50 protein-coding genes (2 of these 50 only partly in view) are annotated in these 57,424 nt (G+C 69.3%); 39 read left to right on the top strand and 11 right to left on the bottom strand.

Translation table 11 applies throughout. The features are described from left to right. The 5 genes from AL346_RS21025 to AL346_RS21005 all read left to right on the top strand — a co-directional run. Positions 1–186, top strand: the 3' end of a protein-coding gene (locus AL346_RS21025; RefSeq protein WP_019404685.1) for a WecB/TagA/CpsF family glycosyltransferase. The gene continues 693 nt to the left of window position 1, outside the view; the window shows 186 of its 879 coding nt (coding positions 694–879); its start codon lies beyond the left edge, outside the window; the stop codon is at positions 184–186. Between the two features lie 101 nt (positions 187–287). Continuing rightward, positions 288–842 (top strand): hypothetical protein, encoded by a 555-nt coding sequence (locus AL346_RS21020; protein ID WP_156332911.1) that lies wholly within the window; start codon positions 288–290, stop codon positions 840–842. 197 nt (positions 843–1,039) lie between these two features. After that, positions 1,040–3,313: a polysaccharide biosynthesis tyrosine autokinase gene (locus tag AL346_RS21015; RefSeq protein WP_019404683.1), complete on the top strand. Its 2,274-nt coding sequence runs from the start codon at positions 1,040–1,042 to the stop codon at positions 3,311–3,313. Beyond that, positions 3,300–3,956 carry a hypothetical protein gene (locus tag AL346_RS21010; RefSeq protein WP_156332910.1) on the top strand — a complete coding sequence of 219 codons (657 nt, stop codon included), beginning with the start codon at positions 3,300–3,302 and terminating at the stop codon, positions 3,954–3,956. Before AL346_RS21015 ends, AL346_RS21010 begins: the two co-directional genes overlap by 14 nt. Beyond that, positions 3,953–4,765, top strand: coding sequence for a hypothetical protein (locus AL346_RS21005; protein ID WP_019404681.1), 813 nt, complete (start codon positions 3,953–3,955; stop codon positions 4,763–4,765). Before AL346_RS21010 ends, AL346_RS21005 begins: the two co-directional genes overlap by 4 nt. Positions 4,766–4,783: 18 nt before the next feature. Here AL346_RS21005 and AL346_RS21000 read toward each other — a convergent pair whose 3' ends face one another. After that, complete coding sequence (locus tag AL346_RS21000; protein ID WP_053194115.1) at positions 4,784–5,578, bottom strand: class II glutamine amidotransferase; 795 nt, start codon at positions 5,576–5,578, stop codon at positions 4,784–4,786. Positions 5,579–5,908: 330 nt separating this feature from the next. Between AL346_RS21000 and AL346_RS20995 the strand changes: the two genes are divergently transcribed. From AL346_RS20995 to AL346_RS20980, 4 genes are all read left to right on the top strand, one after another. Beyond that, entirely contained in the window at positions 5,909–6,919 is a 1,011-nt protein-coding gene (locus AL346_RS20995; RefSeq protein ID WP_019400534.1) for an ABC transporter substrate-binding protein, read from the top strand. Between the two features lie 85 nt (positions 6,920–7,004). Beyond that, complete coding sequence (locus AL346_RS20990; RefSeq protein ID WP_019400533.1) at positions 7,005–8,477, top strand: sugar ABC transporter ATP-binding protein; 1,473 nt, start codon at positions 7,005–7,007, stop codon at positions 8,475–8,477. Next, positions 8,474–9,415, top strand: coding sequence for an ABC transporter permease (locus AL346_RS20985; protein WP_019400532.1), 942 nt, complete (start codon positions 8,474–8,476; stop codon positions 9,413–9,415). The genes AL346_RS20990 and AL346_RS20985 overlap by 4 nt, the downstream gene beginning before the upstream one ends. Further along, entirely contained in the window at positions 9,415–10,383 is a 969-nt protein-coding gene (locus AL346_RS20980; protein WP_019400531.1) for an ABC transporter permease, read from the top strand. Before AL346_RS20985 ends, AL346_RS20980 begins: the two co-directional genes overlap by 1 nt. Position 10,384: 1 nt before the next feature. On the opposite strand, the gene AL346_RS20975 is transcribed toward AL346_RS20980, so the two are convergent. After that, the gene (locus AL346_RS20975) at positions 10,385–11,326 is read right to left on the bottom strand and encodes a 2-dehydro-3-deoxygalactonokinase (protein ID WP_050996443.1); all 942 of its coding nucleotides are present in this window, start codon (positions 11,324–11,326) and stop codon (positions 10,385–10,387) included. Between the two features lie 108 nt (positions 11,327–11,434). On the opposite strand from AL346_RS20975, the gene AL346_RS20970 reads away from it, so the two are divergent. The 13 genes from AL346_RS20970 to AL346_RS20910 all read left to right on the top strand — a co-directional run bounded on the left by AL346_RS20970 (position 11,435) and on the right by AL346_RS20910 (position 24,115). Beyond that, positions 11,435–12,364, top strand: coding sequence for a dihydrodipicolinate synthase family protein (locus tag AL346_RS20970; protein WP_040403489.1), 930 nt, complete (start codon positions 11,435–11,437; stop codon positions 12,362–12,364). After that, positions 12,364–13,530, top strand: a complete 1,167-nt coding sequence (locus AL346_RS20965) for a mandelate racemase/muconate lactonizing enzyme family protein (RefSeq protein WP_019400528.1) — start codon at positions 12,364–12,366, stop codon at positions 13,528–13,530. The genes AL346_RS20970 and AL346_RS20965 overlap by 1 nt, the downstream gene beginning before the upstream one ends. Before the next feature lie 51 nt (positions 13,531–13,581). Continuing rightward, positions 13,582–14,844, top strand: a complete 1,263-nt coding sequence (locus tag AL346_RS20960) for a sugar ABC transporter substrate-binding protein (protein ID WP_026014833.1) — start codon at positions 13,582–13,584, stop codon at positions 14,842–14,844. A 78-nt stretch (positions 14,845–14,922) separates the two neighbouring features. Continuing rightward, positions 14,923–15,882 (top strand): carbohydrate ABC transporter permease, encoded by a 960-nt coding sequence (locus AL346_RS20955; protein ID WP_019400526.1) that lies wholly within the window; start codon positions 14,923–14,925, stop codon positions 15,880–15,882. 10 nt (positions 15,883–15,892) lie between these two features. Continuing rightward, complete coding sequence (locus tag AL346_RS20950) at positions 15,893–16,720, top strand: carbohydrate ABC transporter permease (RefSeq protein WP_019400525.1); 828 nt, start codon at positions 15,893–15,895, stop codon at positions 16,718–16,720. Between the two features lie 16 nt (positions 16,721–16,736). Then, a complete protein-coding gene (locus AL346_RS20945) occupies positions 16,737–17,870 on the top strand; it encodes an ABC transporter ATP-binding protein (RefSeq protein ID WP_019400524.1) in 1,134 nt (377 codons plus the stop codon). Between the two features lie 51 nt (positions 17,871–17,921). Then, complete coding sequence (locus AL346_RS20940; RefSeq protein WP_019400523.1) at positions 17,922–18,905, top strand: NAD(P)-dependent oxidoreductase; 984 nt, start codon at positions 17,922–17,924, stop codon at positions 18,903–18,905. Then, positions 18,842–20,593: an SMP-30/gluconolactonase/LRE family protein gene (locus tag AL346_RS20935; RefSeq protein ID WP_019400522.1), complete on the top strand. Its 1,752-nt coding sequence runs from the start codon at positions 18,842–18,844 to the stop codon at positions 20,591–20,593. The genes AL346_RS20940 and AL346_RS20935 overlap by 64 nt, the downstream gene beginning before the upstream one ends. Then, positions 20,590–21,330, top strand: coding sequence for an SDR family NAD(P)-dependent oxidoreductase (locus tag AL346_RS20930; protein ID WP_019400521.1), 741 nt, complete (start codon positions 20,590–20,592; stop codon positions 21,328–21,330). Before AL346_RS20935 ends, AL346_RS20930 begins: the two co-directional genes overlap by 4 nt. 73 nt (positions 21,331–21,403) lie before the next feature. Then, the gene (locus tag AL346_RS20925; RefSeq protein WP_026014832.1) at positions 21,404–21,958 is read left to right on the top strand and encodes a sigma-70 family RNA polymerase sigma factor; all 555 of its coding nucleotides are present in this window, start codon (positions 21,404–21,406) and stop codon (positions 21,956–21,958) included. Beyond that, the gene (locus AL346_RS20920; RefSeq protein ID WP_019400519.1) at positions 21,942–22,715 is read left to right on the top strand and encodes an anti-sigma factor; all 774 of its coding nucleotides are present in this window, start codon (positions 21,942–21,944) and stop codon (positions 22,713–22,715) included. Before AL346_RS20925 ends, AL346_RS20920 begins: the two co-directional genes overlap by 17 nt. Before the next feature lie 42 nt (positions 22,716–22,757). After that, entirely contained in the window at positions 22,758–23,483 is a 726-nt protein-coding gene (locus AL346_RS20915) for a Bax inhibitor-1/YccA family protein (protein ID WP_019400518.1), read from the top strand. Between the two features lie 29 nt (positions 23,484–23,512). After that, complete coding sequence (locus tag AL346_RS20910; RefSeq protein WP_053194113.1) at positions 23,513–24,115, top strand: DUF2076 domain-containing protein; 603 nt, start codon at positions 23,513–23,515, stop codon at positions 24,113–24,115. A 56-nt stretch (positions 24,116–24,171) separates the two neighbouring features. On the opposite strand, the gene AL346_RS20905 is transcribed toward AL346_RS20910, so the two are convergent. Then, positions 24,172–25,065 (bottom strand): LysR family transcriptional regulator, encoded by an 894-nt coding sequence (locus AL346_RS20905; protein WP_019404492.1) that lies wholly within the window; start codon positions 25,063–25,065, stop codon positions 24,172–24,174. A gap of 150 nt (positions 25,066–25,215) precedes the next feature. Between AL346_RS20905 and ampC the strand changes: the two genes are divergently transcribed. Next, positions 25,216–26,388, top strand: coding sequence for a class C beta-lactamase (ampC, locus tag AL346_RS20900; RefSeq protein ID WP_050996766.1), 1,173 nt, complete (start codon positions 25,216–25,218; stop codon positions 26,386–26,388). Between the two features lie 64 nt (positions 26,389–26,452). Here ampC and AL346_RS20895 read toward each other — a convergent pair whose 3' ends face one another. From AL346_RS20895 to AL346_RS20860, 8 genes are all read right to left on the bottom strand, one after another. After that, the gene (locus AL346_RS20895; protein WP_019404490.1) at positions 26,453–26,806 is read right to left on the bottom strand and encodes a cytochrome C oxidase subunit IV family protein; all 354 of its coding nucleotides are present in this window, start codon (positions 26,804–26,806) and stop codon (positions 26,453–26,455) included. Between the two features lie 10 nt (positions 26,807–26,816). Continuing rightward, positions 26,817–27,533: a heme-copper oxidase subunit III family protein gene (locus AL346_RS20890; protein WP_019404489.1), complete on the bottom strand. Its 717-nt coding sequence runs from the start codon at positions 27,531–27,533 to the stop codon at positions 26,817–26,819. Between the two features lie 12 nt (positions 27,534–27,545). Beyond that, positions 27,546–28,244 (bottom strand): cytochrome c oxidase subunit 3, encoded by a 699-nt coding sequence (locus AL346_RS20885; RefSeq protein WP_019404488.1) that lies wholly within the window; start codon positions 28,242–28,244, stop codon positions 27,546–27,548. Next, entirely contained in the window at positions 28,241–30,031 is a 1,791-nt protein-coding gene (gene ctaD / locus AL346_RS20880; protein WP_019404487.1) for a cytochrome c oxidase subunit I, read from the bottom strand. The genes AL346_RS20885 and ctaD overlap by 4 nt, the downstream gene beginning before the upstream one ends. A gap of 45 nt (positions 30,032–30,076) precedes the next feature. Beyond that, entirely contained in the window at positions 30,077–30,898 is an 822-nt protein-coding gene (locus AL346_RS20875) for a cytochrome c oxidase subunit II (RefSeq protein ID WP_053194111.1), read from the bottom strand. Positions 30,899–30,947: 49 nt separating this feature from the next. Then, positions 30,948–31,325 carry a cytochrome c family protein gene (locus AL346_RS20870; protein ID WP_019404485.1) on the bottom strand — a complete coding sequence of 126 codons (378 nt, stop codon included), beginning with the start codon at positions 31,323–31,325 and terminating at the stop codon, positions 30,948–30,950. Positions 31,326–31,878: 553 nt separating this feature from the next. After that, positions 31,879–33,141, bottom strand: a complete 1,263-nt coding sequence (locus AL346_RS20865) for a glycosyltransferase (RefSeq protein WP_019404484.1) — start codon at positions 33,139–33,141, stop codon at positions 31,879–31,881. A gap of 5 nt (positions 33,142–33,146) precedes the next feature. Beyond that, positions 33,147–33,638, bottom strand: a complete 492-nt coding sequence (locus tag AL346_RS20860; protein WP_040405528.1) for a MarR family transcriptional regulator — start codon at positions 33,636–33,638, stop codon at positions 33,147–33,149. A gap of 332 nt (positions 33,639–33,970) precedes the next feature. On the opposite strand from AL346_RS20860, the gene AL346_RS20855 reads away from it, so the two are divergent. The 16 genes from AL346_RS20855 to AL346_RS20780 all read left to right on the top strand — a co-directional run. Further along, positions 33,971–35,734: a type I secretion system permease/ATPase gene (locus AL346_RS20855; protein WP_019404482.1), complete on the top strand. Its 1,764-nt coding sequence runs from the start codon at positions 33,971–33,973 to the stop codon at positions 35,732–35,734. Next, positions 35,731–37,140, top strand: a complete 1,410-nt coding sequence (locus AL346_RS20850; RefSeq protein ID WP_019404481.1) for an HlyD family type I secretion periplasmic adaptor subunit — start codon at positions 35,731–35,733, stop codon at positions 37,138–37,140. The genes AL346_RS20855 and AL346_RS20850 overlap by 4 nt, the downstream gene beginning before the upstream one ends. 389 nt (positions 37,141–37,529) lie before the next feature. Continuing rightward, positions 37,530–38,270, top strand: a complete 741-nt coding sequence (locus AL346_RS20845; protein ID WP_019404480.1) for a calcium-binding protein — start codon at positions 37,530–37,532, stop codon at positions 38,268–38,270. Between the two features lie 60 nt (positions 38,271–38,330). Further along, positions 38,331–40,577, top strand: a complete 2,247-nt coding sequence (locus AL346_RS20840) for a glycosyltransferase (protein ID WP_019404479.1) — start codon at positions 38,331–38,333, stop codon at positions 40,575–40,577. Then, entirely contained in the window at positions 40,574–41,413 is an 840-nt protein-coding gene (locus tag AL346_RS20835; RefSeq protein ID WP_019404478.1) for a class I SAM-dependent methyltransferase, read from the top strand. Before AL346_RS20840 ends, AL346_RS20835 begins: the two co-directional genes overlap by 4 nt. Continuing rightward, positions 41,410–42,660, top strand: coding sequence for a glycosyltransferase family 4 protein (locus tag AL346_RS20830; RefSeq protein WP_019404477.1), 1,251 nt, complete (start codon positions 41,410–41,412; stop codon positions 42,658–42,660). Before AL346_RS20835 ends, AL346_RS20830 begins: the two co-directional genes overlap by 4 nt. 16 nt (positions 42,661–42,676) lie before the next feature. Continuing rightward, entirely contained in the window at positions 42,677–43,483 is an 807-nt protein-coding gene (locus AL346_RS20825; protein ID WP_019404476.1) for a hypothetical protein, read from the top strand. A 37-nt stretch (positions 43,484–43,520) separates the two neighbouring features. Then, the gene (locus AL346_RS20820) at positions 43,521–45,698 is read left to right on the top strand and encodes a glycosyltransferase family 2 protein (RefSeq protein WP_019404475.1); all 2,178 of its coding nucleotides are present in this window, start codon (positions 43,521–43,523) and stop codon (positions 45,696–45,698) included. A gap of 2 nt (positions 45,699–45,700) precedes the next feature. Further along, positions 45,701–47,062, top strand: a complete 1,362-nt coding sequence (locus AL346_RS20815; RefSeq protein ID WP_050996765.1) for a glycosyltransferase family 4 protein — start codon at positions 45,701–45,703, stop codon at positions 47,060–47,062. A 40-nt stretch (positions 47,063–47,102) separates the two neighbouring features. Beyond that, complete coding sequence (locus AL346_RS20810; protein ID WP_053194109.1) at positions 47,103–48,290, top strand: polysaccharide pyruvyl transferase family protein; 1,188 nt, start codon at positions 47,103–47,105, stop codon at positions 48,288–48,290. Then, the gene (locus AL346_RS20805; protein ID WP_026015536.1) at positions 48,290–49,504 is read left to right on the top strand and encodes a hypothetical protein; all 1,215 of its coding nucleotides are present in this window, start codon (positions 48,290–48,292) and stop codon (positions 49,502–49,504) included. Before AL346_RS20810 ends, AL346_RS20805 begins: the two co-directional genes overlap by 1 nt. 50 nt (positions 49,505–49,554) lie before the next feature. Beyond that, on the top strand, positions 49,555–50,550 hold the full coding sequence (gene galE, locus AL346_RS20800; protein ID WP_019404471.1) for a UDP-glucose 4-epimerase GalE: 996 nt from the start codon (positions 49,555–49,557) through the stop codon (positions 50,548–50,550). A 328-nt stretch (positions 50,551–50,878) separates the two neighbouring features. Next, complete coding sequence (locus tag AL346_RS20795; protein ID WP_019404470.1) at positions 50,879–53,725, top strand: EAL domain-containing protein; 2,847 nt, start codon at positions 50,879–50,881, stop codon at positions 53,723–53,725. Between the two features lie 231 nt (positions 53,726–53,956). Further along, positions 53,957–55,825 carry a TRAP transporter large permease subunit gene (locus AL346_RS20790; protein WP_019404469.1) on the top strand — a complete coding sequence of 623 codons (1,869 nt, stop codon included), beginning with the start codon at positions 53,957–53,959 and terminating at the stop codon, positions 55,823–55,825. A gap of 38 nt (positions 55,826–55,863) precedes the next feature. Then, positions 55,864–56,871, top strand: a complete 1,008-nt coding sequence (locus AL346_RS20785) for a TRAP transporter substrate-binding protein (RefSeq protein WP_019404468.1) — start codon at positions 55,864–55,866, stop codon at positions 56,869–56,871. A 275-nt stretch (positions 56,872–57,146) separates the two neighbouring features. Further along, positions 57,147–57,424: the start of an SDR family NAD(P)-dependent oxidoreductase gene (locus AL346_RS20780; protein ID WP_019400131.1), read on the top strand. 526 nt of this gene lie beyond the right edge of the window; only the first 278 of its 804 coding nucleotides appear in the window; the start codon lies at positions 57,147–57,149; its stop codon lies beyond the right edge, outside the window.

Raw genomic sequence — 57,424 nt, 5'->3', positions numbered from 1 at the left:
GGACGCCACAGCCGGGCGCCGGTCTGGATGCAGGCCTGCGGCCTGGAATGGCTGTACCGCCTCGCGCTCGAGCCGCGGCGGCTTCTGCGCCGCTACGCGCTCACCAATCTCCACTCCGCGCTCCTGCTCATGACCCGCACCGGACGCCAGACCGGCGTGCAGGCCCCCACGTTGCGTCACCGGTGATGACATCTTATGATTGTATAACTTCTGTATTGCACTTCTAGATATGTGCCCGGCACGTGACGCACGTGGCCCCGGCCAGCGGCGGTTGTGAGGACGTTGCCATGTTGACATCTTTCTTCCGGCCGTTGCGCTGTGCAGGGCGGCGACAGGCGAGAACGCATTTTCTGGGCCCCTGCGGCGCTCTTGCTGCGGCCTCTTTGCTGGTGAGCGCGTCGATGGCGCCCTTGGCGGCGCGGGTCGATGTGCAGCCGGCTCCGCGATCGCCGGCCGAGCTGCTGCGCCAGCACCCCCACGGCGGCCCCGGGCTGACGCGGGCCGTGACCGCCTATCTCATCGCCGGTCCTGCAGGGGTCGGGCCACTGCTGACGGCCGTGCGCCGTTCGGCGCCCGGCCAGCGGACGGCTGCCGCGCAAGGCATCGCCTGTGCCGTCGAGGCCCTGCGTGACGTCGATGCGGCGGCATCGGCCGCGGTGAGCCGGGCGGTCGCCGGCGGGGACGACGAGGGCTTCAAGGATCTGCTCGAGACGGCAACCTGCGCATCGGAGGCCGCGGAAACGGCCGCGACGTCTGAGCCGGCCGGCCCCGTCCCCCCTCCGATTGCTTTGGGAGGCGGCCATGCGCCCGCCGCAAGGATCGTCAGCCCGTCAAGGCCGTGACGATGTCGCTGTGGCTGGTCCGGTTCCGATCGCAGGGCCGGACGATGCCGGGATCCGCGCCAGGACAAGGTGATGCCGCCGCACGGATCGGGCCGGCGGCTATCTCCACCGGCGCCTGTCACTCGGCCACGACGACGCTCCTCGATCCGCAGGTCGACCTTTGATCGACGTCTTTTCCAGAACGCTCCTCGGGCTCAATGCTGAAGCGAAGTTCTAGCGAGGGTGCACGCCTGCCGGCCGCCCCGGCGGGGCAGGCTCACGGCCTCGCGCCCGCAGATGTCCTCGACCTGCGCGGCCTGTGGCTCGTGCTCCGCCGTCGCGGCGGCGTCGTGGTGACGACGGTCTGCCTGATCCTCGCCCTCACCATCCTGGCGCTGGTGCTGATCGAGCCGCGCTACAGCGCGACCGCCGTCGTGCTGATCGATCCGCGCCAGCAGCGCGTGATCTCCGCCGAGGCGGTGCTTTCGGGGATCGGATCGGACGCGGCCGCCGTCGAAAGCCAGGTCGAGGTCATCGAATCGCCGACGCTCGCCCTGCGCGTGATCGAGCGGGAAAAGCTCGAGAACGATCCCGAATTCGCCAGGCGGGGGTTCTTGGCCCGCGTCGCCGAGCAGCTTTCGATCGGCCGGCATGCCTCCGGCCATGACGAGGCGGCCCTTCGGCGCGCGGCGGTGCTCGAAGCGTTGCGCGAGCGCACGCGGGTGAAGCGGCGCGGCCTGACCTACGTCCTCGAGATCACGGTGACGTCGCAGAGCCCGCAGAAGGCCGCGCGGCTCGCCAATGCCGTGGCGGACGAATATCTCGCGGGCCAGCTCGCGGCCAAGTACCGGGCGACGGAGCGCGCCTCCCTGTGGCTGGGCGCGCGCCTCGAGGAGCTGCGTGAGCAGGTGCGCGGCGCCGAGCGGGCGGTCGAGCACTACAAGGCGGAGCACAACCTCGTCTCCGTCGGGTCCGGCGACAACCTGCTCGAGCAGCAGATCGCCGAGATCAACCAGCAGATGATCCTGGCGCGGGCGAAGACCGCCGAGGCGCGGGCGAAATTCGCGCAGATCCGCGAAGCGGCCGGGACCGGCGGCGGAGCGCCGGGTATCGCGGAGGCGCTCGGCTCCCTCGTCGTCACCAACCTGCGCACGCAGTTCGCCGAAGCGGCACGCCGCGTGGCGGAGCTCGGCGCGCGCTACGGCGGCCAGCACCCGAGCGTCACCGCCGCCAGGGCCCAAGTGGACGACCTGCAGCAGCAGATCGACGCCGAGCTCGCCCGCATCCTGTCGGGTGTGCGCAACGAATACGAGGTTGCCGTCGGGCGCGAGGCATCGCTCGAGGCGAGCCTCGCCGAGCTGAAGAAGGAGGCCGCCCGCTGGGGCGAGTCGACGGTGAGGCTGCGCGAGCTCGAGCGTGAGGCCAAGGCCCTGCGCTCCGTCTACGAGCAATTCCTGGCACGCTCCAAGGAAACGCTGGAGCAGCAGAGCCTCCAGATCGCCGATGCGGAGATCATCTCCCCGGCCATGGTGCCCATGCGGCCGAGCTACCCGAGGACGCTGCTGGTTCTTGCGGTAGCCTGTGCCGGCAGCCTCCTCACCGGCCTGTCGCTCGCCTTTGCGTTCGAGCACCTCGATCCCGGCTTCCGCAGCATCGAGCAGGTCGAGGCCTATCTCGGCCTGCCCTGCCTCGGTGTCCTGCCCCTCGTCGAGGAACAGGCGCGGCCGGTGCAGTCCGAACCGCGTACAGCCGGGCCCGCCACCTCCCGATCATGGCTGTGGGCGGTGGACCGGCCGGCGGATGCATTGATGCGCATTCTCGTCGAGCAGCCGCTGTCGGCCTTTGCAGAAGCGGTGCGAACGGTTCGCGTCGGCCTGCGCTTCGCCGATCGCGGCCGCGGCGTCCAGGTGCTCGTCGTCGTCTCGGCCCTGCCGGGGGAGGGCAAGTCGACGATCGCCGCCAATCTGGCGCTCGCGCTGAAGGCCGCAGGCGAGCGCGTGGTGCTGGTGGACGGCGACCTGCGCAATCCGGCCCTCACCCGCGCCCTGACGCCACACGCCGAACAGGGCCTCATCGAGGTCCTGCGCGGGGAGCAGCCGTTGGAGACCATCCTCGTGGAGGACGAGGCGACGGGACTGACCTTCCTGCCGACCGTGCGGGCCGGCGCGGTGGCCAATGCCGCCGAGCTCATCGAAACCGGCCATTTCGACACGATGCTCAAGCGGCTGCGGCTTGCCTTCGACCATGTCATCGTCGATGCGGCGCCGCTTCTGCCCGTGGTCGACAGCCGCGCCATCGTCGCCCGTGCCGATGGCGCCCTGCTGGTGGTCGAATGGGGCAGGACCGATCGCGCCGCCGTGCAGGAGGCGATGCGCACGCTTGCCGACAATGCCGACCGGGTGACCGGGGCCGTTCTCTCGAAGGCGACGACCGACGCCTACCAGTACCACTACGGCATCGGGGGCTACGGGGGGGCCGATGGCGAGGCCTGAGCCCCATCGGGGCCTGATGGTCGCTCTCGCCCTCGTCCTCACGACGGCCGCCGCGGCGCAACTGGCGGCAACCATGATGCCCGACGCGGACCTTGCGGCGCTGGCTCCCTGGCCGGAGGACCTCGTCCGGCACCGCGTGGAGGAAGCCTCTGCCGCGGTCACGCGCGCTGCGCAAGCCGGCGACGGATTGGCACCGGCCCTCGCCGAGGCGATCGCCGCAGTGACGGACGCCCTGCAGCGCTATCCCGACGATGCCGATCTCTGGCTGCGCCATGCGGAAATCGCCGCCCTGTCGGGAGCCTTGCCGGCGGTGTGGGAGGACAGCCTGATGCGCTCCTACGCCACGGGGCCGCGCGAGGGCTGGGTATCGGCCCGGCGCCTGCCCTTCGCCCTGTCTCGTCTTGCGGAGCTCTCGCCCGCCGCAAGAAGCAAGGCCATGCACGAGCTCGACGCGATGGTCGGCTGGCGCAGCGCCTATCTCAGCCAGTTCGCCAATGCCTATGCGCGCCTTGCGCCACGGGCGCGCTTCGTCGTCGAGCGGGCGGTGGCGCGCCAGGCGTCGCCTGTTCGTGAACGCGTCACCGCCATCCTCGCCGGTGCCGACCGGCGCTTCGCAGCCAGCAGAGCCAGGACCCCGCCATGATCCGTGCCACCCTCAAGCAACATGCTCCCTTCCTGATGCGGCCCTGGCGCGCGCTGCGCCGCCACGCGCACCGGCTGCGCTACGGGGCCATGGCGGCGCACGTGGAACGGCACGCCCGCGGCCGGATCATGGGTGGGCCCTTCGCGGGCCTGCGTTTTCCCGACAGCGGCATCGGCGGCTCGTACTATGCCCAGATCGTCGGCACCTACGAGGCCGCGCTGGTGCCGGTCATCGAAGATGTCATCGCGCGGGCGCCCGCAGCGGTCATCGATGTCGGCGCGGCTTACGGCTACTACGCCCTCGGCCTCGCGCACCGCCTGCCGGGCGTACCGGTGATCGCCTACGAGATGGACGCCACCCGCGCCGCTCTTCTCGCGCGCTATCGCAGCCTCAACGGGCTCGATGGCGCGGTCGACATCCGCGGCGAGTGCACGCCCGAGGCGCTCGAGGCGGCATTAGCCGCAACGGCGGACACCTTCGTGCTGATGGATGTGGAGGGAGCGGAGGCGGACCTTCTCGATCCGGCGCAGGTGCCGGCGCTGGCGCGGACGGAAATTCTCGTCGAGCTGCACGAGATGTTCGTCCCCGGCGTAACGGCCATGCTGCAGGCGCGCTTCGCCCGCAGCCACACGCAGACCCTCGTCGCGGCCTGCTATCCCGAAGTTGCGACGACGGCCGCGGCGCTCCTCGCCCGGACGGAACGCCAGCGTGCGCAGCTGCGCGCCATGCTCACGGAAAAGCGCGGTGCACCGATGACCTGGCTGCACTGCTTGCCGAAACCGGCTCACGCCGACGGGTCGCCCGGTTGAACGGACCGGCCGCCGTGCTCAGGCCGCCACGGCTTCGGCGGCCCAGGGAAAGGGCGCGACCGTCGTCGCCGTGCCGCGACGCACCGTGATGAAGGCGCCGCGCGGCACCGCCTGCCAGTGATCGCCGCCCCGGTCCACCGGCTCGGAGGCGACGGTCACCGCGCCCGGCTGCTCGCTGAAATAGAGGCTCGCCGGCCGGTCGTCGCAGGCGAGGCGAAAACAGTAGAGCGTCTCGCCGTCCGTCAGCGCGGCGGTGAAGCGCAGCGGCTCGTCGACGCCGGCGTCGCGCATCAGCGCCTTGGTGAAGCCGAGCGTGGCGGCAACCGCCTCGGGCGGCGGGCTGCCTTTCGCGATCTCGGCCAGGACGAGCAGGAAGAGGGCCTCCGAATCGGTCGTGCCCTGCCGTGCGTGGTAGAGCGCGTCGGGCAGGGCGGCTTCGAGTCGCCGCTTGATCTGCGCATAGCCGCCGATCTGCCCGTTGTGCATGAACATCCAGCGGTCGTGGGCGAAGGGATGGCAGTTGGCACGGCTGGTGACGGTGCCGGTCGCCGCCCGCACATGGGCGAAGAAATGGCCGGAGCGCACCTGCGTGCATACGGAGCGCAGGTTCTCGTCGGACCAGGCCGGGCGCAGGTCGCGGAAGAGGCCGGGAATGTCGCGCTCGCCGTACCAGCCGATGCCGAAGCCGTCGCCGTTGGTCGCCGTCTTGCACTCGGCCGCGTGGAGCGACTGGTGCACCAGCGAATGTTCCGATGCGCACACGAGCGTCTCGAGGAAGATCGGATCCCCGTGGTAGGCGAGAAAGCGACACATTGACGGGCCTCATCGACAGGACGGTGCCGGATCAGCGGCGCAGCAGCTACACCACTGGAATCGCGCCGGCTCGCTTTCGTCAAGAGGAGAGGCTGGTCTGATGTGCGGCGCCGCACCCGAGGGTGCGCCGAAGGAGTGTCTTGCGCGGTACCTGCCCGCGTGGTGAGCTTGGCTGGCCGGTGCCGGCCCTTCCTTATCGTTGGGCAGCAGCGAGTTGACAGCCTTTGCAACCGCTGGTTACGTCACCGGCATAAATCGGTTAGATCGCGGCGCTTGCCGCGCGGCCAAAGACCCCGATGAACGGGGCGTCACGTCAAGGGGAGTGAAACGATGAAGATCGCAAGGTTGCTGCTTGCCTCGGCCGCGCTCGGGCTTCTCGCCGCGCCGCAGGCTCTCGCCGACACGGCGGACAAGAAGATCGCCCTGTCCAACAACTACGCCGGCAATTCCTGGCGCCAGGCCATGCTGAAGAGCTGGCAGAAGGTCACCTCCCAGGCCGTGGCCGACAAGGTGGTGGCGGCCGCGGACGCCTTCACCACCGCCGAGAACCAGGCGACGGAGCAGGCGGCGCAGATCCAGAACCTCATCCTGCAGGGCTACGATGCCATCGTCGTCAACGCGGCCTCGCCCACGGCGCTCAATGGCGCGGTGAAGGAAGCGTGCGACGCCGGCATCACGGTCGTGTCCTTCGATGGCATCGTCACCGAGCCGTGCGCCTGGCGCATCGCGGTCGATTTCAAGAAGATGGGCTCGGACCAGCTCGACTATCTCGCCGGGCGCCTGCCCGACGGCGGCAACCTGCTCGAGATCCGCGGTCTCGCCGGCGTCTCCGTGGACGAGGAAATCCACTCGGGCATCGTCGCGGGCGTCGCCAAGCATCCGAAGTTCAAGGTCGTCGGCTCGGTCAACGGCGACTGGGCGCAGACCGTGGCGCAGAAGGCGGTGGCCGGCATCCTGCCGAGCCTGCCTGAGATCGCAGCCGTCGTGACCCAGGGCGGCGACGGTTACGGCGCGGCCGAGGCCTTCAAGGCGGCCGGGCGCCCGACGCCGATCATCATCATGGGCAACCGCCACGACGAGCTGACGTGGTGGAAGGAGCAGAAGGACGCGAACGGCTACGAGACCATGTCGGTCTCCATCGCCCCCGGTGTCTCGACGCTCGCCTTCTGGGTGGCGCAGCAGATCCTCGACGGTCAGGACGTGCCGAAGGACCTCGTCGTGCCCTTCCTGCGCATCGACCAGGACAACCTCGAGGCCTCCCTCGAGGCGACCGAGCCGGGCGGCGTCGCCAACAAGGAATATACGCTCGACGAGGCCAAGGCCGTCGTCGCCGGCAAGTAGACCGAACAGCCTCAATCGGAGCCGCCCGGCGGACATGGCCGGGCGGCTTCCCGTCTCTCCCGCTTGCATCGAACGGGACAGGTCCATGGACGCTCCGTCCGCCTCCGCCATCGTGCAGCTCGAGGGCGTGCGCAAGAGTTTCGGCGCCGTGCGCGCGCTCGCTGGCGTCGATCTCGACGTGCGCGCCGGCGAGTGCCTCGGCCTCGTCGGCCACAACGGTGCCGGCAAGTCGACGCTGATGCAGGTCCTGGCCGGCACGCTCGCCGCCGATGAGGGCCGGCTGGTGGTCGCGGGCGACGACATCACGGCGAGCGCCGGCGTGGCCGCGGCCCGGGCGCACGGCGTCGTCTGCGTCTTTCAGGAGCTGTCGCTCTGCCCCAACCTGACGATGGCCGAGAACGCCCGCGTCATGCACCGCGCCTTCCGGGGCTTCGGCTGGCGCAAGCGCGCCGGCGCGGCCATGGCGGCCATGCTCGACGACATCTTCCCGCGCCACGGCATCGACCCGGCGGACGTGGTGGCGGACCTTTCCATCGCCCGTCGCCAGATGGTGGAGATCGCCCGCGCCTTCCTCGTCACCGACGAGCCGCTGCGCCTCGTGATCCTCGACGAGCCGACCTCCTCGCTCGACCAGGTGGTGGCCGAGCAGCTCATGGCCTTCGTGCGCCGCTTCGTCGCCCGGGGCGGCAGCGTCATCCTCATCTCGCACCTGCTCGGCGAGATCCTCGCGACCAGCGACCGCGTCGTCGTCATGAAGGACGGACGCGTCGTCGAGACCCGCCCGGCCGAAGTCTTCACGCGCGAGAGCCTCGTCGCCGCCATGGGCTCCGTCGCGGCGCAGGAGGATGCGAAGCGGGCGGCGGCGGCGCAGCCGGCGGGCGAGATCGTGGTCGAGGCGCGTCCCGCGCGGCAGGCGGACGGGCGGAGCCTTCGCGCGCGCCGGGGTGAGATCGTCGGCCTCGCCGGGCTTGCCGGCCACGGCCAGACCGATCTCCTCGTGCGCATCAATGCCGCGGCGCAGGGGCGCGAGCCGCACGCGCGCGTTGCCGGCGCGGTCGCCTTCGTTGCCGGCGACCGCCAGTCGGACGGCGTGTTCCCGCTGTGGAGCATCGCGGAGAACATCACGATCCGGTCCCTCGGTGGCCTGCGCCGGTTCGGGCTCATCGATCCCGCGGCCGAGGTGCGCATGGCCGAGGAATGGCGCCAGCGCATCGCCATCCGCACGCCCGACATGGGCAACGGCATCCTCTCGCTCTCCGGCGGCAACCAGCAGAAGGCGCTGTTCGCGCGGGCGCTCGCCTCCGATGCCGGCATCGTGCTGATGGACGATCCCATGCGCGGTGTCGATGTCGGCACCAAGCAGGAGGTCTACGGCATGATCCGGGCGGAGGCGGCGCGCGGGCGCACCTTCCTCTGGTACACGACGGAGTTCGACGAATTGCGTCACTGCGACCGCGTCTACGTCTTCCGCGCCGGCGTCATCGTCGCCGAGCTCGCCGCCGACGAGATCACCGAGGAGCGGGTGCTGCAGTCCTCCTTCGCCGAGGAGGCGGCATGAACGTTCTGATGCCTTCGCCGCGCCTCGTCAGGGCGGCGCTGCCGGCCCTGTCGCTCGCGGCGCTCCTCGTCGCCATCTGGTTCGTGCAGCCGCGGGCCATCAGCTATTTCGGCTTCAACCTGATGCTGAACCTCGCGATGCCGATCGCCTTCGCGACCATCGCGCAGCTCTGCGTCATCACGGTCAACGACCTCGATCTCTCCATCGGCGCCTTCGTCAGCTTCGTCGCCTGCGTCGGCGCCACCTGGCTCAATGCGACGCCGCTCCTCGGCGTCGCGGTGCTCCTCGGCGCGGTCGTCGTCTATGCGCTCGTCGGCGCGTTGATCCACCTGCGCAACCTGCCGTCGATCGTGGTCACGCTCGGCATGTCCTTCTTCTGGCTGGGCTGCTCGGTGCTGCTCCTGCCTTCGCCGGGCGGCAGCGCGCCGGCCTGGCTCGCGGCGCTCGTGAAGGTCAGGACGCCCCTGGTGCCGTTCGCCATCCTCGTCAGCGCCGCCCTGGCGCTCGTCGTCCATGTCGGCCTCATGCGCTCGGCCTGGGGGGCGATCCTGCGCGGGGCGGGCGGCAATCCGGTGGCGGTGGCGCGGGCCGGCTGGTCGCTGCTGCGCACCAAGGTGACGATGTTCGCGCTCGCCGGCTTCTTCGGCGTCCTCAGCGGCCTGTCGCTCGTCGGCCTCACCACCTCGGCGGACGCCAACATCGCCATCCGCTACACGCTCCTGTCCATCGCCGGCGTCATCCTCGGCGGCGGCGAGTTCGTCGGCGGGCGCGTCTCGCCCGTCGGCGCGGTCCTCGGCGCCATGACGCTGACGCTCGCGGGCTCGCTCCTCTCCTTCTTGCGCATCTCGCCCGACTGGCAGATCGGCGCCCAGGGCGCCATCCTCATCGTCGTCCTCGCTCTGCGCGCCCTCGTCAACCGGCTCGAGCGGAGGCGCTGATGCGGCAAAGCGCCTTCTCCCGCCTCGCCGACTGGTCCGCTGAGCGGCCCTGGCTGTGGTCCTTCGTCGGCGCGGGCCTCATCTTCCTCGCGACGATCGCCTTCACCAGCGGCAAGGGCGGCGGCGACGTGCTGACGGCGGCGCTCACCTTCGCCACCTTCTACGTCATCGTCGGCATCGGCCAGATGTTCGTCATCACGACGGGACCCGGCAATGTCGACCTGTCGATCCCCGCCAATATCGCGCTCGCCGGGGCCGTGGCCATGAAGGTGATGGACGGCAGCAACGCGATGATCGTGCCGGGGCTCGCCGCCGTCGCCGCCGTCGGGCTCGCCATCGGCTGCTTCAATTTCGCGCTGATCCGCATCCTCTCCATCCCGCCCATCATCGCGACGCTGTCGGCGAGCTTCCTCGTGCAGTCGACCGCCATCGCCTATGGCCGCGGCCTGCGCATCAAGCCGCCACCCGTGTTCGCGGAGCTGGCGACCGGGCGCGTTCTCGGCGTGCCGATCCTCGCCATCATCGCCATCCTGGTCGCGGCGGCGATGGCGCTCGTGCTGCGCCGCACGGTCTACGGCCGCTCGGTGCTCGCCATCGGGCAGAATGCGCGGGCGGCGGGGCTCGCCGGCATCCGCGTCGCGCGCGTGCGTTTCGCCACCTATGTCCTCAGCGCCGTCTTCGCGAGCTTCTGCGGGGCGCTGCTCGCCGGCTTCTCGGGCGGGGCCTCGCTCAACATGGGCGAGGAGTTCCTGCTCGCCTCCATTGCGGTCGTCGTCATCGGCGGCACCTCGGTCGCCGGCGGCTTCTCCAACGTGCCGGGCATCTGGGGCGCGTCGCTGTTTCTCTACCTGCTCGTGACCATGCTCAACACCTTCGGCGTCGGGGCCGGCGTCCGCCTCATCCTCACCGGCCTCATCATCATCGCCGTCATCGCCTTGTCGGGCGGGCGCCGGCCGGGCCGCGGCTAGATCACACAAGCGCGGCGATGGCGAGCGCCCCGCGCACGGCGGCGTCCTCGGGCCCCGTGACGACAGCAAGCCCGCTCGCTTCGGCGGCGCGGCAATAGAGGGCGACGAGCTCGTCGTCACCGACGACGGCGACCGTGTCGCCGGCCTTGCACCAGCCGCCGCGCTCGGCCTCGACGAATTCCCAGCCGATGACGAGGCCGGAGAGATAGTCGATCATCGCGCCCGGCGCGATTTTTCCGGCGAGCCATCCGGTGCGGACGGAAAAGAGGCGGGTCAGCAACGCGCCGGCGCTAGGATCGGTGTCGCGCGCAGCGGCAAGGCCGCGTGCGAAGGCCTCCCGGTCGGGGGCGTCGGGCGGTGCCGCGACCTTGGCGAGGAAGGAGTGGCGCGACAGCGTCGAAAAGATCTCGCCGGTCACGAAGGTCTGGAACCGTTCGATGCGCCCGCCGGCGATGCGCGCCCATTTGGCATGGGTGCCCGGCAGGACGACGGTGATGTCCCGCCCGAGGCCGAAGCCGACGAGCTGTGTCTCCTCGCCCCGCATCACATCCGGATAGGGCCGGGCCGCCCGATGGGTGAGCCCGGGCAGGAAAGTGACGGTGTCGCCCCCTTCGAGTTCGAGGCGCCGTGCCGCGGCCGCGAGATCCGCCGGGCTCGCCGGCGTCGGCACGTAGGGCATCTCCAACCAGCCGTTGCGGCTGCCGATCATGCCGGCGGCGACGATGGACAAGGGGCCGCGTCGTTGCCGCCACGGTGTGAGCGTGCGCGCAAGGAGCCCGGAGAAATCGCCGTCCGCCACAGACTGGATGCCCTCCGGCGTGTCGATCTGATCGCTCGCCCGGCCGTCCGGGCCGATCAGCAGGGCGCGGAAATTCGCCGGCCCCCAATCGAGGACGACGTCGGGCACGCCCTTCGGCCCACGTTTCGCTGCGTCAGCGCTCATTCCAGGACCTCCTCCCATCTCTCTCGGTTGACACTGCTTAGCACCCGGACATATGATCCACAATAAGCAACACATGATCCAATATATGGATCAAAAGGGAGTGACGCTGTGCTGAGGGGTATCCTGCCTGTCCTGCCGACGCCGTTCCGGCCTGATGGCGCCATCGACGAAGCGGCCATGCGTCGCCTCGTCGCCTTCGCGCTCGGGAGCGGGGTTGATGGGGTCGTCTTCCCGGGCTTCGCCAGCGAGGTGGAGAGCCTCTCCGGCGAGGAGCGGCGGCGCCTCCTCGCCGTTGTCGTCGATGCGGTTGCAGGGCAGGTCCCGGTCGTCGCGGGGGCGAGCGCAGCTTCGCTCGAAGAGACGATCGCCCATTGCCGGGATGCGCTGGCTGCCGGCGTCGGCAGCGTGATGATCCAGGCGCCGCGGGGCATCGGCGCGGACCGCGAGGCGGTCACCGCCTTCTTTCGCGGCGTCGCCGAGGCGGTGCCGGGCCTCGAGATCGTCCTGCAGAACGCGCCGGCCCCGCGCGGCTCGGATCTCGACCCGCGAACGATCCTCGCGGTCGTGCGGGATGTGCCGGCGGTGCGCTGGGTGAAGGAGGAGACGCTGCCCTCCGGTCCGGCCATCACCGCGATCCTCGCCGAGGCGCCGGCGCATCTGGCTGGTGTCATCGGTGGCGGCGGCGCGCGCTACATCCTCGACGAATATGCCCGCGGCGCCTGCGGCGCCATGCCGGCGCTGGAGCTCGCGGACCTGCACGTGGCGCTCGACCGTGCCTGGCAGGCGGGGGACCGCGCCCGCGCCCGCGCGCTCTACATGCGCAGCCTGCCGCTCCTCGCCCTGCAGGCGCTCTACCGCATGCGCCTGACGAAACACGTGCTGAGGCGGCGCGGCGTCCTCCATAACGCCGAGGTGCGCGCGCCGACGCCGGAGCTCGATCCGTGGAGCACGGCCGATATCGACGGCTGGTTCGACGAGGTTGCGGATCTCCTCACCGTCATGCCGCCGGCGGCAGCCGAAGCCGTGGGAGCACGCTGATGGCCGAGCGCGTCGCGTCCGTCACCGCCCACACCATCACCCTGCCGCGGGAGACGCCCTATCTCGGCGCGCTGCGGCCCGGGGAGGAAGTGAATGCGCGCGGCTACATCGTGCGCAAGGGCAATCGCACGGTCTATCCCACGATCGACCGCAGTGTCGTCCTGCGCATCGAGACGACGGGCGGCGCCGTCGGCTGGGGCGAGACCTACGGCATCGTCGCGCCGGCCACGGTGCTGGCGCTGGTGGAGGACCTGCTCGGCCCCTTCGTCGTCGGGCGCGACCCGCTCGACGCGGCCGTCATCCACGACGACCTCTACGACCTCATGCGCGTGCGCGGCTATACCGGCGGCTTCTATCTCGATGCGCTCGCCGCCATCGACATCGCGCTGTGGGATCTTGCCGGCAAGCTCGCCGGCCTGCCCCTCGTCAAGCTCCTCGGCGGCCAGCGGCGCGAGCGCATCCCGGCCTATGTCTCCGGCCTGCCGGAGCGAACGCGCGCCGCCCGTGCCGATCTCGCCTCCCATTGGCAGGAGAAGGGCTTCTCGTCGTTCAAGTTCGCCGCGCCGGTCGCCGACGACGGCCTCGCGAAGGAAATAGCGACGCTGCGCGAGCGCCTCGGCGCGGATGCGCGCATCGCCTGCGACATGCACTGGGCCCATACGGCGGAGGAGGCGATCCGCCTCATCCGGGCCATGGAGCCGCACGACCTCTGGTTCGCCGAGGCGCCGGTTCATACGGAGGATCTCGCCGGTCTCGCCCGCGTCGCCGCGCAGGTGTCGACGACGATCGCGGCCGGCGAGGAGTGGCGCACGGTCTTTGATCTCGTGCCGCGCGTCGAGCGCCGGGCCTGCGGCATCATCCAGCCGGAGATGGGCCACACCGGCGTGACCGAGTTCATGCGCATCGGCGGCTATGCTGAGGCGCATCACCTCAAGGTTATTCCCCACGCGACCATCGGCATCGGGCTGTTCCTCGCGGCGAGCCTGCACGCGAGCGCGGCGCTCGCCGCCGTCGACTGCCACGAGTTCCAGCATTCCATCTTCGAGCCCAACCGCCGCCTGCTCACCGGCGACATGGACTGCGCGGACGGGTTCTACACCCTGCCGACGGGGCCGGGGCTCGGCGTCGAGCCGTCAAGCGAGGCGCTCGACCTGTTGCGATCATAAGAAACAGACCCAAGGCGACCACGGGAGGAAGCCATGCATCTGACGAAGAGACTGAAAGCCCTGGGCCTCGCCGCGGCGGCCGGCGCCTTTCTGGCGACGGGCGCCATCGCCCCCGCCGCGGCCGACACGACCCTGAAGTTCGTCTCCTGGCAGAAGGACGAGCGCGGCGTCGGCGACTGGTGGGGCGCACTCATCAAGGCCTTCGAGGAGAAGCACCCGGGCGTCAAGATCGAGTGGACGAAGGTCGAGCGCGGCGCCTATTCGGATACGATGACGACGCTGTTCGCCGGCGGCTCGCCGCCGGATATCGTCCATCTCGCCTCCTTCGAGTTCCAGAAATTCGCCGACAACGGCTGGCTGGAGAACCTCGATCCCTGGATCGAGAAGGCGAAGCTCAACCTCGACGGCTGGGCCGGCCAGAAGACCTGCGAATGGCAGGGCGACACCGTCTGCATCATGATGCTCTATTTCGGCTACGTCATGGGCTACAACGAGGAGCTCTTGCAGAAGGAGGGGCTCGCCGTTCCCAGGACCTGGGATGAGTTCATCGCCGCGGCCCGCAAGACCACGAAGGATCTTAACGGCGACGGCATCCTCGACCAGTTCGGCACCGGCCACGAGACCAAGGGCGGCGGCGGGCAGTATCTCTCCGAGATGCTGAACTATGTCCTCGATGCCGGCGGGCGCTGGACCGACGCCAACGGCAAGGTGACCATCGACACGCCGGAGATGGTCGAGGGCCTCACCCGCTGGAAGGCGGTGGTGAAGGATAACCTCACGCCGCGCGACCTCTCGGCGGGCGAGGTGCGCCAGCTCTTCGCCGACGGCAAGATCGCCATGAAGTTCGACGGCCCCTGGCTCTATCCCATCATGCAGAAGGGGGCGGCCAAGGATAAGCTGAAGCTCGCCATGGTGCCCTTCGATCCGCCGGTCGGCGGCTCGTCCAACGTGCTCGGCATGGCGAGCGAGATCTCCGACGACCGCAAGGCGCTCGTGTGGGACTTCATCGCCCTCGCGACCTCGGACGACTTCCAGACGAAATACGCCACCATGGCCGCCTCGACGCCACCGAGCCCGCGGGCCGACGTCTCGGGCGCCAAGGGCGAGACGCCGCATTTCGACCTGCTCGTCGAGGCGGCCCAGGCGGCCGCCAAGGCAGGCGTCGACCGCATCCCGACCGGGCTCGAGATCCAGTACAACGAATTCGCCAAGATGGTCATGGAAGAGGCCCAGCGCATGATCATCCAGGACCTCGACCCCAAGGCCGTCGCCGCGACGATGCAGGCGAAGGCCGAGGCGATCCAGAAACAGTAAAGGCCTCAGCTCGAGCACCGGCCCGCCGGCCTCGCCGGCGGGCTCCCGCACCCCGGGCGCGGTGAGAAGGTTATCGTCATGTCCACGCAGTCCATCCCCGCGCAGCCGCTTGCCGCCCGCGCGCCGGGCCGTCGTCGCCGCTTCGGCCTCGATCTCGCGCGTCCCAGCCGGCGGCACTGGCTCGGCTATCTCCTGCTCGCGCCGGCCGTGCTGCTGATCGCGCTCATCATCGTCTATCCGCTCTTCATCTCGCTCGACCTGTCGTTCCAGAACGTCGGCATCGCCCGGCTCGACCAGCCGCGGCGGCCCTTCACGCTGGCGAATTACGAGCGCCTCTTCACCTCGGCCGAGTTCTGGATGGCCTGCTGGGTGACGTTCAAGCTGCTCGTCATCGTCACCGGCGCCTGTTTCGTGCTCGGGCTCGCCACGGCGCTGCTGGTCAACAACAGGTTCCGCGGCCGCAGCATCGCCCGGCTCTTCGTCGCCCTGCCGTGGGCCGTGCCGGAGGTGATCGCCGTCGTCATCTTCGCCTGGATCTTCGATTCCTCCTTCGGGCTGATGAACTGGCTCTTCATCACGCTCGGGCTGACGAGCCAGACGATCAACTGGTTTTCGGACCCCGACGCCGCCTTCGCCGTGGTGGCGATCACCATGATCTGGAAGGGCTATCCCTTCGTCTCCATCATGGCGCTCGCCGGCCTGCAGTCGATCCCGGAGGATTTCTACAATGCGGCGAAGGTGGACGGGGCCAATGCCTGGCAGCGCTTCACCAACATCACCATCCCGACGCTGATGCCGGTGCTCGGCGTCACCATCGTGCTCGTCATGCTGTGGGTGTTCCGCGACTTCTCCATCATCTACGTGCTGACCGGCGGCGGGCCGCTCAAGGCGACGCAGACGCTGTCGATCATGACCTACGAGCAGGCCTTCGGCTTCTTCAAGATGGGCTACGCCTCGGCGGTCGGCATCGTCACCCTCGTCCTGTGCGTGCTGGCGAGCCTTCTCATGGTCGGCCGGCGCGCCGAGGCCATGTACTGAGGAGGCGGCGATGAAGCTCCGGTCCTCGCGCATCGCGCTCTATCTCGGCGTCGCCGCCACCTGCGCGGTGCTGCTGTTCCCGATCTATTGGCTGTTCGTGACGGCCATCTCGCCGCCGGCGGACCTGCGCTCGCTGCCGCCGCGCTTCTGGCCGGACGTGCCGCAATGGCAGGTCTTCTCGCGGATCGCCGAGGAGCGGCCGATGCTCCTGTGGCTGACCAACTCGACCCTCGCGGCGCTCGGCTCGGTCGCCCTGTCGATGACAGTATCGGTCTTTGCCGGCTACGCGCTGTCGCGCTTCAGGGTGCGGGGCGGCCAGTCCCTCGGCCTCTTCATCCTCACGGCGAAGATGCTGCCGGCGACGCTGCTCGTCATCCCGCTCTTCGGCATCTTCCGCTCCGTCGGGCTCATCGGCAGTCTCTGGTCGGTGGTGCTCGCCCACGCGACGCTGATCGTGCCCTTCACCACCTGGATGCTGAAGGGCTATTTCGACACCATCCCGCGCGAGCTCGAGCAGGCGGCGATGGTCGACGGCTGCTCGCCGCTCGGCGCGCTCTTCCGCGTCATCCTGCCCGTGGCGACGCCGGGCCTCGCGGCCACCGCCCTCTACGGCTTCGTGCTGTCCTGGTCGGACTATGCCTATGCCCGCACCTTCCTGACCAATGCCCAGCAGAGCTGGACGGCCAACCTCGGCATCACGACCATGAAGGGCGAATACGTCACCGACTGGAACGAGATCTCGGCCGCGGCGGTCTTCGTCGCCCTGCCCATCCTCGTCATCTACCTCTTCCTCGAACGCTATCTCGTCGGCGGCCTGACCGCCGGCGCGGAGAAGTAATCCGGAGCAGCGATTTATGGCCGGTATCCGCATCGAGAACGTCCGCAAGTCCTACGGCGCCGTCACGGTGCTCAGGGACTTCAACCTCGACATTGCCGACGGCGAGTTCGTCGTCTTCGTCGGTCCGTCGGGCTGCGGCAAGTCGACCATGCTGAAGATCCTCGCCGGCCTCGAGGAGGCGAGCGGCGGCCGCGTTCTCATCGGCGAGCGGGACGTGACGGACCTCGCGCCCGGCGACCGTGACATCGCCATGGTGTTCCAGAACTACGCGCTCTATCCCCACCTCACCGTCGCCCGCAACATGGGCTTCGGCCTCAAGATGCGCGGCATGGACCGGGGCGAGATCGACCGGCGCGTGAAGGAGGCGGCGAAGATCCTCGCCGTCGACCACCTGCTCGACCGGCGGCCGAAGGAGCTCTCCGGCGGCCAGCGCCAGCGCGTCGCCCTCGGCCGCGCCATCGTGCGCGAGCCGCAGGCCTTCCTCATGGACGAGCCGCTCTCGAACCTCGACGCGAAGCTCAGGGTGCACATGCGCGCCGAGATCAGCGCCCTGCACAAGCGCCTCGGCGTCACCACCATCTACGTCACCCACGACCAGATCGAGGCCATGACGATGGCCGACCGCATCGTCATCATGCGTGACGGGGAGATCCAGCAGATCGCCGATCCCGACACCATGTTCGCCCGGCCCGAAAATCTCTTCGTCGCCGGCTTCATCGGCTCGCCCGGCATGAACTTCCTCCTCGGCAACGTCACCGCCGACGAGCGCGGCGCGCGCGTCAGCCTCTTCGGGCAGGACGTCTGCCTGCCGGTGCCGCTCGCGGCGGTGCCCGGCATCGCCGGCCGGCCCGTCATCCTCGGCCTGCGTCCCGAGCACATCGGGCCGGCGCACGGCCCCGTCTCCTTCGCGGTGAGGCCGCGGCTGGTCGAGAGCCTGGGCAGCGAGAAGTACATCTATGTCGACCTGCCGCACGAGAACCGCGGCGCGCCGGCGGACGCAAAGGGCGCCGACGACGAGCGCCGGGGCGACGCCCTCATCGCGCGGCTCGTCGATGCCGGCGCGGTGGCCACGGGCGAGCCCATCACCTTGTCCTTCGACCCGGCGCGCCTGCACGTCTTCGATGCCGAGACGCACCGGGCCATCCGCTGAGGTTTCGCCATGAGCATCGTCCCATGAGCATCGTCCCATGAGGATCCTCCGATGAGCATCGTCGTCACCGGAAGTGCCGGCCGTGTCGGATCGCGGGTCGCGCGCCGCCTCCTCGACGAAGGCGAGGCGGTCGTCGGCTTCGACCTGCGCCCGGCCGGCATCGATCATCCCCGCTACCGCGAGGTCGTCGGCGCCTTTTCGGACCCGGCCGCCGCACGGCAGGCGGCGGAGGGCGCTAAGGCCGTTCTTCATCTCGGCGCCTTCATGTCGTGGCGGCGCGAGGATGCCGACAAACTCTGGGAGGCGAACGTCACCGGCACGCGCATGGTGGCCGAGGCGGCCGCGGCCGCCGGCTGCCGGCGTTTCGTCTTCGCCTCATCCGGCGAGGTCTATCCCGAGAACGTGCCGGCCTATCAGCCCATCGACGAGGACCATCCGCTCGCGCCCCGCACGCCCTACGGCCTCACCAAGCTCCTCGGCGAGGAGATCGTGCGCTTCCTCGGCCGCACGGGCGCCCTGGAGACGGTGATCCTGCGCTTCTCGCACACGCAGGATGCGGCCGAGCTGCTCGATCCCGACAGCTTCTTCTCCGGTCCGCGCTTCTTCCTTCACCCAAAGATCCGCCAGCAGCAGGCCTTCGGCAACGCGGCGGCGGTCGCGGCGCTCGTGGCGGTGGACGACGGCCGCGAGGCGCTCGTCCTGTCGCGCAACGAGAACGGCCGGCCCTTCGCCATGCACATCACCGACACGCGCGACATGGTGGAGGGGATCCTGCTCGCCTTGCGCCATCCGGCCGCGGCCGGGGAGGTCTTCAACCTCGGGGCGAGCGAGCCGGTTGACTTCGCGCGCGCCCTGCCGCTCATGGCCGAGCGCACGGGCCTGCCCCTGCGCGAGGTCAACCTGCCGGGGCCGGGCGTCCACTACCGGACGGCCAACCGCAAGATCCGGGAACGACTGGGATTTACGCCGACATGGACCATCGAGCGCATGATCGACGAGGCGGTCGCGGCGCGCAGCGCGCGGCAGCGGTCGTAAGGCCGGAGGAGCGGGACGTCCCCACCGGCGCGGCCGCACTCGCCAAGGGGCTCTACCTGCTCGAGGTCATCGGCGAAGCGGAGACGCCGCCGCGGTTCAAGGACCTGCAGGCGGCGACCGGCCTGCCCAAGGGCACGCTGGCGCGCATGCTCAACACCCTCGTCCTCTTCCGCCTCGTGCGGCACGAGGAGAGCGACAGCACCTATCGTCTCGGCCACCGGCTCTTCGAGCTGGCGCACCGGGTGTGGGAATCCTTCGACCTGCGCGGGGCGGCCGCTCCGGTCCTCGACCGCCTGGCCGACGAGATCGCCGAGACCGTGGCCATCGCCACCATCGATGCGGACGAGGTGCTCTACATCGACCAGCGCAGCCGCGGCGGCGCCTTCGGCTTCCGTATCGAGGTCGGCCGCCGGGCGCCGCTCCATTGCACGGCGGGCGGCAAGGCGCTCCTCGCCTTCGCCGCGCCGCACGAGCAGCGGGCGCTCCTCGACCGCATCCGGCTCACCCGGCACACGGCGAATACCATTGCCGATGAGGCGGCGCTGACGGCGGAACTCGCGCTGATCCGCGCCCGCGGCTATGCGATCTCGGTGTCCGAGCATGTCGAGGGCGTCTCGTCCGCCGCCGCGCCCATCTTCGACCATACCGGCAAGGCGATCGCGGTGATGGGCGTCTTCGGCCCGAGCGCGCGCCTTCCCAACGACCGCCTGCACGTGCTCGGCCGCGATCTCATGGCGGCGGCGCGGCAGGTCTCGGGCAATGTTGGCGCCGCGCCGATGAACATCACCTCCCAGCTCGGGCCCGGCCACGGCGCTGATCCCGCCGTCGCGTGCGTCCTGCCATGGGGCGCCCATCTCGCCGAGGGACCGGTGTGGATCGCCGGGCAAGAGCGGCTCTACTGGGTCGACATCCTCGCCCCCTCGGCCAACCGTTTCGACCCGGTGACGGGCGAGAACGAGGAACTGCGCCTGCCGCAGCTCATCAGCGCGCTCCTGCCGCGCCTGGGCGGGGGCCTCGTCGCCCTGACGCAGACGGGCCTCGTCGGGCTCGACTTCGCGACGGGCGCGACGACGCCGCTCGTCGACCCCGAGGCGGACATTCCCGACAACCGCTTCAACGACGGCAAATGCGACCGGCAGGGGCGGCTGTGGGCAGGCAGCATGCGCCTCGACGCGAGCCGCACCTCAGGCTCGCTCTATGTCATCGAGAAGGACCTTTCCTGGCGGCGCGTCTCCTCCGGCTATACCGCCGCCAACGGGCTCGACTGGAGTCCGGACGGGCGTACGCTCTATTTCGTCGATTCCGTGCCCGGCCGGATCTATGCCTTCGATTGCGATCCCGAGACGGGCACGGTCGAGAACCGGCGCGTCTTCGCCGAGGTGCCGCCCGAGGAGGGGAGGCCGGACGGGCTTGCCGTCGACAGCGACGGCTTCGTCTGGTGCGCTTTGTGGGACGGCTGGCGCGTGCGCCGCTATGCGCCCGACGGGCGGATCGACCGCGACGTCGGCCTGCCCGTGCCGCGGCCGACGAGCGTCGCCTTCGGCGGCGCCGACCTGAAGACGCTCTTCATCACCTCCGCGCGCGTGCGCCTGCCCTCGCGCGTGCTCACCGAGGCGCCGTTCTCGGGCGGGCTCTTCGCGCTGCCGGTCGCCGTGCCGGGCCTGCCCACGGCGGCTTTCGCGGGATGAGCGCGCTCTACCCCGATCTTGCCGGCCGCGTCGCGCTCGTCACCGGCGGTGCGGACGGCATCGGCCGGGCGACGGTCATGGCGCTCGCGCGCCAGGGCGCCCGCTGCCTCGTGCTCGACATCGATGCGGACAAGGGCGAGCGGCTCGTGGCCGAGGCGCCGGGCGTCGTCTTCCGCCGGGCGGACCTGCGCGACGTCGCGGCGACGGTTGCCGCGATCCGGGACGGCGAGCAGGCGACCGGCCCCGTCGCGCTCCTCGTCAACAACGCCGGCCATGACGAGCGCCATGCCTTCACCGAGGTGACGCCGGACTATTGGGACGACCGCCTCGCCGTGAACCTGCGCCACTTCATGTTCGTCACCCAGGCGGTGGCACCGGGCCTGCGCGCCGGCCGCGGCGCGGTCGTCAACCTCGCCTCCACCTCCTGGATGCAGGGCGCGGTCAACCTCATCGCCTATACGACGGCGAAATCGGCGGTCATCGGCTTCACGCGTTCGCTGGCGCGTGAACTCGGGCCGGGCGGCGTGCGCGTCAACGCCGTCACGCCCGGCTGGGTGATGACGGAGCGTCAGCGCGCCGCCGCAACCGCCGAGCGGCTCGCCCGCGCGGCCGAGCGCCAGGCGCTGCCCGGCGAGATCCTGCCCGAGGACGTGGCGGCGATGATCGTCTTCCTCCTGTCGGGCGAGGCACGCATGTGCACGGGCCAGAACTTCATCGTCGACGCCGGCGTGGTGTAGGGGGCGCGGGGCCGCAGAAAAAATTTCGACGTGCGAGGGACGAACTCGGGCGGCGGCTCCGTATATGGAGCTGATGACGTCGCAACGGTCCCGCTTCGACACCCTCGGACAGCTCACGGCGCTGCGCCGCTATGCGCGGTCGCTGACGCGCGACGACGTCGCCGCCGAGGACCTCGTGCACGACACCTTGCTGCGCGCCTATGAGCGGCGTGGCAGCTTCGAGCCCGGCCGCGGCCTGCGCGCATGGTTGTTCTCCATCCTCCACAACCTCTTCGTGGACGGGCAGCGGGCCCGGCGGGCGGACGAGCGCCGCAAGGCGCTCGTGGCCGATCTCCATCCCGCGCACCAGCCGGCGGTCCAGGACCAGCAGCTGCGCCTCGCCCAGCTGCGCCGCGCCTTCATGGACCTGCCCGAGGAGCAGCGCGCGGCGCTCCATCTCGTCGCCATCGAGGGCATGAGCTTCGCCGAGGCGGCGAAGGCCCTCGGCATCCCCTCCGGCACGCTGATGTCGCGCCTCGCCCGGGCGCGCGCGGCGCTCAGGGCACTCGAGGAGGGCGAGGCCGGCACCCGCGTCGGCAAGGCGCCTGTGCTCAAACTCGTAGGAGGATCCGATGGACCGTCCCATTGATCCGATCACCGAGGCCGATCTCGAGGCCTATGTCGAGGACCAGCTGCCCGTGGCGCGCCGGATCGAGGTGGAGGCCCACCTGTGCCGGCATCCGGACGAGGCCGTGCGGGTGATCACCGACCTCAAGATCCGTGACGAATTGCGGCTGGCGCTCGCCGGCCCGCCCTACGTCGGACGCAGCGAGACGGCCGAGGCGGCCCTGCGGCTGGAGCGGGGGCTGTCGCGCGACCGTTTCCTGCGCCAGCTGCGCAAGGTGGCGGCCGTCGCCGTCCTCGTCGCGGCCGGCTGGCTCGCCCATGCCGAGTTCGGCGCCCTGCGCGTCGGCGAGGTCGTCGCCTCGGCGATCCCGCCGGCCTATGTGGTCGATGCCATGCAGGCGCACCGCACGGCCGAGGTGCGCGCCGGCATGGCCTCCCAGCCGGCGGCGCCGCGCTACGACCCCGCCGAGATCCGCTCGGCGACGGCGATCGGCCTGCCGCCCCTGCCCGAGGGCTGGTCCGTCGCCGACGTGCAGATCTTCCCCTCCACCTTCGGGCCGAGCGTCGAGATGGCGATCCGCACCGAGGCGCTCGGAACGGTGTCGCTGTTCGCCGTGCGGCCGGGCGCCTTCGACGTCGTGCCGGCGTCGGTCGCTCACCACGGCGATCTCGCCGCCGCCTACTGGCAGATGGGCGAGGTCGCCTATGCGCTGGTGGCGCGCGCCGATTCCAAGGACCTCGACCGGGCTGCCGGCCGGTTGGTCCGGGCCCTCTACTGAGTTCAAACCCAGGCTATTGATCCACCCCAGGAGAACGAAGCGATGAACATGCCGAACTATGGCTACGGCTGGCAGGCGGGCGGTGCCCGCGTCGACCGGGCACTCTTCGACGAGGGCCTGCGCCAGCACATGCTGCGCGTCTACAACTACATGGCCCTCGGCCTCGTGCTGACGGGCGTCGTCGCCTTCATCGTCGGCACGACGCCGGCGCTCTACGTGCCGATCTTCTCGACGCCGCTCAAGTGGGTGGTGATGCTGGCGCCGCTCGCCTTCGTGCTGTTCTTCTCCTTCCGCATCCAGACGATGTCGGCGGCCGGTGCGCAGGGCCTGTTCTGGGCCTTCTGCGGCGTCATGGGCCTGTCGCTCGCCTCGATCTTCCTCGTCTTCACCGGCACGAGCATCGCCCGCACCTTCTTCATCGCCGCCGCGATGTTCGGCGCGACGAGCCTCTACGGCTACACGACGCGGCGGGACCTGTCGCAGTTCGGCTCGTTCCTGATCATGGGCCTCATCGGCGTGATCATCGCGAGCATCGTCAACCTGTTCCTCGGATCGAGCGCGCTGCAGTTCGCCATCTCGGTCATCGGCATCCTCGTCTTCGTCGGCCTGACCGCGTGGGACACGCAGGCGATCAAGGAGCGCTACGCCGAGAATTTCGATGCGGAATCGCAGCAGAAGCTGGCGGTCTTCGGCGCCTTCTCGCTCTATCTCAATTTCGTCAACATCTTCCAGCTGCTGTTGAACTTCACCGGCGAGCGGGAAGGCTGATTTCGTTCGACCAACGGAGCTTCGTGACAATGGACAATCAGGACCGGCAGGCCATCGAGGGTTTGTTCGCCCGCCTCGGCGAGGTCGAGCGCCAGGCGGGCCCGCGGGATCAGGCGGCCGAGGGCTTCATCCGCGAGCGCATGGCGCAGCAGCCGGGTGCGCCCTATTTCATGGCCCAGACCATCGTGATGCAGGACTACGCCCTGCAGGAGGCGCAGCGGCGCATCGAGGAGCTGGAGCGCCAGGCGTCGCGCCCGGCCGGCGGCCTCTTGTCGGGCCTCTTCGGCGGCGGGCAGACGAGCCGCGCCGGTTCCGTCCCGGCGATGCCGCGCAGCGTCGCCGGGCCCGGTAGCGCGGCGCCGACAGCGGTGCCGCCGGCCGGGATGCAGCCCGGCCGCGGCGGCGGCTTCCTCGCCGGCGCGGCGCAGACCGCCATGGGCGTCGCCGGTGGCGTGCTGCTCGGCAATGCCATCGCCGGCATGTTCGGCGGCAACGAGGCCCAGGCCTCCGAAGCCCAGGCTTCCGAAGGCCAGGCCGCCGAGGCTGCTGCTCCCGAGGCGGAGCCCGAGCCCGCGGCCGATGAGGGTGGTGGCTTCTTCGACGGCTTCTTCGGGGGCGACGACGAGATCTGAGCGGGTCCGCAGGGACCTGTGGCGAGGAACGAGGGGCCGGCGCAAGCCGGCCCTTTTCATTCGGGGGCCGGTTTTTCCTCGCCGATTTCGTCGAGCAGCCAGTTGCGGAAGGCCGCCATGGCCGCCGTGTCGCCGCGCGACTGCAGCCGCGTCAGCCAGTAGCGCCCGGTCGTCACCGTGACGGGGAACGGCTGCCGCAGGGCACCCGTGTCGAGGTGACGCGCGAACATGAGCGGCGGGGCGAGCGCGATGCCGAAGCCCTGCAGGGCGGCTTCCATCATGGCGAGGGAAGAATCGAAGACGACGCTCTCGGGCAGCGCCGGCCCGGCCTTGACGCCCACGGCGGCAAACCATTGCGGCCATTCATCGCTGCGGTAGGAGCGCAGCAGCCGGTGCGCAAGCACATCCTCGGGTTTCCCGAGCCGGCCTGCGATCTCGTGGGTGCACAGCACGGACAAAGGCGCTTCCAGCAGCGGCAGGGCGTCGATGCCGTGCCAGGCGCCCTGGCCGAAGCGGATGGCATAGTCGAGCCCCTCGGCCGCGATGTCGACGCGGTTGTTGTTGGTCGACAGGCGCAGGTCGACGAAGGCATGGCGGGCGTGGAAGGCGGCAAGGCGCGGCAGCAGCCAGCCGACCGCGAAGGTCCCCACCGCGCCGACGGTCAGCACTTCACGCCCGCCGCCGCCCTCGAAGCGTTCGAGCGCGACGGCGATCCGGTCGAACGAGCCTTGGAGCACCGGCAGGAGGGCCTCGCCTTCGCTCGTCAGCATCAGGCCGCGCGGCAGCCGGGTGAAGAGCGCGGCATTGAGCTGGGCCTCGAGGCTCTTGACCTGATGGCTGACGGCGGCCTGCGTGACGCGCAGCTCGATGGCGGCCTTCGTGAAGCTCAGATGGCGCGCGGAGGCCTCGAAGGCGCGCAGGGCATTCAGCGGCATGTAGCGGCGGACCATCGCAGCCCCAAATTTTCTAATGCCTCCGTTGAGATATCCTCGTTTGCGGGAGGCGGGCAGGGGATTGTAGTTCAGTTGTCGAACGCATGTATCGCCGCATTTAAGTCGGATGACGGCGGCCGGGAAGTGCGATCGGCAGGAGATTCGCTCATGGAAAGAAATTGTGTCGTATCGTTATCGCTGCTATGCGCGTCTCTCTTCTTTTCGTCTGTGGGCGCAAAAGCCGAAGAGGCGGATCATAGCCGCCTGAAGTCCATCGTCGACGCTGCAATCCGGCCGATCATGAAGGAACATGCCGTTCCCGGCATGGCCGTCGGCCTCACGGTGGACGGGAAGCATTACTTTTTCAACTATGGCGTCGCTTCGAAGGAGAGCGGGCGGCCGGTGACCGAGACGACGCTGTTCGAGGTCGGCTCCGTCAGCAAGCTGTTCACGGGGCTCGTGGGCGCCTATGGCGCGGTGACGGGCGAGGTCTCGCTGACAGCCTCGGCGAGCAGCTATATGCCGGCGCTCAAGGGCTCCAGCTTCGACGGCATCACCCTGCTGCAGCTCGGCACCTATACGGCCGGTGGCCTGCCGCTACAGTTTCCGCGCGAGGTCAGGGACGAGGCCGGCATGGTCTCCTACTACCGCAACTGGAAGCCGGCCTATGCCGCCGGGGCGCACCGGGTCTATTCGAACCCCAGCATCGGCCTCTTCGGCCATCTCGCCGCCGCCGGCATGGGCCGGCCGTTCGAGGACATCCTCGAGGACACGATTTTTCCCGGGCTCGGCCTGACGAACACCTATGTCCGCGTCCCGGACGCGCGCATGGACGATTACGCCTTCGGCTACACGAAGGACGGCAAGCCCATCCGCGTCAATCTCGGGGTGCTGGGAGCCGAGGCCTATGGCGTGCGGACGGGTTCCGCCGACCTCCTCACGTTCCTCGACGCCAATGTCGACATGCCGAAGGACGAGCGCCTGCGCCAGGCGATCGCCGGCACGCACACCGGCTATGTCCGCATCGGCGCCATGACGCAGGGCCTCGGCTGGGAGACGTATGACTATCCGGTGCCGCTCGACGTGCTGCTTGCCGGCAATTCGCCGGAGATCAGCGGCAAGCCGAATGCCGCCGCCTGGATCGATCCGCCCGCTCCGCCGCGGCGTGACGCGCTCCTCAACAAGACCGGGGCGACGAACGGCTTCGGTGCTTATGTCGCCGTCATCCCGGCCGAGCGCCTGGGCATCGTGCTCCTCGCGAACCGCGCCTATCCCATTCCCGCCCGTATCCGCGCCGCCCACGCCATCCTGAGCGCCGTGGCGGGCGGGGCGACGAGATAAGCCGGGAAGGAGACGAGGTGCGCCTGTCCGGCGGATGCCAGGAGGGCTTCCGCCGGCAGTGCTCCTATGAGGCCCCCTGCGTGAAGAAGGCGAGCCGCGTCAGGAGCGTGTAGTCCGCTTCGACCGCCATGGCGGCGAGGAAGGCGAGGACGGCCCCGATCGGCACGAGGATGGCATAGACGAGGGCGAGCCGCTCCCACGCCATGTGCATGAAGACGGCGACGATGAGCCCCGCCTTCAGCATCATGAAGGTCAGGATCAGCGTGTAGCGCAGCGCCCCCGTGAGGTGGAAGTAGTCCACGAGATAGGAGAAGGCGCTGAGCACGAAAAGCCAGCCCCAGACGACGAGATAGAGCCGAATGGGGTGGGCCTTGACGACGATGCGGTGGGCCGTGTCGCTGTGGGCGATCTCGCTCATGGCGTCCTCCTCACCACAGGTAGAAGAAGGCAAAGATGAAGACCCAGACGAGATCGACGAAGTGCCAGTAGAGGCCCATGATCTCGACGGCTTCGTAGCGTCCCTTGCGGCCCGTGAAGAAGCCCGGCCGTCCGTGGTCGAAATCGCCGCGGATGACCTTGCGGGCGACGATCAGCAGGAAGATGACGCCGATGGTCACGTGCGTGCCGTGGAAGCCCGTGATCATGAAGAAGGTGGAGCCGAACTGCGCCGCCCCCCACGGGTTGCCCCAGGGCCTGACGCCCTCGCTGATGAGCTTCGTCCATTCGAAGGCCTGCATGCCGACGAAGGCGGCACCGAGGAGGGCGGTCACCACGAGCAGCGCCGCCGTCGGCCGCCGCTGGCGGCGGTAGCCGTAATTGACCGCCATCGCCATGGTGCCGCTGCTCGAGATGAGCACGAAGGTCATGATGGCGATGAGGATGAGCGGCAGGTGCTGCCCGGCGATTTCGAGGGCGAAGACCTCGCTGGCATTGGGCCATGGCTCGGCGGTCGACATGCGCGCGGTCATGTAGCCGATGAGGAAGGTGCCGAAGATGAAGGTGTCGCTGAGGAGGAAGATCCACATCATGGCCTTCCCCCACGACACGTTGCGGAAGGCGCGCTGATCGGCGGAGAAGTCGGTGACGATCGTGGCAAGGCCGCTCTCGGGTTCCCGGGTGCGGTGCTCGGTGAACGCGGTGTCCATCGCGCCTTCCTTTCACGACAGCAGCTGGCGGCAGACGGCGAGGAAATCCCCCGCCCAGCCGGTGATGACGGCGAAGAGGACGAGCCAGACGAGGCCGAGGAAATGCCAGTAGAGCGCACAGAGCTCGACGGGCAGCTGTGCCGTCGCGGTATCGGGGCTGCGCCAGAGCTTCACCGTCACGGCGACGAGCGCCACGAGCCCGCCGAGGATATGCGCGCCGTGCAGGCCCGTGAGCACGTAGAAGAAGGAATTGGCGGCATTGTCCGCCAGCCGGTAGCCCGAGCCAACGAGCTCGTCCCAGGCGATGAGCTGGCCGCCGAGGAAGGCTGAGCCGAAGCCCGTGGCGGCGAGGAGCCCGTCGAGCGCGCGCTCCTTCTCGCCGCGCCGGGCCGAGCGGACGGCCCAGACGAGGGCGGCGCTGGCGAGGAGGATGAGCAGGGTCGTCAGCCACAGGATGCGCGGCACCGGCAGGGCTGACCAGTCGGCCAGCTGCATGCGCATGGTGTAGGCGCTGAGGAAAAGCGAGAACAGGGCGCCGACGACGGCGAGGAAGACGCCGAGCCCCACCTTGGCGGCCGGCATGTGCGCGAGACCGCCGGTGTCCTCGACGATACCGGTCGCGAGCCACGGCCGGCTCATCAGCCGCTGGCCGGAGAGCCACCAGGCGGCGAGCGCGGCGAGGAGGACGAGGAAGGCGACGGCCGCCGTCACGACATGCCTCCCGATGCAGGTCGGGCCCCCAACGGCACCGCCTCCGGCGGCATGTTCTGGGGAATGAAGTCCTGGGCGACGCCGGGCACGTTGTAATCATAGGCCCAGCGATAGACCGCGGGCTGCTCCTTGCCCCAGTTGCCGTGCGGCGGCGGCGTCTCGGGCGTCTGCCATTCGAGGCTCGTCGCCCGCCACGGATTGCCGCCGGCCTCGCGGCCATGCCGGATGCTCCAGATGAGGTTGAACAGGAAGAGGAGCTGCGCCGCCCCGACGATGAGGGCAAGGACAGTGATATAGGCGTTGAGCATCTGCGCCGAAGCGGGGAAGAAGCTGGCCTCGCCCATCTCGTGGTAGCGCCGCGGCACGCCGAGGAGCCCGAGATAATGCATGGGGAAGAAGATGGCGTAGGTGCCGAGGAAGGTGATCCAGAAGTGCAGCTTGCCGAGCGCCTCGTTCATCATCCGCCCGGTCACCTTGGGATACCAGTGGTAGATGGCGCCGAAGATGACGAGCACGGGCGCGATCCCCATCACCATGTGGAAATGCGCCACGACGAACATGGTGTCCGACAGGGGCACGTCGACGACGACATTGCCGAGGAAGAGCCCCGACAGGCCGCCGTTGACGAAGGTGACGATGAAGCCGAGGGCGAAGAGCATCGGCACGGTGAGGTGGATGTCGCCGCGCCACAGGGTCAGGATCCAGTTGTAGACCTTGATCGCCGTCGGCACGGCGATGATGAGGGTCGTCGTGGCGAAGAAGAAGCCGAACCACGGGTTCATGCCGCTGACGTACATGTGGTGCGCCCAGACGACGAAGCTGAGCGCGCCGATGGCGAGGATGGCCCACACCATCATGCGGTAGCCGAAGATGTTGCGCCGCGCGTGGGTGGCGATGAGGTCGGAGACGATGCCGAAGGCCGGCAGGGCGACGATGTAGACCTCCGGATGGCCGAAGAACCAGAACAGGTGCTGGAAGAGGATGGGGCTGCCGCCGCCGTAGTCGAGCCGCGTGCCGAGCTCGATGAGCGAGGGCATGAAGAAGCTGGTGCCGAAGAGCTTGTCGAACAGCATCATCACCGAGGCGACGAACAGAGCCGGGAAGGCGAGCAGCGCCATCACGCTCGCCGTGAAGATGCCCCAGACCGTCAGCGGCATGCGCATCAGCGTCATGCCCCGGGTGCGCCCCTGCAGCACGGTGACCACGTAGTTGAGGCCGCCCATGGTGAAGCCGGCGATGAAGACGATGAGCGAGACGAGCATCAGGATGATGCCGCTCTCCTGGCCGGGCGTGCCGGAGAGGATCGCCTGCGGCGGATAGAGCGTCCAGCCCGCCCCGGTCGGCCCGCCGGGGGCGAAGAAGCTGGCGAGGAGGATGACGACGGCGAGCAGGTAGAACCAGTAGCTCAGCATGTTGGCGTAGGGGAAGACCATGTCCCGCGCGCCGACCATGAGCGGGATGAGGTAATTGCCGAAGCCGCCGAGGAGCACCGCCGTGAGCACGTAGACGATCATCATCATGCCGTGCATGGTGATGAGCTGGTAATAGGCGGCGGCGTCGATGAAGGCGAAGGTGCCGGGAAAGCCGAGCTGCAGGCGCATCAGCCATGACAGGAAGAGCGCGATGAAGCCGATCACCAGCGCCGTCACCGTGTACTGGATGGAAATGGTCTTCGCGTCCTGGCTGAAGACATATCTCGTCAGCCAGCTGTGCGGATGGGGGAGGGAGAGGTCCTCCACCTCGGTCGTTGCGGTTTCTGCCACCCTGTCGAGGGGAACGTCGGCCATCGCTTCAGCCCTCCGCCCTTGCCCGGCCGCCGCGCGGCCGGCATCTCACCGCTCGGCCATCACCGGCACCGTCCGCTGCGCCGTCGGGCGCGCCGGCTGCTGCTGCTCCAGCCAGGCGCGGTAGTCGCTCTCCTCGGCCACCACGACGAAGCCGCGCATGAAGGCGTGGCCGACGCCGCACATCTCGGCGCACAGCACCTCGAAGGTGCCGGTACGCGTCGGCGTCAGCCAGAAATAGGTCACCATGCCCGGGATGAGGTCCATCTTGGCGCGGAACTCGGGCACGTAGAAATCATGCAGCACGTCGAGCGAGCGCAGGACGGCCTTCACCGGCCGGCCGATCGGCAGGTGCAGCTCGCCGCCCTGCACCATGATGTCGTCCGCCCCGCGCGGGTCGTCCGGGTCGAGGCCGAGCGGGTTGTCGTCCGAGATGTGGCGGATGGCCGTGGCGCCCAGCCTGCCGTCGGGCCCCGGCAGGCGATAGCTCCACTGCCATTGCTGCGCGACGATCTCCACCTCGTCGGCATCGGGCGGCACGGTGATGAACTGGCGCCAGACGTAGAGGCCGGGCGCCAGCATGGCTGCGACGCCGATGGCGGTGCCGACCGTGAGCCACCATTCGAGGCGCTTGTTCTCCGGCTCGTAGAGCACGTCGGCCTGCTGTGGCCGGTGGCGGTAGCGCCAGACGCACCAGGCCATGAAGAGGACGACGGCGACGAAGACGAGGCCGGTGATCCAGAAGGTGATGGTGATGGTGTGGTCGATGTAGCTCCAGTTGGAGGCGATCGGCGTCCACCACCACGGGCTCAGGAGATGGAACACCACCGAGCCGATGGCGATGATGAACAAGGCGAGAGCAACGTACATGGCTCCTTCACCTCGCAGGTTCCGTCGGGCGCCCCGAGGCGCCGCGTGGCTAATGCGTCAGCGCGACGGGGGCCTCGTCGAAGCTGTGCAGATAGGCGATGAGGTCCTTGATCTTCTGCTCGTCCTTCACCCCGGCGAAGACCATCTTGGTGCCGGGGATCTTCTCGCGCGGGTTGCGGATGTATTCCGTGAAGGTTTCTTCCGTCCAGGTGATGTCGGCGCCTTTGTTCGCCGCCGAGTATTGGAAGCCCTCGACCATGCCGGTCTTGCGCCGGAAGAGGCCGTTGAGCACCGGCCCGACGGCGTTGCGCGCATTGGGGCCGACCTGGTGGCAGGCCTTGCACTGGGCGAAGACGCGCTCGCCGGCCGCCGCGTCCTGGGCCGCCGCGACATCCGAGAGAGCGATCGATGCGCCAAGGGCTGCCAAGAACGTCAGGACCGCACGCGGCAGACCTCGTGCAAGGGCCGAGGCTTCACACCGCCCGGTGGCTCGCCGTGCCATATCCGTCCCTCCCGAACCGTGGTTCGAGACGTCGCAGCCCCCTTGCCGCCGGACATCTACACTGCCGGCAGCATCGAGACCTGCCGCGACCCGTAGGAATAGAAGTATAGACTGAAGAAGCCGGCGAGGACAAACGGTTCGACTACCGGTCTCCCAAGAGGCGCGCCGGAGCCGTGGTGCGTGCGTCTGTCGACAGCGGCCAGCGTGCTGGCGACGCGGTCGGTCCCCTGCGGGACGTGGCCCTTTCACGAGGTGGCGGACGGCGTGCCGGAAGCGATCCGCACCTCCGCTCCGGGCTGTTACGAGGGGCGTCGCCCCCTGCACGGTCCCCGAGGCGCAGGCCTGCCAGCGCGGTGCATGGCGCCGTGGCTGTTCTTCGTGGTGATTCCCCAGCGAAGACTACGGGCCGGTGATCGTCGACGACCTAGCACCGACGACGACCTGGCGCGAATCGGCCGGCGAGAACGGCGAGCGGCTGCTACGCTTTCGGATAGCGGCGTGCCTGGGGCTGGCGCGCCACACGGCGCAAGGCCGCCCGTTCCACCAGCGTCTCGATGAGCCGTATCTGGCGGGGCAGGCACTGCTCGAGCGCGAATCGCATCGCCACCGTCGCCCGGGCCGCTGTCCTGAGCGGTGCGAGGGCCCGCCCGCGAGCGAGCGCTGCGACGATGGTCTCGGCCTGCGCCTCCTCGTCGAAGAAATCGACCAGGAGCCCGTTGCGCCCGTGCGCGAGCACTTCCCGCACCGGCGCGGTGGCGGAGCCGATGACGAGGCAGCCGCAGGCCATCGCCTCCAGGAAGGACCACGACAGCACGAAGGGATAGGTGAGGTAGACGTGCGCCGCCGAGATCTGGAACAGGCGCACGAGCGCCGCATGGGGGATGCGCCCCAGGAAGACGATGCGCTCGGGCGCGAGGCCCGTTTCCTCCATCATCGCTTCCCGCCAGGAGCGGCCATCGTCCCGCGCGCGGCCATAGCTGATGCCGTCGCCCCCGGCGACGACGAAGAGGGCCGTGGGATGGCGCGCGGCGACGCGCGCGGCGGCCCGCATGAACTGGGGAAAACCGCGATAGGGCTCGAGATCCCGTGCAACGAAGGTCACGACGGGGTCGCCCTCGGCGATGACGCGGCCGTCGGGCAGCCGCATCCGTGCGCCGGCCTGCGGGCGACAGAGCGCCATGTCGACGCCGTCGTGGCAGACCGCGATGCGCCGGCGCAGCTCGGCGGGATATTGGTGGCGCTGCCAGCGGGTGGGGCTGAGGCCGGCCTCGATCGCCTCCATGGTGAGGAGCTGCGCCGAATTGCGCATGCGCAGGCGCATGCGGTCCTCGAGCGCGGGCTCTTCACCCGGCGCAAAACCCACGTCGCTGCCCTCGCCGCGGTAGAAGAACTCGCAATAGCCGAGCATCGGCGTCCGCGGCAGCACGTCCTTGGCGAAGAGCAGGCCGCCCCAGCCGATGTGCCCGATGACGATCGCCGGCGGGCCGCTGCGCTGGTTGAGGTTGTCGAGCACCGCGGCGACCTGCGTGCCGGTGCGCACGTGCAGGTCGGTCGCGAGGAGATGACGGTGCGGCGTCGCGGCCCGGTGGCCCTCCGTCATGTAGCGCACGATGGCGATGTGCGAGGGGCGTTGCTCCGCCCGCTCGCAGACAAATGTGATGTCCCACCCCTCGGCCGCCATGCGGTGGACGAGGTGGCCGAACTGCCCCGGGAAGTGCCGGTGGACGAAGACGGCCCGCATCGCCGTCAGGCGATGCGCGCTTCGCCCGACCTCAGGGCGTCGGTCCAGGTGTGCTCGATTCGGCGCAGGGTGCGGAACGTGACCTCGAGGTCACGCAGCTCCGCGTCGTCCCGGACCACCAGCCGGTGGTAGCCTTCGTCGACGCCGCGCACCAGCTCGCAGAGCTGGCGGCCCTTGTCGGACAGGCGGATGCGCGCGGACCGGCGGTCGCGCACCGACGCGCTGCGCTCGACATAGCCGGCTTCGACCAGCCGCTTGAGATTGTAGGAGGCGTTCGAACCCAGGTAGTAGCCGCGGTCGATGAGGTCGCGCACCGACAGGTCGTCCGGCCCGATGGTGAACAGCATCATCACCTGGGCGGGGCTGAGGTCGTCGGCCCCGATTCGCATGAGGTCGACGCGGAACAGGTCGAGATAGCGGCGGTGCAGCCGCTCGATGCAGCGAACCAGCTCGAGGTGCGCCACCGAGCCGGCATCGGCCACCTCCTCCCGGGGCATTGAGCCGGGAAAATAGGCTTTGTGCCCGTTGGTCGGCATGGCTGTCAAAGCGGTCATCTCATTGGCAGTTTTGTGTTCCATGCTGGTTCCCGTCGCATCGCTGCAGTTTTAGATCGATTTTCGAACTATCCTTGCAGCGTTTTCCCAGTTTATTAGACCTGTCCAACCGAGTCGCCGGCGGTCTTTATATCATTATAACGTTACAATGCATGCGATTCTTCCGCGACAGCAAAGTCTTCGTTGCGGAGAGGCATGCGTCGACACATTCTTGCACGAATTTTCGGGCAAAAGTGAGGGAATGGTCGAAGCCATTCGTCCGGAGCGGTATACGCATGAAAAACACCACGAGGCCGGCCAGCGCCGCGGACCTCATCCACCAGGGCCAGAAGACGTTCTTCGTGGGCCTCGTCTATGCCGGCCTTCTCAGCGGCATCATCAACATGCTGCAGCTGATCGTGCCGCTGTTCATGCTTCAGGTGCATGACAGGGTGGTCAACAGCCAGAGTCTCGACACGCTGGTGATGCTCATGATCATCGCCGGCATCGGGCTCGTCCTCTTCGGCGTTCTCGATTACATCCGCTCGCTCACCTTCCAGGTGATGGGCGGAACGTTGGTGCGCCGGCTCAACCTGCCGGTGCTGCAGGCGGCCATCTCGGCCTCCGTGGGCCGGGGTGGCGTGCGCGCCAGCCAGGCGATTCGCGACCTCAACGACATCCGGTCCTTCCTCACCGGCAGCGCGATCGGCGTGCCGCTCGAAGTGATCTGGTGCCCCATCTTCCTTGCCGTGCTGTTCGCCCTGCATCCGCTTTACGGCATCCTCGCCATCATATCGGCGGCGATTCTCGTCGTGCTCAGCCTGGTGTCGGACTTCCTCACCCGGCGCGCCCTGAAACGCGCCAGCGAATCGTCGGTCGAGAACATCAGCGAGATCAGCGCCAGCCTGCGCCACGCCGAGGCGATCGAGGCGATGGGGATGCTGCCGGCGCTGGCGCGGCGCTGGCGCGGCGCGCAGGTCAGGACGCTCGATCTTCTGGACACGGCCGCGCGCCGGGGGCGGGCCATCCATTCCGTCACCCGCACGTGCCGCTACATGATGCAGATCGCCGTGCTGTCCGTCGGTGCGACGCTCGTCATCGAGCAGGAGGTCAGCCCCGGCTCCATGATCGCGGCCAGCATCATCACGGGCCGCCTGCTGCTGCCTCTCGACACGATGGTGGACGGATGGCGCAGCTGGGTCTTCGCCATCGCAGCCTGGAAGCGGGTGCGGGAGCTCCTGGAGAAGCAGACGCCCGTGCGCGACACGACGCCGACCCCGCGCACCGAGGGCGACCTGCTCGTCGACCGCCTCGTCTATGCGCCGCCCGGATCCGACGTGCCGGTGCTGAAGGGGGTGTCCTTCGCCCTCTCGCCCGGTGAGATCCTCGGCGTGGTCGGGCCGTCCGCGGCCGGCAAGTCGACGCTCGCGCGGCTCCTCGTCGGCGTCTTCAAGCCGACCGCCGGCGGCGTCTATCTCGACGGCCACAACGTGTTCCTGTGGGAGCGCGGGTCCTTCGGCGAGATGGTCGGCTACCTGCCGCAGAACGTCTCGCTGCTCGATGGCACCATCCGCGAGAACATCGCCCGCATGGGTGAGGCGGACCCGCGCCGCGTCCTCGAGGCGGCGCGCCTTGCGGACGTGCACGACATGATCGGGCGGCTGCCGCTCGGCTACGACACGCCGCTCGGGGACGGTGGCTTTGCCCTCTCGGGCGGCCAGCGCCAGCGCATCGGCCTTGCCCGCGCCCTCTACGGGGAGCCGCGCCTCATCGTGCTCGACGAGCCCAACGCCAATCTCGACGCCGAAGGCGAGCAGGCGTTGATGCGCGGCATCGTGGCAGCGAAGCAGCGCGGAGCCATCGTCGTGCTCATCGCGCACCGTCCCTCGATCATGCAGGTCGCCGACAAGCTGCTCGTTCTGCAGGACGGCCGCGTCAGCCAGTTCGGTCCTCGCACGTCGATCGTGGCCAGCATCCACCCGGCCGACAAGCCGGCCGCGGCAGTCGCGGACGGCGGGGGCCGCGTCGCCGCGCTCGCGGGTTCCGGGAGGCCGGCATGAAGAAAGACATCGAGATCGTCGCGCCGGAGACGCGCGAGGCCGCGCGTCAGCGGGCCAACGAGCGCCGCCTGGAGGCCGCGCCTGCGCAGAACTGGGCCGAGCGCTACGAGGCGGACGGGCCGCCCACGCCAACGCTGCGCGGTCCTGTCATCGCGGGGCTGGTGGCCGTCTTCCTCGGCCTCGGCAGCTTCGTGGGCTGGGCCTTCTCGGCCCAGCTCGACAGCGCCGCCGTCGCGACGGCGACGGTCATCGTCGATTCGAAGCGCAAGACGGTGAGCCATCTCGAGGGCGGCATCCTCAAGCAGCTGCTGGTCCACGAGGGCGAGACCGTCAAGGCCGGCCAGCCGCTGGTGCGCCTCGACGATACGCGGGCCCGCGCCGATTATGCCGCCCTCGACGCCAAGCGCATCGGCCTCGAGGCGCGCCTCGTGCGCCTGCGGGCGGAACAGGCGCGGTCCGACGACCTCGTCTTCCCCGAGGCCTTCGAGACGTCGCCGAGCCCGATCGCTCGCGAGGTCGTGCGGGCGGAGCGCAACGTCTTCAGGGCGCGCCGCGAGATGTTCGACCGGAAGGTCGACATCCAGAGGAAAACCATCGAGCAGCAGGAGGCGGAGCTGGCCGCGATCCGTGCCCAGACCGAGGCCAACACCCGCCAGCGGGAGCTGCTGGACCGTGAGTTGCAGGCGATCGCGACCCTGGTCGAGAAGGGCTATGCGCCCCGTCCGCGCCTGACCGAGCTGCAGACGCGCGAGAGCGAGCTTGCCGGGCGCGCCGGAGAGCTCGTGGCCCGCAAGGCCAAGGCCGAGCAGGCCAAGGCCGCGGCCGAGCTGGAGATCCTGTCGCTCGAGACGGATTTCCAGCAGCAGGTGGCGGCCGACCTGCAGCAGGCGCAGCTCGAGCTCGCCGACACGACGGAGCGCATGCATTCCGCCAAGGACGTACTGGAGCGCGTCGCGGTGCTGGCGCCCGAGGACGGGATCGTCACCGACATCCGCATGCGCACTCCCGGCGGCGTCATCGCCGCGGGCCAGGCGATCCTCGATCTCGTGCCCGATCAGGAGCGGCTCATCGTCGAGGCGAAGGTCAGCCTGCGCGACATCGATTCCGTGCATGTCGGGGCGCCGGTGCGGGTGCGCCTCCTCGCCTACAACCACCGCAGCCAGGCGCCGCTCGACGGTCGCCTCATCTATCTGTCGGCCGACCAGCAGGTCGACGAACGCAATCAGGCCGCCTTCTATGTCGTACGTGCGGAGATCCTGCCGGAGAGCCTCGCGGCCAATCCGTCGGTGCGGCTCTATCCCGGCATGCCGGCGGAGATCCTCGTCATCAACAAGCCGCGGCTCGCCGTCGACTATCTCCTGGCGCCGATCACCGAGAGCTTCAACCGCGCCTTCCGCGAAGAATAGCCGGCATCGGAGCCGGCAGCGTTCCGGTGGCTGCGTTGCCACGGAAGCGCTGCCGTTCCGCGGCATCGCGGCGCCTGATCATCGCGCTCGGCTATCGCGCTGGAACAGCGCCGGTTTTTGCTGCACTGCATCATTTGTTTCGATTTTCGAACTTTTTTCCCAGCAAAGTGCAGCATTAATATATGAAAATGACTTGCTGGTTTGATGACGATATTATGGCAATACCAGAACCATTGCATGAACTATTATTTTATGACTTCACACTGGCAGAAAGCGCTACTATAGTCCCGCCGTCAAATGCTGTTGTGCGCTGCACACTGCACATGGAGACGAGCCGGCAAGGCCGGGCTGGATGTCCGCTCTCCGGCGAACCAACGAAGGAGACAGCTATGGCGACTCTCGAAGGTGGCGCCTTCGACGACACCCTCTTCGGCACACGGGGCGCAGATGTGATCTGGGGCCACGGCGGCGATGACCTGATCTTCGGCGGCCAGGGCGACGACGTCCTGTTCGGCGGCGAGGGTGACGACACCCTCTTCGGCGGCCAGGGCGACGATGTCCTGTTCGGCGGCGAGGGCGACGACCTGTTGTTCGGCGGCCAGGGTGACGACATCCTGCAGGGGGGTGCAGGCAACGACATCCTGTTTGGCGGTCAGGGCAACGACATCCTGCAGGGCGGCGCCGGGGATGACATCCTCGACGGCGGCCGGGGTGACGACATCCTGCAGGGCGGTGCCGGGGATGACATCCTGCGCGGTGGCCAGGGTGACGACATCCTGCAGGGTGGTGACGGCAACGACGTCCTCATCGGCGGTCAGGGCAACGACATCCTGCAGGGCGGTGCCGGTGACGACATCCTTCAGGGTGGCGCCGGCAACGACGTCTTCGTCTTCACCGGCGGCGGCGGCAACGATGTCGTGCTCGACTTCAAGGTCGGCGAAGATGTCCTGCAGATCTCGAAGGACATCAACGGCACGGGCATCCAGTCGGCCGACGATCTCGTCGACCGCGTGCAGCAGGCCGGTGCCAACACCATCATCGACCTCGGCAACGGCGACACCATCACCCTTGTCAATACGGACGCCGAGAGCGTCCAGCAGAACCCGGGCGACTACTTCACCGTCCACTGACAATGAGGGGCGTCGCGGCCGGTCTCGGCTGCGGCGCCCCCGCCGATGCGGGGTGAACGGATGGCGTTGCTTGATGTCGACGAAAGGGTTGCCGAGGCTGCAGAGGCCGGGCATCCGCGGGTTTTCCTCCTCGATCGGGAGGTGCTTCTGCTCGCATGGGATGTGGCGCAGGCGGTGGATGCCGTGGTGCCGCTGTCCGTCGCGGGCGGCCTGTCGATCGCACCGACGGCCTCGCTGCGCCTGACGCTGGCCGAGGGCGGCACGCGCCTTCTGTGGGCCCTGCGCCGGCCGGCCGGCATGCCGCTGAATATCTCCCTGTCCGCGGGCGCGCCCGGCGAGCGCGTGGACATCGCGATCGGCGCGCAGGAGGCGGTTGCCCCGGCCGATGCGGCGAGCCTGCTGGGTGGCCTCGACGCCGCGGGCCGCATCGCGCTTCTGTCCGCGCTGCTCAATCTCTGGCCGTCGCTGTTCCGGCTGCGACGCAGCCGCGCCTATCTGCGGCTGCTGCGCTCGCTGCTGCAGGCGATGGCGCCCAATCCGCCGGCCGCCGTCATCCTGGCGCGCGCCGCCGATGATTCCGTCCTCGTCGAGACGATGCTGGCCGCCGGCTTCGGCCGGATCGATGCCACCTACGTCCTCAGCGACAGGGGGCTCTCAAAGCTGGAGGGCACGCCGCATTGCGCGCCCTTGCGGCGGGACGGCCGCCAGAGCGTGCATTGGCTGGCCGGCGACGCCGCGCTCTCCGGGCCGGGAGCCTTCATCGTGCTGACCGGGCCCGACGGCATGAGCGTGCGCGCGCTGACGCAGGCAGGTGCGCAGCCGCCGACGATGGTGCGCTGGCTGCGCGAGAAGGCCCAGGGCGCGCCCGGCCTGCGCGAGCATCTCCTGCGCGAGCTCTCGGCGCGGTCCGCGGCGGGGCAGGCCATGGCGCTCGAGGCGCAGCTGCGCGCGCCGCTGCAGCCGCGGCGCGTCACGGGCGGGGGCGCCACGCCGTCGGCCGAGATCGCCACCGCGCTGGCCACGGCCTCCGGCACGCTCGTCACCGGCTGGTACCGCGACCCGAGCGAGCTCGTCGCCGGCATCGAGACGATGACGGGAGACGGACCGCAGGATCTGACACCGGGCCTTCACCGCTTCCCCGTCGACGTCGACGGGCCGGGCGAGGATATCCGCCTGCGCGCCACCGGCTTCGTGGTACGGGCGCCCGCCTTCCCCGGCGCCGTGCCGCTGCTGCAGCCGCGCTTCCGGCTGCGCCTCAAGTCGGGCGCTTTCCACGATCTCGTGCCTGCCCCGCAGCCGGTCGATCCGGCCGAGCGCCGCGCGGCCGCCCTGCGGGCCGTGCCGCCGCAGCATGTGGACGAGGCGGTTCTGGCCGGCACCATCGCGCCCATTATCGCCCGCCTCCACGCCGAAGCGCGCGGCCGCGTCGGCGAACCATCCGCGGTGATGATCGGGCGCCCCCTGGCGCGGCCCCGGGTGTCGGTCGTCGTACCGCTCTATCGCGTGCTCGACTTCCTGCGCTTCCAGATCGCCGCCTTCGCGGCCGATGCGTGGTTCCGCGACCATGCGGAGCTGATCTACGTGCTCGATTCGCCCGAGCAGGCGCGGGACGTGGAGCATCTCCTCACCGGGCTGCATCTCGTCTATGCGCTGCCGGTGAAGCTCGTGGTCATGGCGCGCAACGCGGGCTTTGCCCGGGCCTGCAACGCGGGCGCCGCCGAGGCGCGTGGACCGGTCCTCGCCATGGTCAATTCGGACGTGGTGCCGACCGCACCGGGCTGGTTGCCGGCGCTGGTGAAGCGCCTCGACGGGCGCCGCGGCATCGGCGCCGTCGGGCCGAAGCTGCTCTTCGAGGACGGCTCGCTGCAGCATGCGGGCATGTATTTCTCGCAGGACCACCGCGGCCGCTGGCTGAACCAGCATTTCCACAAGGGCATGCCGCGCGACTATGCGCCGGCCTGCAAGGAGCGCGTCGTGCCGGCCGTGACCGGCGCCTGCCTCGTCCTGCCGCGTGCCCTGTTCGCCGAGGTCGGCGGCTTCACCGAGGACTACGTCATCGGCGATTACGAGGACAGCGACCTGTGCCTCAAGATCACTGCGCGCGGGCGGCGCATCCTCTATGCGCCGTCGGTCGAGCTCTACCACCTCGAACGCAAGTCGATGAAGGAGAGCGCCGACTACATGCGCGGCATCGCCTGGCAATACAACTGCGCCCTCCATGCGGCGCGCTGGGGCGATCTCATCACCGACATCATGGAATCCCCCGGCGGCCGCCGGCGCCGGCGGGAGAGGAGCCTTTGTGCATGACAGCCCAATCCGTCCACCGCATTCCCCCGCGCGATGCCTCGCCGCTCACGGCGGCCGAGGAAGCGCGCCTGGCCTGGCTCTCCGAGTCGGTGCTCAACAACCGCTTCCTGCCCGCGCCGCCGCCCGAGAACGTCTTCGTCGGCGACGGTGACTACCGCGCCATCGGCGCCGAGTTCCTCGGCCATTTCGTCCGCCTCGGCGGGCTGAAGCCCTCCGACAGGGTGCTCGACATCGGCTGCGGCATCGGCCGCATGGCCGTGCCGCTGACGCAATATCTCGACAGCGACGCCGTCTACGAGGGCATCGACCCCGTGGGCGAGGGCATCGCCTGGTGCACGCAGACGATCACGCCCGTCTATCCCAATTTCCGCTTCTGCCGCCTCGACGTGGCGCACCCGCTCTACAACCCGGAGGGGCCGCTCGCCGGCGAGGACGTGGTGCTGCCCTTCTCGGACGGCAGCTTCGATTTTGCCGCCATGGTGTCGGTGGCGACGCACCTGCCGCTTGGCGAGATCGCGGCCTACATGCGCGAGGTCGCGCGCCTGCTCGCGCCGGGCGGGCGCCTGTTCCTCACCGCCTTCATCGTCACGCCGGGCGACCACGCGCGGGACGGCGCCCGCCCGCGCTTCGAGCGCGGCGAGGCTGCCGGCACGTGGGTGGCCGATCCGGAGGCGCCGCTCGGGGCCATCGGCTTCGATTCCGGCCTCGTCGAGGATGCGGTCGAGGCCATGGGCCTGCGCATCGAGCGCGTGAGTCTCGGCCACTGGCGCGGCGGCACGGACGCGCCGCACTACCAGGACGTCATCGTGGCGAAGAGCCCGGGGGTGCCCGCATGAAGGTGCTCGTCGTCGCGCACAATCATCCCGACTTCCATCCCGGCGGCACGGAGATCTTCGCGCACGACCTGTTCCTGAGTCTGAAGGAGCGGGGGCTCGAAACTCTGTTCCTGGCCGCCACCAACCGCATCCACCGCGACCCGCGGCCGGGCACGGCCTTCCAGGGCCTGCCCGGGGCCAGCGACGAGGTGGTGCTGTGGAGCGGCCATTTCGACCGCTTCTACATGAGCCAGACCGATACCTATGGTGTCGTGCCGGACCTCAAGGGCCTCATCGAAAGCTTCCGGCCGGACGTGGTGCACATCCACCACCTCCTGCTCGTCGGCGTCGAGTTCATCGCCCTCGTGCGGCGCCTGCTGCCCGAGACGCGCATCGTCGTGACGCTGCACGACTATTATCCGATCTGCGCGCATGACGGGCTGATGGTGCGCACGAAGGGACGCGAGCGCTGCGACGCGGCCTCGCCGCACCGGTGCCACGGCTGCTTCCCCGAGATCGGCGCCGACCGCTTCCTGCTGCGCGAACGGCACCTGAAGACGCATTTTTCGCAAGTCGACCTGTTCATCGCGCCGAGCCGCTTCCTCAAGGAGCGCTACGTCGCGTGGGGGCTGCCGTCCGGCGCGATCGAGGTGGTCGCGAACGGCCGGCCGGCGGTGCCGGCTGCCGCCCATCGCTCCTCCCCCGACGGGCGGCGGCCGGTTTTCGGCTATTTCGGCAACTTCAACCCGTGGAAGGGCGTGACCGTGCTGCTGAAGGCGGCGGCGCGGCTCACGGACCTCGACGGCTTCGCGCTGCGCCTGCATGGCGGGGCGCCGTTCCAGGCGGAGCAATTCGTGGCGGAGGTCGACGAGCTCGCCGCCGCCGCGGAGCCGCAGGCGGTGCGGCTCGGCCCCTACCGCCGCGACGAGCTGCCGGCCCTGATGGCGGCCGTCGACTGGGTGGTGATGCCCTCGATCTGGTGGGAGAACGCCCCCCTCGTCATCCAGGAGGCCTTCCGTCACCGCCGCCCGGTCATCGCGAGCGGCATCGGCGGCATGGCCGAAATGGTGCGCGACGGCGTCGACGGCCTGCTCGTGCGGCCGGACGATCCGTCCGCGCTCGCCTCGGCAATGCGCGATGCGGCCGAAACCCCGGGCCTCTGGGAAAAACTCGTCGAGGGCATCGTCGCGCCGCCGGATATCGGCGAGGTCGCGGACCGGCACATCGCCCTCTACAGCCGCGGCGGCCGCATGGCCGACGCCGCCTGAACGAGGAGAACGCCTCATGACTGCTGCGCAAGCAACGACCGAACGGCCGGCGCCCCAGCCGGCAAATCCTCCGGCGGCGCCCGCAGAAGCGGCCGCCAATCTGGCCGCGGACATCAACGGCCGCATGGATGCCATCGAGGGCGCGCGCCTCTTCGGCTGGGTGTGGGACCGCAACCGCCCGCTGGAGCGGCTGCAGATCAAGGTGCTCATCGCCGGGCGCCAGGTGCTGTCGACCGTGGCCGACAAGCCGCGGGTCGACCTGCGCCGCAACGGCGTCGGCGACGGCGCCCATGCCTTCGAGGTCGAGTTGCCGGAATTCGTCCTGCACCATGCCGACCAGCTGTCCATCATCGCCACCTCGCCCTCGACGGGCCAGGAGGTGGCGCTGCGCATGCCGTCGCAGGACGAGCGCGCGGCCGAGGCGGCGATGAACACGCCGCTCGGCCGGGTGCTGGACCAGCTCGACGTGCTGATCGCGGCCCAGCGCCGCTCGCAGATCATCCAGCGCGAGGCGGCCGAGGCGCTGCGGATGACGGCCGAGCAGGTGGAGAAGATGTCCTCCAACGAGGAGGGCATCGGCGCCGCTGTCGAACTGGTGCGCGCGAGCCAGGCCGAGCTGACGCGCCGCGTGTCGGACATCGAGGTGTTCCTCATGCGCTTCGACCGCACGCTCGCCGATTTCGAGGAGCGCATCCGCGACCTGACGCACACGGCCGACCGGCCCATGCGTCGCGCGGTGACGCTGCTCGGCGCGCTCAGCCTCGTGGCCGCCGCGTCGTCGATCGCGGCGCTGCTCGTCCTCGTCGGGAGGATGGGCGTGTGAGGCAGGTGCGGGACGTTCGATCAGGGGGAGAGGCTCAGTGACCGACCAGGCGAACCTGCCCATCGACGGCGAGACGGCGCTCGCCGCGCCCATCGGCGAGGAGTTCGTGCTCGTCCTCGGCGTGGCCGATGCCATGCCGCCGACGCTGCAGGTGCTGCTCAACGGCGACCCGGCGATGTGCATGGAGGCGACGGTCGTCTCCTGGCGCCGGCCCGGCGCGCCGTCGGACGCCGCGGTCGGCTTCGTGGCCGCCATACCGCTGCAGATCAACGGGCGCCTGCGCCTCGGCTCCGTCGTCATGCGGCGGGCCGGCCGGCCGGCGCGCTTCACGCTGATGCGGCGCGCGCTGCCCCTGCCGCGGCTGCTCCACCTCATGGCCGGCGATGCGGGAGACGCCTTCGCCGAGGCCGTCGACGGGCTCATCCAGGCGCTGATGGCGGGCAAGGGCAGCCAGCGGCGCCTCGCTGCGGCGCTCAACATGCTGCAGGTCGCGGCGCGCAACGACGGTTTCGTCGAGGTGATGGGCGCCCTCGACACGGGCGAGATCTATCTGCAGGGATGGTCCACCGAGCTGCCGGCGGATGCGACGCGCCTGCTCGTCTCGCACGAGGGCTTCCTCGTCGGCGATTTCGTCGCCGCCACGGTGCCGCGCGAGGACCTCGGCGAGAACGGCCGCGGCTTCGTCGGCCTGCTCGACCCGGGCAAGGTCCCCGTCGAGGCGGATGCCTTCGAGCGCCTGTTCTTCCGAGGTGCGGAGGGCTGGCGCTCGCTCGACATCTACGACCGGCGCGTGCTGCTCGCCTCTACCGACGTGCCCGCGCACATCCGTGACGTGCTGCCGCGCGCCGAGGCGAGTCCGGAGACGCTGCGGCAGCTGCGCCGTGCGGCGCAGCGCTTCGATGGCCGTGACACCGTCTCGGCGCTGCAGAAGCCGATCCGCCTCGGTATGGACATGGTGGCGGAAGTGCCGGGCGGCGGCATGCTCGTCTCCGGCTGGATGCTCGATCCTGACGGGCTCGTCGACACCATCGCCCTGCGCTGCGGCACCATGGCCGAGGGCATCAACGGCACCTGGACGCGCCTGCCGCGACCGGACGTGACGCACGCCTTCCAGAACGATCCGCTGTTTGCCGGGCGCGTCGATCCCTCACGCCACGACCACGGCTTCCTCGCCTTCGTGCCCGGCGTGTCGGCGAGCGACGACGCCCCGACCTATTTCGAGCTGACGATCGACGAGGACACGATCGCCTTCTATCCGCTGACGGTCACGCGCGGCCTGTCGCGCCGGGCGCTCGAGCGCCTGATGTCGGCGCTCGATCCGCACACCGCGACCGCCTCGGTCGCCATCGAGCGCCACATCGGGCCGATGCTGCAGGCCATGGAGCGGCCCGCGCCGCGGGTCGTCGAGACGCGCGACTTCGGCTTCGACGAGGCGGCGCCGCTGGCGCTCGTCGTCGGCGCCGCCGGCGAGCCGGAGGAGGCGGCGGTCGCCCTCTCCCTGTTGGCGCTAGACCCCGAGACGCGCAACGTGCCGATCGTCCTGTCCGTGCCCATCGGCCATGCCGACCGTGTCGGAGCCGACGCGCAGCGTCTCGCCGGCTTCTACGGGCTGCGCCTCCGGCTCGTCGTTGCGGAGGGCATCGAGGACATGTGCGACGCCTTCGAGGCGGCCGTAGGCGCCACGAGCGCCGAGACGCTCGCCTTCCTCTCCGCCTCGGTGCTGCCGCGCGAGGCCGGCTGGCTGTCGCGCATGGAGCGCGCCTATCGGGCCCGCGGCGGCAAGGTGCTCGTCAGCCCCACCATCGTCTTCGAGGACGATTCCATCCGCTTCGCGGGAACGTGGCTCGAGACCGAGGATGGCGAGCGGCGGCTGAGCGACCGCTACATCGGCTATCCGCGCGACGTGGTGCGCAATGCCGAGCCGAGCGACGTCGTCGCCGGCACGGTCGCCTGCTGCCTCCTGCCGCGCGCCGCCATGGAGGCCGCCGGCGGCTTCAACCGCTCCTATCTCGGCGCCACGGAAAAGGGACGCGACCTGTGCCTGCAGCTCAAGCTCGCCGGCACGCCGTCCATGTGGCTGCCGGAGGTCGAGATGATCGCCGCGGAAGAGAACGCCGGCGCCATTGCGACACCGTGGCAGAAGCTCGCCCAGCGTGCCGACCGCTGGAGCTTCAACCGCCGCTGGTCGCTCCTTGTCGCCAACATGCGGGGGTGAAGATGACCGATCGTTCGAGATCCGACCGCCAGACGCCGCGCGCCGCGAACCATCCGCTGCGCGTGCTCGTCGTCTCGCATGGCCACCCGAGCTTCTCGCTCGGCGGCGCCGAGATTGCGTCCTACAACCTGCACAAGGGGCTCAACCGCATCGACGGCGTCGGCTCGCGCTATCTCGCCCGCGTCGGCCACCCGGTCGCGCGCCACGGCGCGACGGCGCTCCTGAGCCTGCGCCAGAAACAGGGCGAGATCCTGTACCACGCCGACGAATACGACCACTTCCTGCTGTCGAACCGCAATACGGAGGAGATCGAGCGCGACCTCCTGCGGGTGGTGCGCGACCTGAAGCCGGACGTGGTGCATTTCCACCACTTCATCGGCCTCGGCCTCGAATGCCTCTATGCCGTGCGGCAGGCACTGCCCGAGACGCTGATCATCGTGACCTTCCACGAGTTCCTCTCCATCTGCCATCACCACGGGCAGATGGTGAAGACCGGCGGCGCCAAGCTCTGCAACCGCGCTTCGCCGGCGGATTGCAACGCCTGCTTCCCCGACATCTCGCCGGCCCGCTTCCTGCGCCGGGAGCATTTCGTGCGCGGCCTCCTCGACGTCGCGGACCATTTCGTCTCGCCGAGCCGCTTCCTCGTCGAGCGCTATGTCGATTGGGGGCTCGACGCCTCGCGCTTCACGGTCATCGAGAACGGGCTCGACATCGCCGAGCCGGCGCCGCCGCGACCGCTGCCGCCCGGCGGGCGGCGCTGCCGCTTCGCCTATTTCGGCCAGATCACGTCCTTCAAGGGCGTCGACGTATTGCTCGACGCGGTCGGGCGCATCCCCGAGGCGGTGTGGGGCGAGGATGCCCAGCTGATGATCTTCGGCGGCAACCTCGAGCGCCAGCCCAAGCCCTTCCAGGAGAAGATCGAGGCGCTGATCGAGCGGGCCGGCCCGCGCGTGCGCTTCTACGGCGCCTACCAGAACAGCGAGATGCCGCGCCTGATGCGCTCCATCGACTGGACGATCATCCCCTCCATCTGGTGGGAGAACTCGCCCATCGTCATCCAGGAATCGTTCTTTCACGGCCGCCCGCTCATCTCGAGCAACATCGGCGGCATGGCCGAGAAGATCACCGACGGCGTCGACGGCCTGCACTTCCGCGTCGGCTCGTCGGAGGACCTCGTCGACCGCATGGTCGAGGCGCTGACGGACGAGACCCTCTGGGACCGGCTGCGCGCGGGCATCACCCGCCCCATCGACTACGAGGAGTGCGCGCAGCGCCACCTCGATCTCTACAACGCCGTCGCGGCGGAGCGCGCCGCGGCTCGGGCCACCGCCGAGGTGCCCTCGGCGGCGGCGCGCAGCGCCTGAATTGTCCATCGTAACGCCACAGGTGAAAGGGAGAGGTCCTATGGCAAGAATTCTCGTGATGATCCCCTCGGGAGAGGTCTACGATCACGATTGCGTCCGCTGGTACCGCTACAAGGACGTCCAGGCGCACATCAACCACTATCACAACATCGGCGACGCCTTCGTCTTCGATTCCTCGCTGAAGCTTCTCAACTACGAGAAGCTCGACGTGCTGCAGATCGCCAACCCGAACCTCGACGACATCGACCGCATCAACCGGGAATACGACTACGTCTTCCTGCGCGGCTCCAACTACGTGCACAAGGACATGAAGTGGAGCCGCACGCTCGAGGTGCTGCAGCGGCTGAAGATCCCGGTCATCGCCTTCGGCATCGGCGCGCAGGCGCCGGTCAAGGGCAAGATCGAACTGTCCGACGAGACGAAGACCGTGCTGCGCATGATGGCGGATTCCACCACCTCCATCGGCGTGCGCGGTGCCTATTCGGCGCAGGTGCTGTGGGACATCGGCATCCGCAACGTGCGCATCGTCGGCTGCCCCACGGCCTTCCGCCGCAACGACCCGAACCTGGCGATCACCTTGCCGCCGCTGGAGAAGGTGAAATACGCCGGCATCACCATGCGCCGTGAGGTCTCGCCGGCCTATGCGCAGGACATCAAGCGCTATCTCACCTTCCACCGCGACCTCGTGAAGTCGCTGGCCCAGCGCTTCGACGTGGTGCTGATGGCCCAGGGCGAGGTCGAGGAAAAGAAGATCGTCTTCGGCACGCCCGAGCAGAAGGAAGAGGCCTTCGAGGCGCTGCGGGCCAACAAGTGGGTCTCCGAGTGGTATCTCGACGAGGTGATGGAGAAGCTGCATCGCGAGCGGCTGTTCTATTCCGACGTCGTCGCCGACTACGAGGCGCTGGTGCAGCAGAAGGACATCGTCCTCGGCTACCGGCTGCACGGCAACCTGATGGCGCTGTCGAACGGCACCCCGTCCATCTATTTCACCTATGACAGCCGCACGGTGGAATTCGCCGAGACGTACCAGATCCCCAGCTTCGACGTCTTCTCGGGCAAGGACTTCGTGCTCGAGGAATACTGGGACCAGTCGCTCTTCGACAAGTTCAACCGGGCCTATCATCACACCTACCGCGAGATGCGCCAGTTCCTCGTCGAGAACGGCGCCGATACCAAGATGGTCGACGTCATGCAGAAGGCGCCGGAGCCGGCGCGCAAGGTGGCGTGATGGCGGTCAGCGCGAGGGGGGCTGCCACCGCTGTCGTTGCAGGAGTGCTCGCGGGTGCGATCGCGACCGGGCTCGCGCCCGGCGCGGCCCGCGCCCAGGCCTCCGGCGGCTATTCCCTCGCGCCGACGGGGCCGGTCGAGACCGTGTTCGACTGGTCCCGCGACGCCTGCGTCAAGAGCCACGTGCCGGATGCCCCGGCGCGTGCCTTCCGCAACGTGGACGGCGAGGTGCGGCTGATCATCAGCCACAACGACAACCGCGCGCTGCTCGGCCCCAGCCTCGATGCGGTGGTGCCGAGCTGCGCGGTGATCTACGAGGCCAACCGCTCGCCGAAGCTCGCGGCTTTCGACGACCTCAGCTGGATCAGCAGCGTCTACACGGGCGACGGGCGCACGGTCTATGCGCTGGCCCATACGGAGCTGCGCGGCGAACGCACGCCGGGCCAGTGCCCGGCCGGCAAGTACAGCGCCTGCCTGCTCAACACCGTCACCGGGCTCGTCTCGCGTGACGGCGGCCGCAGCTTCCGGCCGGAGGGGGAGGGCGGCCCGCCCGTGGTGGCGACCTTGCCCTACGACTTCCCGACCGACCGCCAGGCGCGCGTCGGCTACGCCAATCCGACCAACATCATCAAGCGCGACGGCTGGTACTACGCCTTCATCTTCGCCGACGGCTACCGGGCGCAGAAGCGCGGCGCCTGCCTCATCCGGACGAAGAACCTCGGCGATCCTGCGTCCTGGCGGGCGTGGAACGGGCGCGACTTCTCCGCCCGCTTCGTCGATCCCTTCCGAGACGAGGTGACCGATGCCGACGCGCACACCTGCACGCCGGTGGCGACGCGCATCATCGGCCGCATGATCGGCGGGCTCGTCACGCTGCGCGACAGCGGCGAGGTGATGGCGGTGTTCGGCGACAAGCGCAAGATGCCGGACGGCAGCGTGGCCGAGGGCTTCTTCACCTCCACCTCGCGCGATCTCATCGAATGGAGCGAGCCGCGGCTCGTCATGGCGGCGGAGCTCCTGTGGGACAAGTCGTGCGACGAACGGCACGCCTATTTCTACCCCTCGCTCATCGACCCCGGTGCGAAGACTTTTTCCTACGAGGATTTCGGCGAGCGCGGCTATCTCTATCTCACGCGTTATCAACTCAGAAACTGCAAGGTCACGTGGGACCGGGATCTCGTCCGCGTGCCGGTGGAACTGAAGCGCGGCGGCTGATAAGGCCGGGCAGGACACATGCAACGACGGATGATCTCAAGGGGACGGCGATGACGGTTCTGGTGACGGGCGGTGCGGGCTATATCGGCAGCCACATGGTGCTCGCCCTGCGCGATGCCGGGCGCGAGGTCGTGGTCCTCGACAACCTGAGCACCGGCTTTCGCTGGGCGGTGCACCCCGAGGCGGCCTTCGTCGAGGGCGACTGCGGCGACGAGGCGCTCCTCGGCAAGGTGATCCGCGAGCACGGCGTCGATGCCATCGTGCATTTCGCCGGCTCCATCGTGGTGCCGGATTCGGTCGCCGACCCGCTCGGCTACTATCTCAACAATACGGTCAGATCGCGCGCGCTCATCGCCGCGGCGGTGGCGAACGGCGTGCCGCGCTTCCTCTTCTCCTCGACCGCCGCCGTCTACGGCGACGCGAAGGAGAGCCCGATCGTCGAGACGGCGCCGCTCGATCCGGTCTCGCCCTACGGCACGTCGAAGCTGATGACCGAGATGATGCTGCGCGACACGGCGCGGGCGCATCCGCTGAAATATGTCGCCCTGCGCTATTTCAACGTCGCCGGCGCCGACCCGGCCGGCCGCTCCGGCCAGTCGAGCCCGCGTGCGACCCACCTCATCAAGGTCGCGACGCAGGCGGCGCTCGGCGAGCGCACGCATCTCGACGTCTTCGGCACCGATTATCCGACGCCGGACGGCACCTGCCTGCGCGACTACATCCATGTCAGCGACCTGGCGCGGGCCCATGTCCTCGCCCTCGACCATCTGGCCGCAGGCGGCGAGAGCGCCGTCTTCAACTGCGGCTACGGGCGCGGCTATTCGGTGCTCGAGGTCATCGAGGCGGTCAAGCGCGTCTCCGGCGTCGATTTTCCGGTCAACCATGCACCGCGCCGGGCGGGCGATCCCGCCGCACTCGTCGCCGGTGCCGGGCGCATCCGCGAGACGCTCGGCTGGAAGCCGGAGCTCGACGACCTCGACACCATCGTGGCCCACGCGCTTGCCTGGGAGCGCAACCTTGCCGCGCGGCGGCAGGCCGCGGAATAGCAGGAAGAGCCGCATCGCCGGCCGGGCGCATCGCTTCCGGCGGCCCTCGCAACCCAAGGCCGCGAGCGCCTCACCGGGGCGGGCGACAGACTTAAGTGTTGCTTCACGTTTTTCCTGCTGACCTAATGCCTAATTCGAGGGCAGCCGGCGTGACGATCATGCGCCGGCCTCGCCTTCGGCGGGAGGGAAGGGTCGGCCGTCCGGGAGCGGTGAGCCCCCGGGCCGGCCGGTGCGGTGAGACGTCGAGATGCCGAGAAGGAAACGCCGCGTCGCGCGGCGGGCGCCATCCGCGAGCAATGCCTGGTCGGCTCCCCGCCTCAGGCGGCAGGTGAGCGACCTTTCCCGGCGGTTCGACCGGATCATCAACGGCACGCCGCAGATGCTCTGGATGAGCCGCGCCGACGGCTCCCGGGACATCTTCAACAAGGCCTGGCACGACTTCGTCGGTGTTCCGCCCGGCACGATCACGTCGGACAACTGGACGGGATGGCTCCACCCGGACGACCGTATCCTGGCCGAGCGGGCGTGGCGGCAGGCCATGTGTGCGCAGGACGGATACGAGATCGACTACCGCCTCTGGCATCACTCCGGCGCTTATCGATGGGTGACGGCCCGCGGCGCCCCGACATACGACGCCGACGGCCGGTTGGAGGGGTGGCTCGGGACGACCATCGATGTCGACGATCGCAAGACGGCGGAGCTCCTGCTGGCGCTGAATGCCCAGCGCTACCGCGCGCTTCACGAGACGAGCGCGATGGTCCTGTGGATCGCCTCGCCGGACGGGCGCGTGACCGAGCAATGGGGCTGGGCGTCCCTCTCGGCGCAGCAGGGCGACGACTTCCGCGACTGGGGCTGGCTCGCGGCGGTCCATCCGGAGGACCGCCCGCGGATCGTGGCGCGCTGGCAGACCGCGCTTGCCGACGGGTCGGCCTATGACGGCTCTTTCCGGGTGCTGACGCGCGGCGGCGACTACCGGTGGGTCGAGGCACGCGCCGTGCCCGTGCGCGACGGCGGTGGTGAGATCCGCGAGTGGGTGGGCAAGCTGTCCAACATCCACGAGCGCGTGGAGGCGCAGGAAACCCTGCGCGCCAGCGAGGAGCGGCTGCGCCTCGCCGTCGAGAGCACCGCCCTCGGCATCTGGGACGCCGATTTCGTCACCGGCCGCCGCGAGTGGAATGCGCAGGCGCGTGCCATTCTGGGCCTTCCCGACGATGCGCCGGTCGACCGCGATTCCTTCCGCGCGCGTGTTCACCCGGACGATCGCGACGACGTCGAGCGGCGCTTCTTCATCGCCAGTCCGGCCGACGGCTCCGTCTATCGCGGCGAATACCGCATCCTGCGGGCCGATACGGGCGAGGAGCGATGGGTCGCAGCAACCGGGCGCACCCTCGTCGACGAGCACGGGCGGCCGGTCCGCAAGATCGGCACGGTTCGCGACATCACGGAGCGAAAGAGGTCGCTGCACGCGCTCAGCAACAGCGAGCGCCGCCTCAGGCTGGCGCTGCAGGCGGCGCGGATGATCGCCTGGGAACAGGATCTGGCGACGGGTTTCGTCACCCGCAGCGAGAATGCCGCCGGCCTGTTGGGCATCGGCTCCGGGCCGGTCGAGGAGATCCTGGCCTGCATTCATCCTCAGGACCGGCAGCTGAGGCGTGATTTCCTGCGCTCGCCGGATTGTGGCGACACGATCGAGATCCGCTACCTGCGGCCCGACGGGCAGCGCCTCTGGCTCGCCATCCGCGGTGAACGGGTGGGGGAGGACCGGCTGGTCGGCGTGACCTTCGACATCACGGCGCAGAAGCAGGCGGAGGAGGAGGCCTGGCGCATGGCCAGCCTCGACGGTCTGACGGGCCTCAGCAACCGCGCCTCGTTTCAGGAGACGCTGGAGCACATCTGCGCCAATACGGCCGGCGAGACCTCGGCCTTCAGCCTGCTTCTCGTCGACCTCGATCACTTCAAGGACGTGAACGACACGCTCGGTCACGATGCCGGCGACCAGCTCCTCATGGAGGTCGGCGCCCGCCTGCGCCGGACGGCCCGTGCCGGGGACGTGGTGGCGCGTTTCGGCGGCGACGAATTCGCCGTTCTCGTGCGCGAGCCCCCTGCGGCCGGCTGTGCCGAGAAGCTGGCCGAGCGCATCCGCACGACCCTCCTCGAGCCCTTCGCGACCCGCGGGCGGACCTTCGCGACGCGGGCCAGCATCGGCATCGCGACCTTTCCCGACGACGGGGCGAGCGCCAAGGATCTCCTGAAGAGCGCGGACATCGCGCTCTATCGCGCGAAGGCCGAAGGCCGCAATCGCTTCGTCACCTATACGCCGGTCCTGCGCGCGGCGGTGGAGGAGCGCATCGCCCTTGTCGAGGACGTGCGGCGCGGGCTCAGGGCGCGCGAGATCGTGCCCTACTACCAGCCCAAGGTCTGCCTCGCCTCCGGGCGGATCGTCGGTTTCGAGGCACTGGCGCGGTGGAGCCATCCGGGCCGCGGGCTGCTGACCCCGGCGTCGTTCGGCGTCGCATTCGAGGACCAGGAACTGTCGCGCGCCCTCGGCGAGCAGGTCCTCGACCGCGTCACGGCGGACATGCGCCGCTGGCTCGATCAGGGCCTCGCCCCGGTCCAGGTCGCGGTCAATGTCTCACCGGCCGAGTTCAGCGACCGCCGCCTCGCATGTTCGATCATGGACATGCTCGCGAGGCGGGGAATACCGGCCCGGTCGATCGAGGTGGAGATCACGGAGGCGGTCTTCCTCGACCAGATGCTGGCCGATGCGGCGGCGACGCTGGAGGAGCTCCACGCGGCGGGCTTCTCCATCGCCCTCGACGACTTCGGCACCGGCTACGCCTCCCTCAGCCATCTCAAGCGCTTTCCGATCAACCACATCAAGATCGACAAGAGCTTCATCCACGAGATCGAGCGCAACGAGGACGACGAGGCGATCGTCTCGGCGGTGATCCATCTCGGCCATCGCATGAAGATGCAGATCACCGCCGAAGGCGTCGAAACGCTCAGCCAGGCCGTCCGTCTGCACGAACTCGGCTGCGACAATGCGCAAGGCCATCTCTATGCCACCGCGATGAGCGCTTCGGACGCGGCGGCCTTTCTGGCGCGCTTGCCTCAGGAGGAGGGCCGGGCCGTGCCGGCGCACCGCGGGCCGGCCGCACTCGCGGGCGGCGGCTGATCGGGAGGCGATCGGTGCTCGCAGGCGCCACGGCCGCGGGCCGCGAGGTACTTGGGCGCTCAACAGTCCACGATGCGGACCTGTCAAATTGCGGTGTCGATGTTGCCTGCCTCACCATTCCATGCGATGACTGCTCTCCCACGCCACGAAAAATCATAATGTGGACCTGAGCGCAGGCTCGCCGCACTGCGGTGGGCACGGGCCGGTGAGGAAACGGGAGGAGCGCGCAGGATGGCTGCCGCGGACAACGACGCTTTGGTGCTCGAGACGCCGTCGGAGGTCGTCGATGCGCGGCCGGGCTCGCGCCTGATGTGGCCGGTCGAGTTCGCGGCATCGGTCCTGCTCGTCGCCGTCATCGGCCTTCTCCTGACCGGCGTCGTGTCGCGCTATGTCCTGTCGTTGCCGATCGTGTGGATCGACGAGGCGGCGTCGATCTCCTTCCTCTGGCTCGCCATGCTCGGCGCCGCGATCGCCATCGACCGCAACGAGCACCTGCGTCTGACGCTCTTCCTCGGTCTCCTGCCGGAAAAGACCCGTGCCTTCGTCAACACGCTGGCGCTGGTCGTCGTCGCCACCGTGCTCATGGCGCTCATCATGCCGGCGGTCGAATATGTCGAGGAGGAGTGGTACGTCACCTCGGCCGCGCTCAACATCCCCATGAGCTTCCGCGCCTCGGCCCTCGTCGTCGGGCTCGTGCTGATGTTCGTGCTCGCGGTCGGCCATGCGGTGCGGGGCTCGACGCTGCCGCACCTTGTCGGCGCCATGGCGCTCGTCGCCGCGCTCGGGCTGCTCGCCTGGTATTTCTCGCCGTTCTTCCTGTCGCTCGGCTATCTCAACATCCTCATCTTCCTCGTCTGCATCGTCGCCCTGTGCCTCCTTGCCGGCGTGCCGATCGCCTTCTGCTTCGGCATGGGGACGATCGCCTTCATCCTCTTCAGCACCCATGTGCCGGTCATCGTGCTGGTCGGGCGCATCGACGAGGGCATGTCGAGCCTCATCCTCCTGTCGGTGCCGGTCTTCGTGCTGCTCGGCTGCGTGCTCGACGCCACCGGCATGGGCAAGGCGATCGTCGAGTTCATGGCCTCGCTGCTCGGCCACGTGAAGGCCGGCATGTCCTATGTCCTGCTCGGCTCGCTCTTCCTCGTCTCGGGCATCTCGGGCTCCAAGGTGTCCGACATGGCGACGGTGGCGCCGGCGCTGTTTCCGGAGATGAAGCGCCGCGGCCACAAGCCGCGCGAGATGATCGCGCTGCTCGCCACGGGCGCTGCCATGGCGGACACGGTGCCGCCCTCGATCGTGCTCATCGTGCTCGGCTCGGTGGCGGGCGTGTCCATCGCGGGGCTGTTCACGAGCGGCTTCGTCATCGCCATGGTGCTGCTCGTCGTGCTCGCCGTCCTGGCGCGCATCAAGGCGGCCCGCGAGAACATGGAGGGGGTCCGGCGCGCGCCGCTCGCCGTCGTGGGCAAGGCGCTCGTCGTCGCGGCGCCCGCACTCGTCCTGCCCTTCCTCATCCGCGGCGCGGTGGGCGGCGGCGTCGCGACGGCCACCGAGGTCTCCACCATCGCGGTGCTCTATGCCATCGTCATCGGCATCGTGCTCTATGGCGGCATCAGCCTGCGCAAGTTCTACAGCATGCTGGTGGAGACGGCGGCGCTGTCGGGGGCCATCCTGCTCATCCTCGGCACGGCCTCGGCCATGGCCTGGGCGTTGACCCAGACCGGCTTCGCCAACCAGCTCGCCGGCTACATGACAAACCTGCCGGGCGGCTGGTTCTCCTTCATGCTTGTCAGCATCGCTGTCTTCCTCGTGCTCGGCTGCGTGCTCGAGGGGCTGCCGGCGATCGTGCTGATGGCGCCGATCATGTTCCCCATCGCGGCAAGGCTCGGCATCAACGACATCCACTATTCCATGGTCGTGGTGACGGCGATGAACATCGGCCTGATGGCGCCGCCCATCGGCATCGGCTTCTACATCGCCTGCAAGATCGGCGACGTCTCGCCGGACGAGGCCATGTCGGCGATCTGGCCCTATCTCGGCGCGCTCGTCGTCGGGCTCCTGCTGATCGCGGCCATTCCGGCGCTGTCGACGGCTTACCTTTAAAAAACGAGAAAAAGCTCAATCAGGAAGGAAACGACCCCATGAAGATCTCTCGTCGCACGATGCTCGCGGGCACCGCTTCGGTCGCCTTTGCCGGCTCTTTGAAATATGCCGGCGCCCAGACCGCCGAGTTCAACTACAAATACGCCAACAACCTGCCCGTCTCGCACCCGATGAACGTGCGCGCGCAGGAGGCGGTCGAGAAGATCCGCGAGGAGACGAGCGGTCGCGTCGCGATCCAGATCTTCCCCAGCAACCAGCTCGGCGCCGACACGGACATGCTGAGCCAGGTGCGCTCGGGCGGCGTCGAGTTCTTCACGCTCTCGCCGCTCATCCTCTCGACGCTGGTGCCCAATGCCTCGATCAGCGGCATCGGCTTCGCCTTCCCCAACTACGACGCCGTGTGGGCGGCGATGGACGGCGATCTCGGCAAATATGTCCGCGGCGAGATCGAGAAGGCCAACCTCGTCGTCATGGACAAGATCTGGGACAACGGCTTCCGCCAGATCACGAGCTCGACCGGGCCCATCAACACGGCCGACGACCTCAAGGGCTTCAAGATCCGCGTGCCGGTGAGCCCGCTGTGGACCTCGATGTTCAAGGCCTTCGAATCCGCCCCCGCGAGCATCAACTTCGCCGAGGTCTATTCCGCCCTGCAGACCAAGATCGTCGACGGGCAGGAGAACCCGCTCGCCATCATCTCGACGGCCAAGCTCTACGAGGTGCAGCAGTACTGCTCGCTCACCAACCACATGTGGGACGGCTTCTGGTTCCTCGCCAACCGGCGCGCCTGGCAGCGCATGCCCGAGGATGTGCGCGCCATCGTCGCCAAGAACCTCAACGAGGCTGCGGTGAAGGAGCGCGAGGACGTCGCCAAGCTCAACGCCTCGGTGCAGGAGGACCTCATCGCCAAGGGCATGAAGTTCAACCAGCCCGCGCCCGATTCCTTCCGCGCCAAGCTGCGCGACGCCGGCTTCTATGCCGAGTGGAAGGGCAAGTACGGCGACGAGGCCTGGGCGATCCTCGAGAAGGCGATCGCCCCGGCGTAACCGGCCTGGAGCAGGTCGGCTCCCGGACAGCAGGCTCTCGTCGTCCCTCGAGGGGAGGCTGGCTTCTCCCTCCCCCCGCTTGCGGTGGGGAGGGTCGGGGTGGGGGGAGGTGCCGCAGGCAGGCGGCAGAAGTCGTTCTGGGGGGGCGGATGTCCCCCCACCCCTAGCCCCTCCCCGCCGCAAGCGGGGGGAGGGGAAGAGCTGCGCCGGTCCGCGTCGTGCTCGTCGCGGCGGGCTGGCAATGGCGAAGTTCATCACAAGGGAAGACACCGACCGTGGCCGATCGACTGAAGGGAAAATGCGCGATCGTCTTCGGCGCCGGCTCGTCCGGCCCCGGCTGGGGCAACGGCAAGGCGACCGCTGTCGCCTTCGCCCGTGAGGGCGCCAGGGTCGCCTGCGTCGACCTTGCCGAGGCGGCCGCGGCCGAGACGGCGGCGATCATCCGCGAGGAGGGCAACGAGGCCATCGCGCTCGCGGCGGACGTGACGAGCCTCGCCTCGGTGGAGGCCGTGGCGGCTGCGGCGATGGAGGCCTTCGGCGCCATCGACATCCT

It is taken from the genome of Chelatococcus sp. CO-6 (assembly GCF_001271345.1).
In the GTDB taxonomy this organism is placed as follows: Bacteria; Pseudomonadota; Alphaproteobacteria; order Rhizobiales; family Beijerinckiaceae; genus Chelatococcus_A; species Chelatococcus_A caeni.
This window is presented reverse-complemented; position numbering and strand designations above follow the sequence as displayed.

What these genes read in the sequence shown, in the direction of transcription:
- AL346_RS20980 (WP_019400531.1), top strand. Translation starts at nt 9,415, where the DNA reads ATGCGGCAAAGCGCCTTCTCCCGCCTCGCCGACTGGTCCGCTGAGCGG.
- AL346_RS21000 (WP_053194115.1), bottom strand. Translation starts at nt 5,578, where the DNA reads ATGTGTCGCTTTCTCGCCTACCACGGGGATCCGATCTTCCTCGAGACG.
- AL346_RS20790 (WP_019404469.1), top strand. Translation starts at nt 53,957, where the DNA reads ATGGCTGCCGCGGACAACGACGCTTTGGTGCTCGAGACGCCGTCGGAG.
- AL346_RS21020 (WP_156332911.1), top strand. Translation starts at nt 288, where the DNA reads ATGTTGACATCTTTCTTCCGGCCGTTGCGCTGTGCAGGGCGGCGACAG.
- AL346_RS20865 (WP_019404484.1), bottom strand. Translation starts at nt 33,141, where the DNA reads ATGCGGGCCGTCTTCGTCCACCGGCACTTCCCGGGGCAGTTCGGCCAC.
- AL346_RS20950 (WP_019400525.1), top strand. Translation starts at nt 15,893, where the DNA reads ATGAAGCTCCGGTCCTCGCGCATCGCGCTCTATCTCGGCGTCGCCGCC.
- AL346_RS20890 (WP_019404489.1), bottom strand. Translation starts at nt 27,533, where the DNA reads ATGGACACCGCGTTCACCGAGCACCGCACCCGGGAACCCGAGAGCGGC.
- AL346_RS20815 (WP_050996765.1), top strand. Translation starts at nt 45,701, where the DNA reads ATGACCGATCGTTCGAGATCCGACCGCCAGACGCCGCGCGCCGCGAAC.
- AL346_RS20830 (WP_019404477.1), top strand. Translation starts at nt 41,410, where the DNA reads ATGAAGGTGCTCGTCGTCGCGCACAATCATCCCGACTTCCATCCCGGC.
- AL346_RS20910 (WP_053194113.1), top strand. Translation starts at nt 23,513, where the DNA reads ATGGACAATCAGGACCGGCAGGCCATCGAGGGTTTGTTCGCCCGCCTC.
- AL346_RS20805 (WP_026015536.1), top strand. Translation starts at nt 48,290, where the DNA reads ATGGCGGTCAGCGCGAGGGGGGCTGCCACCGCTGTCGTTGCAGGAGTG.
- AL346_RS20975 (WP_050996443.1), bottom strand. Translation starts at nt 11,326, where the DNA reads ATGAGCGCTGACGCAGCGAAACGTGGGCCGAAGGGCGTGCCCGACGTC.
- AL346_RS20990 (WP_019400533.1), top strand. Translation starts at nt 7,005, where the DNA reads ATGGACGCTCCGTCCGCCTCCGCCATCGTGCAGCTCGAGGGCGTGCGC.
- AL346_RS20905 (WP_019404492.1), bottom strand. Translation starts at nt 25,065, where the DNA reads ATGGTCCGCCGCTACATGCCGCTGAATGCCCTGCGCGCCTTCGAGGCC.
- AL346_RS20845 (WP_019404480.1), top strand. Translation starts at nt 37,530, where the DNA reads ATGGCGACTCTCGAAGGTGGCGCCTTCGACGACACCCTCTTCGGCACA.
- AL346_RS20840 (WP_019404479.1), top strand. Translation starts at nt 38,331, where the DNA reads ATGGCGTTGCTTGATGTCGACGAAAGGGTTGCCGAGGCTGCAGAGGCC.
- AL346_RS20925 (WP_026014832.1), top strand. Translation starts at nt 21,404, where the DNA reads ATGACGTCGCAACGGTCCCGCTTCGACACCCTCGGACAGCTCACGGCG.
- AL346_RS20850 (WP_019404481.1), top strand. Translation starts at nt 35,731, where the DNA reads ATGAAGAAAGACATCGAGATCGTCGCGCCGGAGACGCGCGAGGCCGCG.
- AL346_RS20860 (WP_040405528.1), bottom strand. Translation starts at nt 33,638, where the DNA reads ATGCCCCGGGAGGAGGTGGCCGATGCCGGCTCGGTGGCGCACCTCGAG.
- AL346_RS20855 (WP_019404482.1), top strand. Translation starts at nt 33,971, where the DNA reads ATGAAAAACACCACGAGGCCGGCCAGCGCCGCGGACCTCATCCACCAG.
- AL346_RS20810 (WP_053194109.1), top strand. Translation starts at nt 47,103, where the DNA reads ATGGCAAGAATTCTCGTGATGATCCCCTCGGGAGAGGTCTACGATCAC.
- AL346_RS20935 (WP_019400522.1), top strand. Translation starts at nt 18,842, where the DNA reads ATGGACCATCGAGCGCATGATCGACGAGGCGGTCGCGGCGCGCAGCGC.
- AL346_RS20835 (WP_019404478.1), top strand. Translation starts at nt 40,574, where the DNA reads ATGACAGCCCAATCCGTCCACCGCATTCCCCCGCGCGATGCCTCGCCG.
- AL346_RS20945 (WP_019400524.1), top strand. Translation starts at nt 16,737, where the DNA reads ATGGCCGGTATCCGCATCGAGAACGTCCGCAAGTCCTACGGCGCCGTC.
- galE (WP_019404471.1), top strand. Translation starts at nt 49,555, where the DNA reads ATGACGGTTCTGGTGACGGGCGGTGCGGGCTATATCGGCAGCCACATG.
- AL346_RS20875 (WP_053194111.1), bottom strand. Translation starts at nt 30,898, where the DNA reads ATGTACGTTGCTCTCGCCTTGTTCATCATCGCCATCGGCTCGGTGGTG.
- AL346_RS20915 (WP_019400518.1), top strand. Translation starts at nt 22,758, where the DNA reads ATGAACATGCCGAACTATGGCTACGGCTGGCAGGCGGGCGGTGCCCGC.
- AL346_RS20985 (WP_019400532.1), top strand. Translation starts at nt 8,474, where the DNA reads ATGAACGTTCTGATGCCTTCGCCGCGCCTCGTCAGGGCGGCGCTGCCG.
- AL346_RS20930 (WP_019400521.1), top strand. Translation starts at nt 20,590, where the DNA reads ATGAGCGCGCTCTACCCCGATCTTGCCGGCCGCGTCGCGCTCGTCACC.
- AL346_RS21010 (WP_156332910.1), top strand. Translation starts at nt 3,300, where the DNA reads ATGGCGAGGCCTGAGCCCCATCGGGGCCTGATGGTCGCTCTCGCCCTC.
- AL346_RS20920 (WP_019400519.1), top strand. Translation starts at nt 21,942, where the DNA reads ATGGACCGTCCCATTGATCCGATCACCGAGGCCGATCTCGAGGCCTAT.
- AL346_RS20995 (WP_019400534.1), top strand. Translation starts at nt 5,909, where the DNA reads ATGAAGATCGCAAGGTTGCTGCTTGCCTCGGCCGCGCTCGGGCTTCTC.
- ampC (WP_050996766.1), top strand. Translation starts at nt 25,216, where the DNA reads ATGGAAAGAAATTGTGTCGTATCGTTATCGCTGCTATGCGCGTCTCTC.
- AL346_RS20895 (WP_019404490.1), bottom strand. Translation starts at nt 26,806, where the DNA reads ATGAGCGAGATCGCCCACAGCGACACGGCCCACCGCATCGTCGTCAAG.
- AL346_RS21015 (WP_019404683.1), top strand. Translation starts at nt 1,040, where the DNA reads ATGCTGAAGCGAAGTTCTAGCGAGGGTGCACGCCTGCCGGCCGCCCCG.
- ctaD (WP_019404487.1), bottom strand. Translation starts at nt 30,031, where the DNA reads ATGGCCGACGTTCCCCTCGACAGGGTGGCAGAAACCGCAACGACCGAG.
- AL346_RS20955 (WP_019400526.1), top strand. Translation starts at nt 14,923, where the DNA reads ATGTCCACGCAGTCCATCCCCGCGCAGCCGCTTGCCGCCCGCGCGCCG.
- AL346_RS20965 (WP_019400528.1), top strand. Translation starts at nt 12,364, where the DNA reads ATGGCCGAGCGCGTCGCGTCCGTCACCGCCCACACCATCACCCTGCCG.
- AL346_RS20785 (WP_019404468.1), top strand. Translation starts at nt 55,864, where the DNA reads ATGAAGATCTCTCGTCGCACGATGCTCGCGGGCACCGCTTCGGTCGCC.
- AL346_RS20940 (WP_019400523.1), top strand. Translation starts at nt 17,922, where the DNA reads ATGAGCATCGTCGTCACCGGAAGTGCCGGCCGTGTCGGATCGCGGGTC.
- AL346_RS21005 (WP_019404681.1), top strand. Translation starts at nt 3,953, where the DNA reads ATGATCCGTGCCACCCTCAAGCAACATGCTCCCTTCCTGATGCGGCCC.
- AL346_RS20825 (WP_019404476.1), top strand. Translation starts at nt 42,677, where the DNA reads ATGACTGCTGCGCAAGCAACGACCGAACGGCCGGCGCCCCAGCCGGCA.